The 56,247-nt window shown below is 66.6% G+C and carries 55 protein-coding genes and 2 tRNA genes (2 of these 57 cut by a window edge); 38 read left to right on the forward strand and 19 right to left on the reverse strand.

The genetic code is table 11. The features are described from left to right. A protein-coding gene (locus tag HV681_RS05345) for a SecDF P1 head subdomain-containing protein (RefSeq protein WP_175122107.1) crosses the window boundary here: on the reverse strand, positions 1 to 196 show its 5' portion. Its footprint begins 200 nt before the window's first position; only the first 196 of its 396 coding nucleotides appear in the window; the start codon lies at positions 194 to 196; the stop codon falls past the left edge of the window. Between the two features lie 127 nt (positions 197 to 323). Between HV681_RS05345 and HV681_RS05350 the strand changes: the two genes are divergently transcribed. The 13 genes from HV681_RS05350 to otnK all read left to right on the forward strand — a co-directional run bounded on the left by HV681_RS05350 (position 324) and on the right by otnK (position 11,997). Beyond that, a complete protein-coding gene (locus HV681_RS05350; RefSeq protein WP_175122108.1) occupies positions 324 to 770 on the forward strand; it encodes a hypothetical protein in 447 nt (148 codons plus the stop codon). Positions 771 to 916: 146 nt separating this feature from the next. Then, the gene (locus tag HV681_RS05355; protein ID WP_175122109.1) at positions 917 to 1,354 is read left to right on the forward strand and encodes a carboxymuconolactone decarboxylase family protein; all 438 of its coding nucleotides are present in this window, start codon (positions 917 to 919) and stop codon (positions 1,352 to 1,354) included. Positions 1,355 to 1,655: 301 nt separating this feature from the next. Further along, entirely contained in the window at positions 1,656 to 2,279 is a 624-nt protein-coding gene (locus HV681_RS05360; protein WP_175122110.1) for an HAD family hydrolase, read from the forward strand. Continuing rightward, a complete protein-coding gene (locus HV681_RS05365) occupies positions 2,276 to 3,157 on the forward strand; it encodes a decaprenyl-phosphate phosphoribosyltransferase (protein WP_175122111.1) in 882 nt (293 codons plus the stop codon). Before HV681_RS05360 ends, HV681_RS05365 begins: the two co-directional genes overlap by 4 nt. Positions 3,158 to 3,159: 2 nt before the next feature. Beyond that, entirely contained in the window at positions 3,160 to 3,498 is a 339-nt protein-coding gene (locus tag HV681_RS05370; RefSeq protein ID WP_175122112.1) for a DMT family transporter, read from the forward strand. A gap of 8 nt (positions 3,499 to 3,506) precedes the next feature. Beyond that, positions 3,507 to 4,646, forward strand: coding sequence for a hypothetical protein (locus tag HV681_RS05375; RefSeq protein ID WP_175122113.1), 1,140 nt, complete (start codon positions 3,507 to 3,509; stop codon positions 4,644 to 4,646). Continuing rightward, positions 4,643 to 5,794 (forward strand): hypothetical protein, encoded by a 1,152-nt coding sequence (locus HV681_RS05380; protein WP_175122114.1) that lies wholly within the window; start codon positions 4,643 to 4,645, stop codon positions 5,792 to 5,794. The genes HV681_RS05375 and HV681_RS05380 overlap by 4 nt, the downstream gene beginning before the upstream one ends. Before the next feature lie 146 nt (positions 5,795 to 5,940). Continuing rightward, positions 5,941 to 6,579, forward strand: coding sequence for a 3-oxo-tetronate 4-phosphate decarboxylase (gene otnC / locus HV681_RS05385; RefSeq protein WP_175122115.1), 639 nt, complete (start codon positions 5,941 to 5,943; stop codon positions 6,577 to 6,579). Positions 6,580 to 6,662: 83 nt separating this feature from the next. After that, positions 6,663 to 7,985 (forward strand): MFS transporter, encoded by a 1,323-nt coding sequence (locus HV681_RS05390; protein ID WP_370633006.1) that lies wholly within the window; start codon positions 6,663 to 6,665, stop codon positions 7,983 to 7,985. A gap of 39 nt (positions 7,986 to 8,024) precedes the next feature. Beyond that, positions 8,025 to 8,810, forward strand: a complete 786-nt coding sequence (gene otnI, locus HV681_RS05395) for a 2-oxo-tetronate isomerase (protein ID WP_175122117.1) — start codon at positions 8,025 to 8,027, stop codon at positions 8,808 to 8,810. 10 nt (positions 8,811 to 8,820) lie between these two features. Continuing rightward, a complete protein-coding gene (gene denD, locus HV681_RS05400; protein WP_175122118.1) occupies positions 8,821 to 9,792 on the forward strand; it encodes a D-erythronate dehydrogenase in 972 nt (323 codons plus the stop codon). A gap of 46 nt (positions 9,793 to 9,838) precedes the next feature. Beyond that, positions 9,839 to 10,747, forward strand: coding sequence for an L-threonate dehydrogenase (ltnD, locus tag HV681_RS05405; RefSeq protein WP_175122119.1), 909 nt, complete (start codon positions 9,839 to 9,841; stop codon positions 10,745 to 10,747). Further along, positions 10,744 to 11,997, forward strand: a complete 1,254-nt coding sequence (otnK, locus tag HV681_RS05410) for a 3-oxo-tetronate kinase (protein ID WP_175122120.1) — start codon at positions 10,744 to 10,746, stop codon at positions 11,995 to 11,997. The genes ltnD and otnK overlap by 4 nt, the downstream gene beginning before the upstream one ends. An 81-nt stretch (positions 11,998 to 12,078) precedes the next feature. On the opposite strand, the gene HV681_RS05415 is transcribed toward otnK, so the two are convergent. After that, a complete protein-coding gene (locus HV681_RS05415) occupies positions 12,079 to 12,786 on the reverse strand; it encodes a FadR/GntR family transcriptional regulator (RefSeq protein ID WP_175122121.1) in 708 nt (235 codons plus the stop codon). A 92-nt stretch (positions 12,787 to 12,878) separates the two neighbouring features. Next, a complete protein-coding gene (locus HV681_RS05420; protein WP_175122122.1) occupies positions 12,879 to 13,781 on the reverse strand; it encodes a LysR substrate-binding domain-containing protein in 903 nt (300 codons plus the stop codon). 172 nt (positions 13,782 to 13,953) lie between these two features. On the opposite strand from HV681_RS05420, the gene HV681_RS05425 reads away from it, so the two are divergent. From HV681_RS05425 to HV681_RS05485, 13 genes are all read left to right on the forward strand, one after another. Continuing rightward, entirely contained in the window at positions 13,954 to 15,279 is a 1,326-nt protein-coding gene (locus HV681_RS05425; RefSeq protein WP_175122123.1) for an MFS transporter, read from the forward strand. 1 nt (position 15,280) lies between these two features. Then, positions 15,281 to 16,375 (forward strand): M14 family metallopeptidase, encoded by a 1,095-nt coding sequence (locus HV681_RS05430; protein WP_175122124.1) that lies wholly within the window; start codon positions 15,281 to 15,283, stop codon positions 16,373 to 16,375. 277 nt (positions 16,376 to 16,652) lie between these two features. Continuing rightward, the gene (locus HV681_RS05435; RefSeq protein WP_175122125.1) at positions 16,653 to 17,462 is read left to right on the forward strand and encodes an ABC transporter permease; all 810 of its coding nucleotides are present in this window, start codon (positions 16,653 to 16,655) and stop codon (positions 17,460 to 17,462) included. Between the two features lie 3 nt (positions 17,463 to 17,465). Further along, positions 17,466 to 18,512 (forward strand): ABC transporter ATP-binding protein, encoded by a 1,047-nt coding sequence (locus HV681_RS05440; protein ID WP_175122126.1) that lies wholly within the window; start codon positions 17,466 to 17,468, stop codon positions 18,510 to 18,512. An 8-nt stretch (positions 18,513 to 18,520) separates the two neighbouring features. Next, entirely contained in the window at positions 18,521 to 19,402 is an 882-nt protein-coding gene (locus HV681_RS05445) for an ABC transporter permease (RefSeq protein WP_175122127.1), read from the forward strand. Positions 19,403 to 19,429: 27 nt separating this feature from the next. Then, complete coding sequence (locus tag HV681_RS05450) at positions 19,430 to 20,677, forward strand: metal-dependent hydrolase family protein (protein ID WP_175122128.1); 1,248 nt, start codon at positions 19,430 to 19,432, stop codon at positions 20,675 to 20,677. 5 nt (positions 20,678 to 20,682) lie between these two features. Beyond that, positions 20,683 to 22,341, forward strand: a complete 1,659-nt coding sequence (locus tag HV681_RS05455) for an amidohydrolase family protein (protein WP_175122129.1) — start codon at positions 20,683 to 20,685, stop codon at positions 22,339 to 22,341. Next, positions 22,341 to 23,324, forward strand: coding sequence for a CobW family GTP-binding protein (locus HV681_RS05460; protein WP_175122130.1), 984 nt, complete (start codon positions 22,341 to 22,343; stop codon positions 23,322 to 23,324). Before HV681_RS05455 ends, HV681_RS05460 begins: the two co-directional genes overlap by 1 nt. Positions 23,325 to 23,414: 90 nt before the next feature. Further along, positions 23,415 to 24,464: an ABC transporter substrate-binding protein gene (locus tag HV681_RS05465; RefSeq protein WP_175122131.1), complete on the forward strand. Its 1,050-nt coding sequence runs from the start codon at positions 23,415 to 23,417 to the stop codon at positions 24,462 to 24,464. A 190-nt stretch (positions 24,465 to 24,654) separates the two neighbouring features. After that, positions 24,655 to 26,751, forward strand: a complete 2,097-nt coding sequence (locus HV681_RS05470; RefSeq protein WP_414631296.1) for a TonB-dependent receptor domain-containing protein — start codon at positions 24,655 to 24,657, stop codon at positions 26,749 to 26,751. Positions 26,752 to 26,832: 81 nt separating this feature from the next. After that, positions 26,833 to 27,618, forward strand: coding sequence for a 2-oxo-tetronate isomerase (otnI, locus tag HV681_RS05475; RefSeq protein WP_175122132.1), 786 nt, complete (start codon positions 26,833 to 26,835; stop codon positions 27,616 to 27,618). Between the two features lie 43 nt (positions 27,619 to 27,661). Next, entirely contained in the window at positions 27,662 to 28,633 is a 972-nt protein-coding gene (locus HV681_RS05480) for a Bug family tripartite tricarboxylate transporter substrate binding protein (protein ID WP_175122133.1), read from the forward strand. Between the two features lie 184 nt (positions 28,634 to 28,817). Further along, positions 28,818 to 29,393 (forward strand): hypothetical protein, encoded by a 576-nt coding sequence (locus HV681_RS05485; RefSeq protein ID WP_175122134.1) that lies wholly within the window; start codon positions 28,818 to 28,820, stop codon positions 29,391 to 29,393. Positions 29,394 to 29,400: 7 nt separating this feature from the next. On the opposite strand, the gene HV681_RS05490 is transcribed toward HV681_RS05485, so the two are convergent. Together HV681_RS05490 and HV681_RS05495 are read right to left on the reverse strand one after the other, a co-directional pair. Next, positions 29,401 to 30,306 (reverse strand): EamA family transporter, encoded by a 906-nt coding sequence (locus HV681_RS05490; protein WP_175122135.1) that lies wholly within the window; start codon positions 30,304 to 30,306, stop codon positions 29,401 to 29,403. A gap of 52 nt (positions 30,307 to 30,358) precedes the next feature. Beyond that, positions 30,359 to 31,003 (reverse strand): LysE family translocator, encoded by a 645-nt coding sequence (locus HV681_RS05495; protein WP_175122136.1) that lies wholly within the window; start codon positions 31,001 to 31,003, stop codon positions 30,359 to 30,361. Between the two features lie 203 nt (positions 31,004 to 31,206). Between HV681_RS05495 and HV681_RS05500 the strand changes: the two genes are divergently transcribed. Then, positions 31,207 to 31,677: an Lrp/AsnC family transcriptional regulator gene (locus HV681_RS05500; protein WP_175122137.1), complete on the forward strand. Its 471-nt coding sequence runs from the start codon at positions 31,207 to 31,209 to the stop codon at positions 31,675 to 31,677. Between the two features lie 50 nt (positions 31,678 to 31,727). On the opposite strand, the gene HV681_RS05505 is transcribed toward HV681_RS05500, so the two are convergent. The 3 genes from HV681_RS05505 to HV681_RS05515 form a co-directional block, all read right to left on the reverse strand. Beyond that, entirely contained in the window at positions 31,728 to 34,226 is a 2,499-nt protein-coding gene (locus HV681_RS05505) for a mechanosensitive ion channel family protein (protein ID WP_175122138.1), read from the reverse strand. Positions 34,227 to 34,496: 270 nt separating this feature from the next. Continuing rightward, positions 34,497 to 34,572, reverse strand: a tRNA-Phe gene (locus tag HV681_RS05510). A gap of 155 nt (positions 34,573 to 34,727) precedes the next feature. Continuing rightward, positions 34,728 to 34,803, reverse strand: a tRNA-Phe gene (locus HV681_RS05515). 334 nt (positions 34,804 to 35,137) lie between these two features. On the opposite strand from HV681_RS05515, the gene hemA reads away from it, so the two are divergent. From hemA to HV681_RS05540, 5 genes are all read left to right on the forward strand, one after another. After that, on the forward strand, positions 35,138 to 36,412 hold the full coding sequence (gene hemA, locus HV681_RS05520) for a glutamyl-tRNA reductase (protein WP_056559840.1): 1,275 nt from the start codon (positions 35,138 to 35,140) through the stop codon (positions 36,410 to 36,412). 85 nt (positions 36,413 to 36,497) lie between these two features. Continuing rightward, on the forward strand, positions 36,498 to 37,580 hold the full coding sequence (gene prfA / locus HV681_RS05525) for a peptide chain release factor 1 (RefSeq protein ID WP_175122139.1): 1,083 nt from the start codon (positions 36,498 to 36,500) through the stop codon (positions 37,578 to 37,580). A gap of 10 nt (positions 37,581 to 37,590) precedes the next feature. Next, a complete protein-coding gene (prmC, locus tag HV681_RS05530) occupies positions 37,591 to 38,424 on the forward strand; it encodes a peptide chain release factor N(5)-glutamine methyltransferase (protein WP_175122140.1) in 834 nt (277 codons plus the stop codon). A 130-nt stretch (positions 38,425 to 38,554) separates the two neighbouring features. Further along, positions 38,555 to 38,881, forward strand: coding sequence for a Grx4 family monothiol glutaredoxin (gene grxD / locus HV681_RS05535; RefSeq protein ID WP_056319914.1), 327 nt, complete (start codon positions 38,555 to 38,557; stop codon positions 38,879 to 38,881). A gap of 7 nt (positions 38,882 to 38,888) precedes the next feature. After that, positions 38,889 to 39,449 (forward strand): UbiX family flavin prenyltransferase, encoded by a 561-nt coding sequence (locus HV681_RS05540; protein ID WP_175122141.1) that lies wholly within the window; start codon positions 38,889 to 38,891, stop codon positions 39,447 to 39,449. 104 nt (positions 39,450 to 39,553) lie between these two features. On the opposite strand, the gene HV681_RS05545 is transcribed toward HV681_RS05540, so the two are convergent. Further along, positions 39,554 to 40,627: a DUF6817 domain-containing protein gene (locus tag HV681_RS05545; RefSeq protein ID WP_175122142.1), complete on the reverse strand. Its 1,074-nt coding sequence runs from the start codon at positions 40,625 to 40,627 to the stop codon at positions 39,554 to 39,556. A 189-nt stretch (positions 40,628 to 40,816) separates the two neighbouring features. Here HV681_RS05545 and HV681_RS05550 point away from each other — a divergent pair, with 189 nt between their 5' ends. Together HV681_RS05550 and HV681_RS05555 are read left to right on the forward strand one after the other, a co-directional pair. Further along, complete coding sequence (locus tag HV681_RS05550; RefSeq protein ID WP_175122143.1) at positions 40,817 to 41,611, forward strand: MetQ/NlpA family ABC transporter substrate-binding protein; 795 nt, start codon at positions 40,817 to 40,819, stop codon at positions 41,609 to 41,611. Positions 41,612 to 41,622: 11 nt separating this feature from the next. Further along, positions 41,623 to 42,162, forward strand: a complete 540-nt coding sequence (locus HV681_RS05555) for a 1,2-dihydroxy-3-keto-5-methylthiopentene dioxygenase (protein WP_175122144.1) — start codon at positions 41,623 to 41,625, stop codon at positions 42,160 to 42,162. A 16-nt stretch (positions 42,163 to 42,178) separates the two neighbouring features. Here HV681_RS05555 and HV681_RS05560 read toward each other — a convergent pair whose 3' ends face one another. Next, a complete protein-coding gene (locus HV681_RS05560) occupies positions 42,179 to 43,081 on the reverse strand; it encodes a LysR family transcriptional regulator (RefSeq protein WP_175122145.1) in 903 nt (300 codons plus the stop codon). A 100-nt stretch (positions 43,082 to 43,181) separates the two neighbouring features. Here HV681_RS05560 and HV681_RS05565 point away from each other — a divergent pair, with 100 nt between their 5' ends. After that, complete coding sequence (locus tag HV681_RS05565) at positions 43,182 to 44,279, forward strand: mandelate racemase/muconate lactonizing enzyme family protein (protein WP_175122146.1); 1,098 nt, start codon at positions 43,182 to 43,184, stop codon at positions 44,277 to 44,279. Positions 44,280 to 44,368: 89 nt separating this feature from the next. Continuing rightward, complete coding sequence (locus HV681_RS05570) at positions 44,369 to 45,361, forward strand: Bug family tripartite tricarboxylate transporter substrate binding protein (RefSeq protein ID WP_175122147.1); 993 nt, start codon at positions 44,369 to 44,371, stop codon at positions 45,359 to 45,361. Between the two features lie 9 nt (positions 45,362 to 45,370). Here the strand turns inward: HV681_RS05570 and HV681_RS05575 are convergent, their stop codons facing one another. The 4 genes from HV681_RS05575 to HV681_RS05590 all read right to left on the reverse strand — a co-directional run bounded on the left by HV681_RS05575 (position 45,371) and on the right by HV681_RS05590 (position 49,552). Then, positions 45,371 to 46,174, reverse strand: a complete 804-nt coding sequence (locus tag HV681_RS05575; protein ID WP_175122777.1) for an SDR family NAD(P)-dependent oxidoreductase — start codon at positions 46,172 to 46,174, stop codon at positions 45,371 to 45,373. Positions 46,175 to 46,254: 80 nt separating this feature from the next. After that, entirely contained in the window at positions 46,255 to 47,043 is a 789-nt protein-coding gene (locus HV681_RS05580) for a citryl-CoA lyase (protein ID WP_175122148.1), read from the reverse strand. Continuing rightward, positions 47,040 to 48,545, reverse strand: a complete 1,506-nt coding sequence (locus HV681_RS05585) for a class I adenylate-forming enzyme family protein (protein ID WP_175122149.1) — start codon at positions 48,543 to 48,545, stop codon at positions 47,040 to 47,042. The genes HV681_RS05580 and HV681_RS05585 overlap by 4 nt, the downstream gene beginning before the upstream one ends. Positions 48,546 to 48,562: 17 nt before the next feature. Next, the gene (locus tag HV681_RS05590; protein ID WP_175122150.1) at positions 48,563 to 49,552 is read right to left on the reverse strand and encodes a Bug family tripartite tricarboxylate transporter substrate binding protein; all 990 of its coding nucleotides are present in this window, start codon (positions 49,550 to 49,552) and stop codon (positions 48,563 to 48,565) included. A gap of 102 nt (positions 49,553 to 49,654) precedes the next feature. On the opposite strand from HV681_RS05590, the gene HV681_RS05595 reads away from it, so the two are divergent. After that, entirely contained in the window at positions 49,655 to 50,443 is a 789-nt protein-coding gene (locus HV681_RS05595; protein ID WP_175122151.1) for an IclR family transcriptional regulator, read from the forward strand. Positions 50,444 to 50,488: 45 nt separating this feature from the next. Here the strand turns inward: HV681_RS05595 and HV681_RS05600 are convergent, their stop codons facing one another. The 4 genes from HV681_RS05600 to HV681_RS05615 form a co-directional block, all read right to left on the reverse strand. Further along, positions 50,489 to 51,034, reverse strand: coding sequence for a DUF934 domain-containing protein (locus tag HV681_RS05600; protein ID WP_175122152.1), 546 nt, complete (start codon positions 51,032 to 51,034; stop codon positions 50,489 to 50,491). Next, positions 51,027 to 52,769: a nitrite/sulfite reductase gene (locus HV681_RS05605; protein ID WP_175122153.1), complete on the reverse strand. Its 1,743-nt coding sequence runs from the start codon at positions 52,767 to 52,769 to the stop codon at positions 51,027 to 51,029. Before HV681_RS05605 ends, HV681_RS05600 begins: the two co-directional genes overlap by 8 nt. 289 nt (positions 52,770 to 53,058) lie before the next feature. Next, positions 53,059 to 53,250: a DUF2970 domain-containing protein gene (locus HV681_RS05610; RefSeq protein WP_056559812.1), complete on the reverse strand. Its 192-nt coding sequence runs from the start codon at positions 53,248 to 53,250 to the stop codon at positions 53,059 to 53,061. 73 nt (positions 53,251 to 53,323) lie between these two features. Further along, positions 53,324 to 54,259, reverse strand: coding sequence for a LysR family transcriptional regulator (locus HV681_RS05615; RefSeq protein WP_175122154.1), 936 nt, complete (start codon positions 54,257 to 54,259; stop codon positions 53,324 to 53,326). A 380-nt stretch (positions 54,260 to 54,639) separates the two neighbouring features. On the opposite strand from HV681_RS05615, the gene HV681_RS05620 reads away from it, so the two are divergent. Then, the gene (locus HV681_RS05620) at positions 54,640 to 55,974 is read left to right on the forward strand and encodes a DUF3100 domain-containing protein (protein WP_175122155.1); all 1,335 of its coding nucleotides are present in this window, start codon (positions 54,640 to 54,642) and stop codon (positions 55,972 to 55,974) included. Between the two features lie 66 nt (positions 55,975 to 56,040). Here the strand turns inward: HV681_RS05620 and HV681_RS05625 are convergent, their stop codons facing one another. Further along, positions 56,041 to 56,247, reverse strand: partial view of an SDR family NAD(P)-dependent oxidoreductase gene (locus tag HV681_RS05625; RefSeq protein ID WP_175122156.1) — the final stretch only. The gene runs 561 nt beyond the window's last position; the window shows 207 of its 768 coding nt (coding positions 562-768); its start codon lies beyond the right edge, outside the window; the stop codon is at positions 56,041 to 56,043.

Below are 56,247 nucleotides of genomic sequence, written 5' to 3' on the forward strand. Positions count from 1 at the left end.
TGAAATTCGCCAGCGTCTTGACGCTGTCAGGCTTGAGCTTGATGTCGACGACGCGCGCGTTCGTGTGCGGATCGGCGCCGGGCGTGACCTGCTCGACCTGCAGCGTGACGGACTCGGCGTGGGCGGCGAAGGGCAGGGCGGCGGCGAGCGCCGCGGCCAGTGCGCTGGCCAGAACAGGATGTCGCATTGATGGCATGGGGACGCTCCTTCTGATGGACGACGCTCCATCCTATACGGATCGCGGCAGACGGGGATGACCGTCTGATATATTCCTGACGAAATTTTGCCGGCGTGCGCCACGCTGGCGCCGGTGAGGAGTGACCATGATTGCACGCGCCACCTGTCTGTTGTCCATCGCCCTGCTGGCCGGTACTGCGCAGGCCGGCGCCGCGCCCGCATCGCTGTCGTGCATATCAGAGAGCGGCAAGGTGGCGTTGAAGGGCGACATTCCTTCGCCGTCTTCCGAAGAACTCGCGCTGACGCTGACCTATGCGACGGCCACGCTGTCGTTCACGTCGGATGAGGCGCCCGGTTATGTCGTCGCCAATTTCCCGCAGTCGGTGTTCACGCTGGTCGCGCCGACGGATGGACAGGCGCTGACGCTGTATGCGCTACCGTCCACCGTGGCCGTGAAAAAGACGGCTGATGGCGACATGGCCGGCACGTTCCAGGCCCGGCTGCTGGGTCCGCGTCCCGGCGGCAAGGCGGCCAGCGGTTATCCGGCGCCGCTGCAAGCCACGTTGAACTGCGACTACCGGTATTCGCTGTAAACCGCGCGCCGGCGTCATTCCCCTCCCTCGTTTTGCGCGAAGCCTGCCGGATTTGACGGGCGGGATGCCGCACGCCCACAATCGGCCGAACGACCACCCGCAGGCGGATCTTCGATTTCCGCCGCCACCATCCCGGAGGACATCTTATGGCAGACGCTGACCCCAAAACCCCGACACCAACCCAGGCGGAAACCCAGGCGCTGTTCGACCAAGGTCTGGAACTGCGCCGTGAAGTGCTCGGCGCCGATTACGTCGACGGCTCGATCGCGCGCGCCAACGATTTCATGATGGCGTTCCAGCACATCACGACCGAATGGTGCTGGGGCTACACCTGGGGCCGCCCCGGGCTTGAGAAGAAGACGCGCAGCATGCTCAACCTGGCCATGCTGACGGCGCTGAACCGGCCCGCCGAGATCAAGCTGCACGTCAAAGGTGCGCTGAACAACGGTGTGACGGTCGAGGAGATCAAGGAGATCCTGCTGCAGGCCACGGTCTATTGCGGCATTCCCGCGGGTCTGGACGCTTTCAAGGTGGCCAACCAGGTGCTGGAAGAGGAAGGCGCGTTCAAGGCGCAGCAGGGATGACTCGCCCCGGCACTGGGCCGGCGCGCCCTTGAAACTGGGGAAAAACTGAAAGCGGCGGGAAGAACGGCGGATTTCACGCGGTTCTTTCCTGCTTGCCCGCATCGGGAGCGGGCTATGATGACTTGTAATCCGATGTGTTACAACTACAAAAATTTTGAAATAACCGGCACATGTTTCGCTGCGGGCTTGCGCGCACGGCGAGACTGCGTCTGACATCACGCGTTTGCGCCTTGGGCGCTGACGCATTTTCCGGCATAGTTTGTGACGGCAAGGCCCGGCCGGGTTCCGTCGCGATAGCAGTATGGCTACACAAACGCAGTTTCCCGCTCCCACGCGCGTGATCGCTGCCTTCGACTTCGACGGCACGCTCACTCAGCGCGACACATTCATTCCCTTCCTGGCCCATCTGTCGTGGGTCGGCTTGCTGGCGGCGTTCGTGCGGACCGCGCCGGCGCTGACGGCGTTCGCGCTGCGTCTGCGCAGCAACGAAGACGCCAAGCAGTCGCTCTGCCGCGCCGCGCTGCGCGGGCGCTCGCGCACCGAGCTGGCCCGCATCGCCCGCGCGTGGGTGCACACCATTCCGCTGCGGCCCGCGCTCATCGAGCGGCTGCGCTGGCACCAGCAGCGCGGCGACCGCTGCGTGCTGGTCAGCGCCTCGCCCGACATCTACCTCGACGACGTGGCCCGCTACCTCGGGTTCGACGACCTCATCTGCACGCGAATGGCGGTTGATGCGCAGGGCCGTCTGACCGGCGACTTTGACGGACACAACTGCTGGGGCCCTGAAAAGTTGCGGCGCCTGACCGAGCGCTACGGCGGTCCGGACCAATATGAACTGCACGCCTACGGCGACAGCCGCGGCGACCAGTGGCTCATCGACGCGGCCCAACATGCCTGGTACCGCGGGCAGGCGGTCAAGCCATGAGGGCGCTGATTTCCCTGCTGCGTCCGCAGCAATGGCTGAAAAACGGCTTCGTGCTGATCGGCCTGATCTTCAGCCACGGATGGACGAACCCCGCGCTGGTGTTTGCCGTGGGCGTGGGCTTTGTCGCGTTCTGCCTCGCGTCCAGCGCGGTCTATGTCCTGAACGACTATCACGACCGCGCCGCCGATGCGGCGCATCCCAAGAAGCGGCTGCGCGCCATTGCCAGCGGACGGGTCGGCCTGCCCGCCGCCCGCGCGCTGATCGTCGTGCTGTTTGGCTCGGCGCTCGGCCTGCCGCTCGCGTGCGGGCTCTGGCCCGTGGCGCTGGCCGTGGCCGGCTATCTGACCCTGAACATTGCCTACACCCTGAGCCTGAAGCACAAGGTGCTGGTCGATGTGTTCTGTATTGCTGCGGGCTTCATGATCCGCCTGGCTTGCGGCACCTTTGCGGTGGGCATCATCCCGTCGCGCTGGATGCTGCTGTGCAGTTTCATGCTGACCCTGTTCCTGGGTTTTGCCAAACGGCGTGCCGAGATCGCGTCGGCGCCTCTCGATGCCCCGGCATCGCAAGGCAGCACGCGCACCGTGCTGCGCCACTATTCGCCGCAGCTGCTGGACATCCTGGTGGGCATCACCGCCAGCACGACGCTGCTGGCGTATGGCCTCTATACGGTGGACGACATCACCGCCGCGTTGCACGGCACGCAGCACCTGATCGTCACGCTGCCCATCGTCACCTTCGGCGTCTTCCGGTATATCTACCTGCTGTACAAGGGGGGATCGGGCGAAGAGCCGGGTCGCGATCTGCTCGCCGACAACCAGATCCGCCTTGCGGTGCTGGCCTGGGTGGCGGTGGTGGTTTTGCTGGTAAGGACGTAGACATGGCATATCTTTGGCTGATTCTCAGCGGGGCCTGCAGCGTGGTGGCCAGCGTGGCGCTCAAGGCGGCGGGGTCCGCCGCAGCCCACGGGCCCACACCGTCCCTGCTGACGCAGGCGCTGCCCTATGCGGGCGCCATCGGCGCGTACGGCCTGGGCTTTGGTTTCTACGCGCTGGCGCTGCGCCAGCTCGATCTGACGCTGGCGTATCCGCTGATGGTGGCCTGCGCGATTGCGGGCGTGTTCGTCTACGGCCTGCTGTCCGGCACGGAGACCATCACGGCCATGCGGATGGCGGGCGCGGCGTTCATCGCCGTCGGCGTCTTCCTGGTCTCGAAGTAGGCGCAGCCATGCAACGCCTGTTTCAAAGCGCGTGGTATCGCGGGTTCCTGCTGTGCTGCGCCTACGTCGTCGTGGCGGCCGCCGTGATGAACGGGTTCTACACCAAGTGGCGGCTCAACGACGGCCATGCGGCGCTCGGGCTGTCGCAGATGGTCGAGGGCACGGCCCACCGTCCGTATGTGTATCGGCAGTTCGTGCCCGCGCTGGCCAACGGCATCCAGGCGTTGCTGCCGCCGGCCACCGTGGCGCGCCTGTCCGAGCGTCTGGCCGAACCTCGGCGCGTGAACAGCCGTTCGGGTCTGGCGATGCGCTATCCGGCGTCCGAGGCCCTGCTGCCGGCAGTCACCTTGCGCTACCACCTCGTCTACTACCTGACGTTTGCCGCGCTGTTGGCTTCGCTGTTCGTCATGCGCCGCGTGGCGCAGCAGGCGGGGGCGGGTGCGGTGGCCGCGACGGCAGCGCCTGCGGTCCTGGCGATGATGGTGCCGTTCTTTTTGACCGAGGGCGGCTACTTCTACGATTTCGTCGAACTGCTGTTCATCATGAGCGCCGTGCTGCTGGCGCTGGGCGCCTCGCGCCAGACGCCGGTCCGGCTTTGCGCGCTGGTGGCGCTGGCAGGGCTGGCGACGTGGAACAAGGAAGCCTTCTTCTTTTTCACGCCCGCCCTGTACCCGCTCTTGCGGCGCAACCTGCCGCGCCTGCCGGCGTCGGGCGTCGTGACGGTGCTGCTGCTGGTGAGCGGTTGCGTCTATCTGGCGCTGCGCATGCGTTACGCGGGCAATCCCGGATCCACCGTGGATTTCCAGCTGTGGGACAACCTGCGCTACTACGTTGACCCCCGCAACTGGCTGCTTACCGAGAACACCTATGGCGTTCTGCTGCCGCGCGGCTTCAGTCTCTTCAGCATCCTGGCCTTCGCGGGCATCGCCATCAATGGCTGGCCGCGGCTGCCAGATGCCCTGCGCGGGCACGCGAAGCTGGCGCTGGCCATCAACGTGCCGCTGTTCCTGTTGTTTTGTTCGCCCGGCGAAATGCGCAATCTGAGCATGCTGTATCCGGCACTGCTGTGCCTGCTGGCGCTGGCGCTGGCAAAGTGGCTGGGGCCGCAGACCGCGCCCCAACCGGCCGTCTCCCTGGAAGTCCGATGATCCGTTTTTTCAATAGCGTGGGCTACCGCCGATTCCTGTTGGCGATGCTCTATGTCATGGTCGCCGCGGCGGCCTTCAATGGTTTCTATACCAAGTGGCGCCTGAACGACGGGCATGGTCCACATTCGCTGGCGTCCATGGTCGACGGCACCGCGTACCGGCCTTACGTGTACCGCCAGTTCGCGCCGGCCATCGCCAATGGCATTCAAGACCTGATGCCGGCCGCGACCGTCGAGCGACTGTCCGAGCGGCTGACCGACCCGCGCCGTGTGAACAGCCGGTCAGGGCTGGCCATGCGTTTTCCCGCGTCGGAAGCGATGCAGGCGCCTGTGACGCTGCGCTATCACATCGTCTATTACCTGACCTTCCTGGCGCTGCTCGGCTCGCTGTTCGCCATGCGGTCGGTGTGCCTGCGGGCGGGCGCCAGCGCAGCCGCCGCCACCGCGGCGCCGCTCGTCATTGCGTTGCTGCTGCCGTTCTTTCTGACCGAAGGCGGCTTCTTCTACGACTTCTTCGAAGTGCTGTTCATGGCATGCGCGATTCTGCTTGCCTGGCGCATCCCGGTCGAACGCCCCGTGCGCGCGGCCGGGCGGCTGGGCTTGCTTGCCGTCGTTGCCGCAATGGCGACCTGGAACAAGGAGGCGTTCTTCTTCTATGTCGTCACGCTGTATCCCATTCTTCGGCTCAGCCTGCCGCGCCTCAAGGCTGCAACCGTCGTGGCGGGGCTGGTGTTCGTCTGCGGCTGCGTGTATCTGGCGCTGCGCGTGCGCTACGCGGGCAACCCGGGCGGTGCGGTGAGTTTCCAGCCGGGTGCGAATTTCTTCTACTTCCTGGACCCCGGCAACTGGTTCCGCACCGAAAGCACCTACGGCGTCGCGCTGCCCAAAGGGCTGAGCGCCGTGATGGTGTTGATGATCGCGGGCGTGGCCGTCACCGGCTGGCGCCTGCTGCCCGCGCCGTTCCGGTTGCACGTGCTGATGGCGCTGGCGGTCAATGTGCCGCTCTTTCTGCTGTTTGCCGCCGAGGGCGAGGCGCGCAACTTGAGCATGCTGTATCCGTCGCTGCTGGTGCTGATGGCAATGGCCTTGACGGCCTGGATGAACACCGCCGCGCCGACCGCGGCGGGCGTTGATCGCGCGCAAGCGTAATCGGCGGTGCGCGGGTTTACCCCATACCCGCTCATCACCAAAATTTGTATGATGACCCGATAACTTCTATTCAAGAGACATCGTCGTCATGCCTGCTTCGCCGCGTCTGCTGTTCGTTGCCCGTCCCTGCCGCCCGGGGACATTCCATGACTGAAGAAGCCCGCATCCGCGAAGAAATCTGCACCATCGGCGCAAGCCTCTATGCGCGTGGCTATACCGTCGGCGCGGCCGGCAACATCAGCGCCCGGCTGGACGACGGATGGCTCATCACACCCACCGACGCCTGCCTGGGCCGGCTGGATCCCGCCGAGCTGGCCAAGGTCGATCTGGACGGCAACTGGGTCGCCGGCGGCAAGCCGTCCAAGACCTTGCTGCTGCATCAGGGCATCTACCGCGCCAGCCCGGATTCCCGCGGCATCGTGCATACGCACTCCACCCATCTGGTCGCGCTGACGCTCGCGGGCGTGTGGCGTCCGGACGAGGTATTGCCGCCGATCACGCCCTACCAGGTCATGAAGGTGGGTCGCATCCCGTTGATCGGCTATCGCCGTCCGGGCGATCCGCAGGCGGCAGCCGAAGTCGCCGCCGTGGCGGGGGAGGTGCGCGGCGCCTTGTTCGAGCGGCTGGGCCCGGTGGTCTGGGAAAAGTCGGTGTCCCACGCGTCGTTTGCGCTCGAGGAACTGGAAGAAACCGCCCGCCTGTGGCTGATGACTCAGCCGCGTCCCGAGCCGCTGACGGACGAGGCCATCGAGACCCTGCGCGCCACGTTCGGCGCCCGCTACTGATCCGCTTTTTCGTACAAAGCCTGCCGGCCGCGACAGCGCGGATCAAGGCGGCGCATTCTTGATGGAGACTGGTAATGCCCCCGATGGAACTGGCGTCCCACGCCGCGCCTGCGGCTTCGTCGCCGCCCGAGTCCCGCGAAACCGCTCGCGCGTATGCCAAGGTGTTCTGGCGGCTGGTGCCGTTCCTGATGCTTTGCTATGTCATCGCCTACCTGGACCGCGTCAACGTCGGCTTCGCCAAGCTGCAGATGTCGCAGGACCTGGGCTTCAGTGAAACCGTCTTTGGCCTGGGCGCCGGCGTTTTCTTCATTGGCTACTTCCTGTTCGAAGTGCCCAGCAATTTGCTGATGCACCGGCTGGGGGCGCGGATCTGGATCGCGCGCATCATGATCACCTGGGGCATTCTGTCGGGCATGTTCATGTTCGTCGAAACCCCGACGGGCTTCTACATCCTGCGCTTCCTGTTGGGGCTGGCCGAAGCCGGGTTCTATCCCGGCGTGATCCTGTACCTGACCTACTGGTACCCGGCCCACCGACGCGCAAAGATCATCGCGCTGTTCATGTCGGCCATTCCGGTGGCGGGCATCTTCGGCAATCCGCTGTCCGGCTGGATCATGGAGGCCTTCCATGGCATGCACGGCTTGCAGGGCTGGCAATGGATGTTCCTGATCGAGGCCGTGCCGGCGCTGGTGATCGGCGTGGTCACTGTGATGTATCTGGACAATGGCATCGCCAGCGCCAAATGGCTGAGCGACGACGAAAAGAAGCTGCTGACGCGCGAGATCGAACAGGACCAGAAGGAGACAGGCACGCAGAAGCATTCGCTGCGCGCGGTGTTCGCCGACAAGCGCGTGTGGTGGATGTGCCTGATCTACTTTGCCTTCGTCGCCGGCCAGTATGGCTTGACGTTCTGGATGCCCACGCTGATCAAGTCCACGGGCGTGACGGGGGCGTTCAACATCGGCCTGCTCAGCGCCATCCCCTTCCTGTGCGCCATCGTCGTGATGAACCTGCTGGGCCATTCCGCGGACCGCCGGCGCGAGCGCCGCTGGCACCTGATCGTGCCGGCGCTGGCGGGCGCCGTGGGCTTCTCGGCGGCGGCTTCGTTTGCCGACAACACCGTGGTGTCCCTGGTGTTCCTGTCCATGGCGGCCGCGGGCGTGCTGACCTGCGCACCGCTGTTCTGGTCGCTGCCGACCGCGTTTCTGTCCGGCACGGCTGCGGCCGCCGGCATCGCCATCGTCAACTCCGTGGGCAACCTGGCCGGCTTTGCCAGCCCCTACATGATCGGCTACCTGAAGGACCTGACCAGTTCCACTGCGTCCGGCATGTACGTGCTGGCGGGCGTGCTCGTCATTGGCGCCATCGCGGTCTGGTTCACGCCGGCCAAGCTGGTCAACCGCTAGCGCGGCGTCCGCAATCACCTCTGCATCAAAGGAACCGACATGCCGCGCCTGGCCGCAAATCTCAGCATGATGTACACGGAACATCCCTTCCTGGAGCGCTTCGCCGCCGCGGCGCATGACGGGTTCACGGGGGTGGAATTCCTGTTTCCCTACGATTTCACGGCGGCCGAGATCCGATCGCGCCTGGATGCGCACGGCCTGACGCAGGCCCTGTTCAATGCGCCGCCGGGTGACTGGGCGGCGGGTGAGCGCGGCATCGCATCGCTGCCTGGGCGCGAAGACGAGTTCAAGCGCGGATTGGACCAGGCGCTGGAATACGCCGCGGTGCTGGGCAACCGCCATCTGCACGTGATGGCAGGCCTGATCCGTCCCGGCCAGGACCACGCGGCGCACCGGGATGTCTACGTCAGGAACCTGGCGCTTGCCGCGCGCATGGCCGCCACCGCTGGCGTTACCGTGGTGATTGAACCGATCAACACGCGCGATATTCCCGGCTTTTTCCTGAACCGGCAGGACGACGCGCAGGCCATTCGTCACGACGTGGGCGCGGACAACCTGAAGGTGCAGTTCGACATCTACCACTGCCAGATCGTCGAAGGCGATATCGCCGTGAAGCTCGAACGCGATATGCCCGGCATTGGCCACATCCAGATTGCGGGCGTGCCAGACCGTCACGAACCCGATCTGGGTGAACTGAACTACCCGTACCTGTTCCAGCGTATCGACGCGTTGGGTTATCAAGGCTGGATCGGCTGCGAATACCGCCCGCGCGCCGGAACGTCCGAAGGCCTGGGCTGGGCCCAACCCTATCTCACCCATCGTTGAGCATCCCATCATGAAGATACTGATCACCGGCGGCGCCGGATTCCTGGGCCAGCGGCTGGCGCGCAAACTGCTCGAGCGCGGCACGCTGGCGCTGGAAGGCGGCAAGCCCCAGACCATTACGCAAATCGATTTGCTGGACGTCGTGAAGGCGGATCTGCAGGACCCGCGCGTACGGTCGCTGGAAGGCGACATTGCCGACCCGGCGGTGCTGCGGCAAGCCATCGATACCGAGACGCGCGCCATTTTTCATCTGGCCGCCATTGTCAGCGGACAGGCGGAGGCGGACTTCGACCTGGGCATGCGCATCAATCTGGACGCCTCGCGCGCGTTGCTGGAAACCTGCCGCGCGCTGGGCCACAAGCCGCGCGTCATTTTCACCAGCTCCGTGGCGGTGTATGGCGGCAATCTGCCCGACACCGTGCGCGACGACACTGCGCTCAATCCGCAATCGTCCTACGGCACGCAGAAGGCCATCGCCGAACTGCTGCTGGCCGACTACACGCGGCGCGGGTTCGTCGATGGCCGTGTGCTGCGCCTGCCGACCATCAGCGTGCGTCCCGGCCGGCCGAATGCGGCGGCGTCGTCGTTCGCCAGCGGCATCATCCGCGAACCCCTGAATGGCGAACCGGCCGTGTGCCCGGTTGGCGCGGACACGCGGCTGTGGCTGCTGTCGCCGCGCGGCGCGATCGCTGCCTTGATCGCAGGCTGCGAGCTGGATGCCGAGGCGATGGCGGACCGGACGCCGATCAACCTGCCTGGCGTGTCAGTCACGGCGGCCGAGATGGCGCAGGCCTTGCGCGAGGTCGCGGGCGACGAGGTTGCCGACCGCATCAGCTGGCAGGCGGACGCGCGTGTCGAGCGCATCGTCGGCAGTTGGCCGGGGCGTTGGGACACGTCGCGCGCCACCCGCCTGGGCCTGACGGGCGATGGCAGTTTTGCCGACATCGTCCGCGCCTACATGGCCGACGACCTGAAGCGTTGAGTCGCCGCCTTTCCCTTTTGCATCCCGCTCCCGGACAACGAACGACATGATCAATTCCACAGAAACACCGCGCCGCGTTGGCGTCATCGGCCTGGGCGCGATGGGCGCGGGCATTGCCCAAAGCCTGCGCCGCGCCGGGCACGCGGTCCACGTGTACGACATTCGCGCCGACGCCGCGGCGGCCTTCGCGGCGCAGGGCGGCGTGGCCTGCGCCAGCCTGGCGGACATGGCGCAGGCCTGCGAGATCGTCGTCAGCGTGGTCGTCAACGCGCAGCAGACCGAGTCGGTGCTGTTCGGCGACGGCAGCCTTGCCGCGGCGCTGCGGCCCGGATCGGTATTCGTCATGTGCTCTACCGTGGACCCCAACTGGTCCGTGGCACTGGAAGGGCGCCTGGCCGGGCAGGGCATCCTGTATCTGGACGCGCCCATCTCCGGCGGCGCGGCCAAGGCGGCTGCCGGCCAGATGACCATGATGACCGCCGGCAGCGCGGCCGCGTACGAGGCTTGCGGGTCAGTGCTGGAATCGATGGCGGGAAAGGTCTATCGGCTGGGCGACCGCGCGGGCGCGGGAAGCAAGGTCAAGATCATCAACCAGTTGCTGGCCGGCGTGCACATCGCGGCCGCCGCCGAGGCCATGGCCCTGGGCCTGCGCGAAGGCGTGGACGCCGATGCGTTGTATGAGGTCATCACGCACAGCGCGGGCAACAGCTGGATGTTCGAGAACCGCATGCCCCACGTGCTGGCGGGCGACTACACGCCGTTGTCCGCAGTGGACATCTTCGTGAAAGACCTGGGCTTGGTGCTGGATACCGCAAGACACACCCGGTTCCCGCTGCCGCTGGCATCCACCGCGCACCAGATGTTCATGCAGGCGTCGTCGGCCGGCCATGGCCGGGAAGACGACAGCGCCGTGATCAAGATTTTCCCGGGCATTTCCCTGCCGGAGGCCAAATGACGATCAAGCTGGGCTGCATCGCCGACGATTTCACGGGCGCCACCGACCTGGCGAACAATCTGGTCCGCGCGGGCATGCGCACGGTGCAGACCATCGGTACGCCGGGCGAGCCACTGCGGGACGACGCGGACGCTGTGGTGGTCGCGTTGAAGACCCGCACGCTGCCGCCCGACGAGGCCATCGCGCAATCGCTCGCAGCGCTGCAGTGGCTGCGTGCGCAAGGGGCCGAACAGATCTACTTCAAGTACTGCTCCACGTTCGACAGCACACCGCAGGGCAATATCGGGCCGGTCACGGATGCGCTGATGACGAACCTGGATACCGCTTTCACCATCGCGACGCCGGCGTTTCCCGACAACAAGCGCACGGTGTTCAAGGGCTATCTGTTCGCGGGCGACGTGCTGCTCAACGAATCCGGCATGCAGCATCACCCGCTGACGCCGATGACCGACCCCAACCTCGTGCGGGTGCTGGCGGCGCAAACGTCGCGCCGCGTGGGCCTGATCGATTACAGCGTGGTCGCTCGCGGCACCGCCGCCATTCGTGAACGCATCCAGGAACTGATGTCGCAGGGCATCGAGATCGCCATCGTCGACGCCGTGTCCAACGACGACCTGCTGGCGCTGGGCCCGGCGCTGCAAGGCATGCCGTTGGTGACGGCGGGCTCCGGCGTGGCCATTGGCCTGCCGGGCAACTGGGGGCTGGCGGCTACGGGTTCTGCCGGCGTGGTGCGCGCACAAGGCTTGCAGGCCGTCGTGGCGGGCAGTTGCTCCGCCGCGACGAATGCGCAGGTGGCGGCCTTCATTGAAAGCGGCCGGCCCGCGCTGGCGCTGGATCCCATGAAGCTGGCCGCCGGCGAGGACGTGGCGGGGCAGGCGCTGGCCTGGGCCGAGCCGCGCATGCAGGACGGCCCGGTGCTCATCTATTCCACCGCGCAGCCTGATGCCGTCAGGCAAACCCAGGGCGCGCTCGGCGCGAGCCAGGCGGGCGCCATGATCGAAGCGGCAATCGCGCGCATCGCAGCCGGATTGGTGGAGCGCGGTGTGCGGCAATTGATCGTGGCCGGCGGCGAGACCTCGGGCGCAGTGGTGCAGGCGCTGGGCCTGGAGCAGATCACGATCGGCGACCAGATCGATCCGGGCGTGCCGTGGTGCGCCGGTTATGCGCCGGTTGCGCAGGCCGACATCAGCATCGCGCTGAAGTCCGGCAACTTCGGCAGCCGGGATTTTTTCACGAAGGCGTTTCGCTAGCGGCCTGTGCAGGCCGGGGCGGTGCAGTCCGGGGCGGTGCAGTCCGCGGCGGTGTAGTCCGGTATAGCGCTTCAGTCCGGCTCAGCGGTGCGCCTGGCTCAACCGCTTGGCGGCATTGACCATGTGAATGCGGGCGGCTTCCCGGGCGCCGTCCACATCCTTGCGCCGGATGGCTTCGACGATGGCGATGTGTTCCTGCAATACGTCGCGCATCAGATTTGCATGGCGCGCCTCGTTGCCGCGGGTGACGCGTGTGGCGGCTTCCAGGAACTGGCTGACGAACGCAAGGGTGGTCAGAAAGTACGGGTTGCCGGTGGCGCGCGCGATGCTGCGGTGAAAGGCCACATCTTCCTTCACACCATCTCCGCCGTTGTCCACGGCCTGCGAGATCGCAGCCAGCGCCGCGTCGATCTCCACCATGTCTTGCTTCTTGCGGCTGGCGGCGGCTTGCGCCGCCACTTCGGTTTCCAGGGCCCGGCGCAGATCCACGATGTGCAGCACGGCCTCCAGCGACGAGAGCTCGGCCGCATCGATCCGCAGCGCCCGGTTGCCGCTGTGCCCCGTGACGAAGACTCCGCTGCCTTGCCGGGCTTCGACCACGCCATCCTGGCGCAGCCGCGACACGGCTTCGCGGATCACCGTGCGGCTGACGCCAAACTGTTCGGCCAGCGCGGATTCCGTGGGCAGCTTTTCACCGGGCAGCACGCGTCCTTCGTCGATCTCGGCGAGCAGACGTTTGGCGACCGTGTCGGTCAAGGTGGGAACAGCGGGAAGTCGGGGAAACGCCATGGACGGGGAGTGGGGGGAGAAACAAAAAGGCCCGTCTCGACGTCATCGGCGGGGCCATCGGCAATAGTAACCCGGTCTATCGGCGGGTTCGCCTAGGTGCCGTCGGCATGGGCTGCCTGCGCGTCCAGGAGGCAATGCATGAAGCATTGCGCGGCCGGCGTTGGGGGCGAGTCGGCACGCGTCAGGACCGACACGCGCGCCGCGGGCAGCGGATGATCCAGACGGACCATGCGTAACCCGCGCGGCAGCAACTGATGATCGAAAAGATTGCGCACGAAGATGCCCAGCGCGTCGCTCTCCGCAATGATAGCCAGCGCCACCGCGATGGACTGGCAGGGAATCACGTCGCGCGGGGGCGGCAACCCATGCGCATCGAACGCCAGCCGCAGCAGGTTCGCGGGGGCTTGAATATTGCCCGGCAGCAGCCATAGCGCATCGTGCAGCTCGGCCAGCGTGCGCGCACCGCGCAGCGGATGGCCCGCGCGTGCGCCCACCGCCAGCGGCAGCGTGAACAGCGTGGTCCGCGCAAACCCGTCGTCGATGTCGCCGTCGTACTCGGTCTGCACCAGGAAGTCGTAGCGGCCGGATTCCAGCTGCTCGTGGCTGTAGGGCGGCGCGACCTCGTTGAAGGCCACCGAGACGCGCGGCATGCGTGCGCGAAACGCGGCCAGCGCGGCGGGCAGGACCGTCAGCGCCGCGGAACTGATGGCGAGGTTCAGCGTGCCGCCCTCGCCGTCGCGCATCTGGCCGATCTCCTCTTGCGCCTTGCGGGCTTCCTGCAGGATCAGCACGGCGCGCTTGTATAGCGCTTCTCCGTAGGTGGTCAGTTCCACGCCCTTGACGCTGCGGCGCACCAGCTCCGCGCCCACGCTCTGCTCCAGCTCCCGCAGGCTGCGGGTGGCGGCGGGCTGGGTGACAAAGAGCGCCCGCGCCGCGGCACGGATGCTGCGATGCTCGGCAATCAGCACAAAGGCGCGGAGTTGGCGCAGGTTCATGGGCAAGTCGTTCCGGATTGGGCGGGCAGGGCTATAAGCAAAAGTGCTCATCGCGACAAAAATACTGTCTTTTGCTTATCGTGCGCCATCCGTATATTCACGGCGGTGGGGCGCGCAAAGCGATCCGGACGCACGGACCGGCGGCCCTGCACCGGACATCAAGGGGAAAACAATGTCTATTGCCATCGCCGCAGGCGGCCCGGGGTTGTACACGCCGTCGATGCGCCGCCGCGTCATTGCCGGCACCACCATCGGCAACGCGCTCGAGTTCTTCGACTTCACCGTCTTCACGTTCCTGATGCTGGTCATCGGGCCGCTCTTCTTTCCCGCGGCATCCGGCTACGGCCAGTTGCTGCTGACCACCGCCACCTTCGGCGTGGGCTTTCTGATGCGGCCCGTGGGCGGCATGCTGATCGGCTCGTACGCGGACCGGCACGGCCGCCGCGCGGCCATGACGCTGACGCTGTGGCTGATGGGCCTGGGCTGTGCGCTCATCGCCCTGGCGCCGACCCACGCGCAGATGGGCGTGCTGGGACCCGTGCTGATGGTGCTGGCACGGCTGATCCAGGGCTTTGCGGCGGGCGGCGAGGTCGGCGCCTCGACCACGCTGCTGGTGGAACACGCGCCGCCCGGCAAACGCGGCTTCTATTCGAGCTGGCAGTTCGGCAGCCAGTCGCTCGGCGTGATGCTGGGCGCGCTGACCGTGGCGATCCTGACGGCGGCGCTGACTAAGGAAGAAATGCAGGCCTGGGGCTGGCGGGTGCCGTTCGTGATCGGCATTCTGACGGTGCCGGTGGGCGCCTACATCCGCCGCAATCTGGAGGAAACGCTGGAACCCGCGCCTGCCGCCGGCGCCAGAACCACCGCCGCCGGCCACCAGCCGCTGCGGCGCGTCTTTGCCGACCACAAGCTCACGATCGTCAAGGGCATCCTGCTCGTGATCGGCGGCATGGTGTGCGCGCAGATCATCGGCTTCTACATGCCGGCTTACGCCACGAAGGAACTCGGCCTGCCTGCCACGTCCACGCTGTTTGCCAGTGTCGTGCTGGGCGCGATCGGTTTCGCGCTGGCGCCGTTCGTCGGCATGCTGGCGGACCGCGTGGGGCGCAAGCGGGTGATCTTCTGGTCGCGAGCCGTCACGGTCTGCGTGCTGCTGCCGTGCTTCCAATGGCTGGTGTCGGCGCCCAGCACCGGGCGGCTGATGACGGTCATCGCCTTGCTGGCCGTGCTGCTGGCGCTGCAGACCGCGCCCGTCATCACGATGCTGCCCGAACTGTTCCCGAAGGCCGTGCGCACCACGGGCATGTCCGTGGTGTACGGTCTGGGCATCTCGGTCTTCGGCGGCTTCGCGCAATTCTTCGTGACCTGGCTGCTGCACGTGACCGGCAACCCGATGGCGCCCGCGTGGTACCTGATGGTCACCGTGACGCTTTCCACCGTGGTGCTGTTCTGGATTCAGGACCGCACCGGCCATGACATCGACAGCCAGGAGCCCTGACATGCAATCCGTTGAACGCTACTTTTCCAGCAGCTACGCCCAGGCGCGCGAACGCTTCCTGGCGGCCGCCGCGCCGGTGGCCACGCAGGTTGCGTCGTACGGCATCGCGGCCGTGGGCAGCCAGGGCGAGCCGCTGGCCACCGACGTGGCGCTGATCGGCGATGCCGACGCGCAGCGGCTCCTGATTGTGACGTCGGCCACGCACGGCGTGGAGGGCTTCTGCGGATCAGGTTGCCAGCTTGCGCTGCTGGATGACGCGCCGATGCTGGAACGCGCGCGGCAGGCGGGCGTGGCGCTGCTGCTGGTGCACGCCGTGAATCCGTACGGCTTTTCGTGGATCGCTCGCACCGACGAGGGCAACGTCGACCTGAACCGCAATGCCCAGCCCTTCGACGGCCGCGCGCTCCCGGCCAATCCAGGCTATGGCGAGATCCACGATCTGCTGTTGCCTCAGGAATGGCCGCCCACGGAGCAGAACCGCCAGGCCATCGCCCGCCATATCGAAACGCACGGCCTGGCCGCCACGACGCAGGCCGTGTCGCGCGGGCAGTACACGCATCCGGATGGCCTGTTCTATGGCGGCGCGGGGCATTCGCCGTCGCTGCTGACCCTGCGCGACATCCTGCGGACCCACGCCAGCCGCCACGCGCACATCGGCTGGATCGACGTGCACACGGGCCTGGGGCCGCGTGGTCACGGCGAGAAGATCTACGCCGGCCGGCGTGACGACACGGAAGTGGCGCGCGCGCGGCAGTGGTGGGGCAGCGATATCGCCGTGCCGTATCAAGGCAGCTCGGCCTCGGTGGACATCACGGGCCATCTCGCGGGTCTCATCTACGACGCCTGCCCCGCGTCGGAACCGACGTTGATGGCGCTGGAGTTCGGCACCAAGCCTTGGGACGAGGTGGTGCACGCGCTGCGCGGACGCAATTGGCTGCGCGCGCATCCCGACGCCAGCGATGCCTTGCAACAGGACATCCTGCAGGCCACACGCGACGCGTTTTACTGCGGGCAGGAAGATTGGCAAGGCATGGTGCTGGGCCAGAGCCGCGTGGCCGTGCTGCAAGCGGTGTGCGGCCTGCAGGCTGCCGGGTAGCAGCGCGCCAGGTGACGGGTAGCACCTGCGGCGGCGTTGCGCCGCAGTGGGTTGCACCGTCATCGGAGCTACCGCAGGGATAACCCGCGAGTTTTGGCGCGACGTGGGTTATCCCTACTTGAGGGGTGCAGCAACCCGTCGATATGCTTTGGTTAACCGTAGAGACCGCAGAGTCTTCGGAGGAGTTTCAAACCAAGCCGGCAGTTGCTGAAAGGAACCGGATTTGCATAGTGCGCCTCCTTTGGACTCAGCCGTCGCAGCCTCGCGGGAAAAGCCATTGCGCGTGATCCCGTGGGCCACGTGGCTGCACCGCGTTTTCGTGGTTCTCATGTATGCGTTCATGCTCAGCCCCATCGTGCTGGTGGTCTGGCTGAGCTTCTTCAAGGACGCCATCCTCTATTTCCCGCCATCGGGCTACACGCTCTCCTGGTACGTCAAGGCGTGGGAAAACCCCGCGTTCGCCAACGGCTTCATCTTCAGCCTGCAAGTGTCGCTGGTGGCTGCGTTCATCGGCGTGACGATGGGCGTGCTGGCCGCGGTCGCGATTGCGCGCTACCGCTTCAGTGGCAGCAAGGGTGTCAACACGCTGCTGCTGTCGCCGCTGCTGATCCCCGGCATCGTCGCGGGCGTGGCCGTCTATCTCTTTTACCTGCGCGCTGAAAACGTGCTGGATCAGGACCTCGTCGGCACCTTCGGCGGCCTGGTCATTGCGCACGTGTGCCTCACCATCCCGTGGACCGTGCGGCTTGTGACGGCGGGCATGGCCGGGCTGGACGGCTCCATCGAGGAAGCCGCGCGCAACCTGGGCGCAAGCGCGCCCAAGGCCTTCATGCGGGTGACACTGCCGATGCTGCGGCCGTCCATCGTCGCCGCGGCGCTGTTCAGTTTTGTCGTGTCATTCGAGAACCTGGAGCTGTCCCTGTCGCTGGTCGGCCCGGGGCGCACCACGCTGCCCATCGCGATCATGCAGTACCTCGAATTCAACCTGGACCCGACCATCGCGTCGGTGGCCTCGGTGCAAATCCTGCTGTTGGGCATCATCATGCTTGTGACCGACCGCTATGTGAAACTCAGTCAGGTGGTGTAAGAAATGGCGAAGGTCTCAATCGAAAACATCCGCAAGCAGTTCGGCGCGGCGGTCGCGGTGTCGGATTTTTCCCTGGAGATTGCCGAAGGCGAACTGGTCACCTTTCTGGGACCCAGCGGCTGCGGCAAGACGACCACGCTGCGCATGATTGCCGGCTTCATCACGCCCACGGCAGGGCGCATCCGCATCGGTGAAACCGACGTCACGCGGCTGCCGGTGCACAAGCGCGACACCGGCATGGTGTTCCAGCGCTACGCGCTGTTTCCGCACATGACGGTGGCGGAAAACGTGGCGTTCGGCCTGGAAATGCACAAGGTGCCCAAAGCCGATCGCGATGCAAAGATCCGGCGCGTGCTGGACATGGTGCGCATGACGGAACTGCGCGACCGCTATCCGCGCCAGTTGTCCGGCGGCCAGCAGCAGCGCGTGGCGATTGCGCGGGCGCTGGCGATCGAACCCAAGGTGTTCCTGCTGGACGAACCGTTGTCGAATCTGGACGCCAAGCTGCGCCTGGAAGTGCGCGAGGAAATCCGCGCGTTGCAACGGCGCTTGGGCCTGACCACCGTGTTCGTGACCCACGATCAGGAAGAAGCGCTGGCGATTGCCGACCGCATGGCCATCATGCACGACGGCATCGTGCAGCAGGTGGGCGCGCCCGACACGCTGTACGAGCGGCCCGCCAATCTGTTCGTCGCGGACTTCCTGGGCAAGATGAATGTCTTTACGGGACGCGGCCAGGCCGACGACCAGTTCGAAACCAAAGCCGGACAGCGCATCGCCGCGCCGGGCGGCGGCAATGCCACGCATGTGGGCGTGCGGCCGGAACGTGTACGCCTGCAAGCGCAGCCGTCGGGCGGCAATGCGTTGCCCGGCGTCATCGAATCGTCGTTGTACCTGGGATCGGTGCTGGAGGTGCGGGTGCAGCTTGATGGCGGCGACCGCCTGATCAGCCAGATCGTCAATGCCGGCACGCGCGCCGCGCCGCCCGCCGCCGGCGAGCGCGTGTATGCGTGCTTCGAACCCGACGACTGCGTCGCCTTCACGCAATAGGAGGCGCGATGACGACCGCAACGCAGGACGGACGCCCCAGCCGCTGGCTGGGCCCAGGGCTGGCCTTTCCGGCCTCGCTGGTGGTGCTGGTGATCATCATGATCCCCATCCTTCAGCTGGCGCGCTACAGCTTCAATCATTTCGACCCGGTCGAGATGATGCAGACCGCGTTCACGTTCGAGAACTACGCCAAGTTCTTTGGCGACCCGTACTACCGCGACATCTTCTTCACCACGCTGGGCATCGCGGCGCTGTGCACGGTGCTGGCGCTGGTGCTGGGCTTTCCGGTGGCGTACTTCCTGGCGCGCACGCAAAGCCGCTACAAGAGCCTGTTCGTGATCCTGCTGGTGTTTCCGCTGATGGTGGGCAACGTGGTGCGCGCGGCCGGCTGGATGGTGGCGCTGGGCAATGCGGGCGTGGTCAACGCCGTGTTGCAGGGGCTGGGCATCATCGATAAGCCGCTGACGCTGATATACACGCCAACGGCGGTGGTGATCGGCACCACTGCGGTGGTCATGCCGTATCTGATCCTGACGCTGCAAAGCGTGCTGGAAGGCATGGACCTGTCGGTGGAAGAGGCCGCGCGCAATGTGGGCGCCAGCTTCTTCACCACCTTCCGCCGCATCGTGCTGCCGATCGCCGCGCCAGGCGTGGCCGCGGGCACGATGCTGGTGTTCATCCTGTGCATGAATGCGTACGCCACGCCGGTGCTGCTGGGCGGTTCCGGACTGACCATGATGGCGCCGGCGCTATACGACCAGATCACCAAGGCCTCGAACTGGCCGTTCGGCGCGGCGCTCGCAGTCATATTGGTGTGCGGCACGCTTGTCATTGCCCTCTTTTCGAACTGGCTGATTCACCGGCGCTATATCAAGACGATGGCGTCCTGACCTGGATACCCCGATAAGGAAATTCTCATGTCTGCTGTGCTGTTCAAGAATGCGAACCTGCTCGATCCCCTGCAGTCCGACCTGCTGGAGGGGCACCACGTGCTGGTCGAGGATGGCGTCATCAAGGAAGTGTCGGACAAGCCGATCAGCGCTTCCTCGGCGCGCGTGATCGACGCCGCGGGCCGCACGCTGATGCCGGGTCTGATCGACCTGCACGTGCACGTGCTGGCCACGCAGTTGAACCTGAGTACGCAGGGCGTCCTGCCGGACGCGCTGGTGATGATGCGCGCGGTGCCCATCATGGCCGCCATGCTGCGCCGGGGCTTCACCACCGTGCGCGACGCGGGCGGCGCGGGCTGGGGCCTGAAGTGCGCGGTCAACGAAGGTACGGTCAAGGGACCGCGCCTGTTCATCTCGGGCCGCGCCATCAGCCAGACCGGCGGCCACGGCGATCCGCGTCCGCGCTCCGATCACCTGCGTCCCATGAGCTTTTGCGGCTGCTGCTTCCGTGCGGGCGATATCGGTCGCGTCGCCGACGGCATCGACGACGTGCGCAAGGCCGTGCGCCAGGAACTGCAGATGGGTGCGGACCAGATCAAGATGATGGCTTCGGGCGGCGTGGCCTCGCCCACCGATCCCATCGCATCCTTCGGTTATTCGGAAGAAGAGATCCGCGTCATCGTCGACGAGGCGGCCAGCCGCCAGACCTACGTGATGGCGCATTCCTATACTGCCGACGCTATCGAGCGCGCCATCCGCAACGGCGTGCGCACCATCGAGCACGGCAATCTGGTCGACGAACGCGTGGCGCGCTTCATGGCCGAGAAGGGCGCGTTCGTGGTGCCGACGCTGGTGACCTACGAGGCCCTGGCAAACGAAGGCGCCGATTACGGCCTGCCGGCGGACTCTGTCGCCAAGATCGCGACGGTGCGCACCGCAGGCCTGCATTCGCTTGAGATCTACAAGAAGGCGGGCGTGAAGATCGGCTACGGGTCGGATCTGCTGGGCCCGTCCCAGCGCCTGCAGAGCGACGAATTCCGCATCCGCCGCGAGGTGCTGTCCGCGCAGGAAGTCATCCAGTGCGCGACCACGACCGCCGCCGAAGTGCTGAACCAGGTCGGCCAGCTGGGCCGCATCCAGGAAGGGGCACTGGCGGACGTGCTGCTGGTGGACGGCAATCCGTACCGGGACCTGTCGTGCCTGCTGGGGCAGGGTGAGCACATCGGCCTGATCATGAAGGGCGGCGTCATCGAACACAACGAGCTGGGAGTCTAGGAGCCATGAGCGATCCCACGTTTTCGCAGTCGGAAGTCGGCGAAGAGTCGCGCGACGTCAACGCGGCCAAGGGCTGGCATCCGCCTTCGGCGCCCGCGCCGCGCGACCGCGGCCTGGGACCGTTTCCGCGGCTGATCCTGCGCGGGGCCACGATCATCGACGGCACCGGCGCGCCGCCCTGGGGGCCGGTGGACATCGTGATCGAGAACGATCGCATCACGGCGCTGGTCAATGTGGGCACGCCGCACAAGGCCATCGACCCCAAGCGCCGGCCCGGTCCGGGCGACCACGAGATCGACTGCCACGGCAAGTTCGTCACGCCGGGCTTTGTGGACGCGCACGCGCACATCGGCACGCCGTATCACGCCATGAGCGGCATCGTGCCGCCCGCCGACTACATCTACAAGCTGTGGCTGGCGCACGGCGTCACTACCGTGCGCGAAATGGGCGCGATGGGCGGCCTGGGTTGGACGATGGAGCAGCGCGAGCTGTCCGCGGCCAACCAGATCGCCGCGCCGCGCATGATCGTGCATTCCGTGTTCCCGGCGGTGAACGACCGCGTCAAGACCATCCACACGCCCGAGCAGGGCCGCGAATGGGTGCGCAAGCTGGCCGCGCGCGGCGCGGACGGCATCAAGTTTTTCGGCGCCCCGCCCGCCATCATGGAAGCTGCGCTGGACGAGGCGGCCAAGGTGGGCCTGCGCTCGGGCTGCCATCACGCGCAGATGGCAGTGACGCGCGTGAACGCGATGAAGTCCGCGCGCTGGGGGCTGACCAGTTCCGAACACTATTACGGCCTGCCCGAGGCGCTGTTCGAAGACCGCGTCGTGCAGTCGTTTCCGACGGACTACAACTACAGCGACGAGTATTACCGCTTTGCGGTGGCCGGCCAGACCTTCATGCAGGCCGCGCAGCCGGGGTCGGCCAAGTGGCGGCAGGTCATGGACGAGTTCCTGGAACTGGGCCACACCTTCGTGCCCACCTTCAACATCTACGACGCCAACCGCGACCTGATGCGCGCGCGCCGCGCCGACTGGCACGACGAATACACGTGGAAGGCGGTGTGGCGCTACTTCCAGCCGCAGCGCGGCGGCCACGGCGCCTACTGGTATCGCTGGAGCACCACCAACGAGATCGAATGGAAGCAGAACTACCGGCTGTGGATGCAGTTCATCAACGAATACAAGAACCTGGGCGGACGCGTCTGCGCGGGCAGCGATTCGGGCTTCATCTACCAGATCTATGGATTCGGCTTCGTCCGCGAACTTGAGCTGCTGCAGGAAGCGGGCTTTCATCCCATCGAGGTCTTGCGCGCGGCCACGTCGCACAGCGCGGCGCTGCTGGGCATCGATGACGACACCGGCTCCATCGACGTGCAAAAGCGCGCCGACCTGCTGATCCACGACCAGAACCCGCTGACCGACTTCAAGCTGCTGTTTGGCACGGGCGCCATGCGGCTGAACGACGACACCGCCAAGGTCGAATGGCAGCGCTGCCTGCAGACCACCATCAAGTCGGGCGTGGTGTACGACACCGCCGAGCTGCTGGCCGACGTGCGCGCGATGGTCCGCGACAGCTGGGCCGACGATCCGGACGGCGAGCGTCCGCCGGCCGGCGGCGCACCGTCGGGATCGCCGTGCGACACGGGCGAGGACGCACCCTGATGGCCGTCGACCTGTTCCTGTTGTGCGGGTTTCTGGGCAGCGGCAAGACCACGCTGCTGGTGGACTACCTGCGCGATCCGGAATCGCGTGACACCGGCGTGATCGTCAACGAGGCCGGCGAGGTCGGCGTGGACGGGGCCATCGTGGCCAATGACAGCGACAACGTGCCGATGACCTTGATGGCCAACGGCTGCGTGTGCTGCTCGCTGCGCAGCGACCTGGTCTACACGCTGAGCGCGCTGCTGGACGCGCCCCGCCCCGAAGGCGAAGGCCCCTTGCAACGCGTCATCCTGGAATGCAGCGGGCTGTCGCGGCCCGGCCCGATCATCGCGTCGCTCGCGGATCCCGAGCTGGCCAGCCGCGGCCTGCGGCTGACGATGGTCTGCACCGACGATTGCGCGCGCGATCCCGACGCGCTGGCCGAGATGGACGAGGCCATGGCGCAGTTCGGGGCGGCGCATCGCATCGTGCTGACCAAGACCGATCTGCTGCCGGCCGTGCCCGGTGCGCTGGGCGCTCGCGCCGCGCGCGCCGAGGCCCTGAATCCGCTGGCCGCCATCGTCGCGGAGCCCGATCGCACCCGCGCCGTGCAGGCCGCGTTCGCGCCGTCGCAAGGCACTTCCGACCTGGCGGGGCTGGCGGCGCGGATGCTGTCGGCAGGCGGGCAGGGCGCGGCGCATCCGCGCATCCGCGTGATGGCGGCGCGCGCGCAGCCCGGCATCAGCTGGACCGATTTTTCCGAATGGCTGGACAACCTGGCCGGGCTTTGCGGCGACCGCCTGCTGCGCGTCAAAGCCGTGGTGCGCGTCAGTGATTGCGAGGAGCCCATCTTGATCCAGTCCGTCGGCTCGACCTTCAGCCTGCCGCAGCGGCTGACGCGGCAGCCCGATGCGCGCGACGCGATCATCGTGATTGCGCGCGACATCGAGGCCGAGGAAATCCGTGCCTCCGCGCCGCATGCGCCGGTCGACATGCTGGTCTGAACACCGTTGAATCCAAGGCCGCGCGGCCAGACTGGCGTGCCGCGCGATGCTTCGTAGCTAGTCGTCAGTTCTTTTCGATACGAGGTTGTCATGCAAGAGAAAAACCTGAATCGCCGTGGCTTCATCAAGACCGCCTCCGGCCTGGCTTTGGCGCCCGCCCTGGGCTGGCTGCCCGGCATGGCCCACGCCGCCGAAAAGGAAATCGTGGTCGGCACCTGGGGCGGCGACTACCAGAACCTGCTGCAGCAGATCATCAATCCCATCGTCGCCAAGCAGGACGTGAAGGTGGTCTACGACACGGGCAACGCCGTGGGCCGCGTCACCAAGCTGCGCGCCGAAAAGAACTCGCGCCGCGGCAGCATGGACGTGGCGCTGCTGGGTGAAGTCGACATGTACGACGCCGAGCGCTCCGGCACGCTGGAGCCCCTGGACGTCAAGAAGCTGCCCAACCTGGCCAACGCGATCGACACGCTGAAGACGCCGTACTCGATTCCGCACATCTTCAGCGCGATGACGCTGGTCTACAACACCGAGAAATTCCCGACGCCGCCCGATTCGCTGCAGGTGCTGCTGGATCCCAAGTGGAAGGGCCAGGTCGGCTTCTCCGACATTCTTTATCTCTACAACTCGGTCTTCGTGGGACTGGGCGCGGACGGCACCACCAAGGACTACGAGGGCGGCAAGCGGTTCCTGGCCAAGCTCAAGCCGAACGCGCCGCGCATCTACCCGTCCAATGAAGCCGTCGCGGCCGCCTTCAAGTCCGGCGAAATCGCGATCGCCGTCATGTGGAAGGCGCGTGCGCTGCAATGGAAGGACAGCGGACTGCCGCTGGGCTTCGTGATTCCGAAGGAAGGATCGGTGCCGGTGTCGTTTGAAGCCGCCGTCGCCAAGAACAGCCGCAACAAGGACGCGGCGTGGGCGTACCTGAACGCCATGCTGGATCCGCAGGGCCAGATCGGCTTTGCGGAAAAGATGGGCTATGCGCCCACCGTGACCAACGCGTCGCTGCCCGAGGCATTGAAGCGCGTGGGCTTCTCGGATGCCGAGGTCAAGCTGCTGCACGCGTACGACCTGAAGGGATTGACCGAGAAGAAGGCGGAGATGCTGGAGTTCTGGAACAAGGAGTTCAAGGCGGGTTGATAGGGCGCGGGGCGTCGTTCCCCGCGTTTGCGCCACTGACCGCGTCATCGAAGCGCGATTCCTGCAGCGGAATCGCGCTTTTTCGTTTCCGGACGCCGCTGCATGCGTAGTGAAATGTTATATCATCCGCCTGCTGGTTTGTAATGATATAACATCCGAGAGAGTAAAGATGAACGGTAAGAAGCTGGGGATGGGGAAAGCGCGCGGCAAAGCATCGCGCGTTCGAGCGGTTGGCCGGGCGCCCTTGAAGCCGCTGGTGTGCTCGCTGATGCTGATGGCGCCCGTCGCCCAGGCGCAGACCGAAGGCGAGACCCGCACGCAGACCGTGGCGCCGATCACGGTCTCCGCGAATCCGCTGGGGCTGGACCTGAACAGCACCACGCTGCCGGCCTCGGTGCTGGAAGGCGATGCGTTGATCGAGCAGCGCAACGGCACGCTGGGCGAAACGCTCAAGAACCTGCCGGGCGTCAACAGCGACACGTTCGGCGGCGGCGCCAGCCGTCCGGTGATCCGCGGACAGACCGCGCCGCGCGTGAAGGTGCTGTCCGATGGGTCCGAAGTGATGGATGCCTCGGCCATCTCGCCCGACCATGCGGTGACCGTCGAGCCGCTGCTGGCCGACCGCATCGAAGTGCTGCGCGGCCCGGCCACGCTGCTCTACGGCGGCGGCGCGATCGGCGGCGTGGTGAACGTGATCGACAAGAAGATTCCGACCGAAGTGCCGGAAAAGGGCATCGCGGCCGAAGCGGAACTGCGCGGCGCCACCGGCACCAAGGAACGCGCCGGCGCGGTGGGCATCACGGCGGGCGAAGGCCAGTTCGCGGTGCGCGTCGAAGGCATGAAGCGCCGCACCAGCGACTACGACGTGCCGGACTGGCCCGGCGGCAAGCTGGAAGGCTCGTACAGCGAGTCGACGCAGGGCTCGGTCGGCATGTCGTGGATCACGCCGCGCGGCTACGTGGGCGTGGCGTTCACGCACCTGCAAAGCGAATACGGCCTGCCCGGCCACAACCACGAATACGAAGGCTGCCATCCGCACGGCACGCATCTGCATTGCGGCGGCCATGACCACGACCATGGGGACGAAGGCGAGGAAGGTCACGACCACGACCATGATCACGAACATGGCGGCGTGCCCTACGTGAAGCTGCGCAGCAACCGGATGGACCTGCGCGCCGAATACCAGGATCCGTTCGCAGGCTTCGAGAAGATCCGATTCCGCGGTGGCCTGACGGATTACCAGCACGACGAGATCGAGGGCGGCGAGGTCGGCACGCGTTTCAAGAACAAGGGCTACGACATGCGGGTGGAACTGCAGCACAAGCCCATCGCCGGCTGGCGCGGCGTGATCGGCCTGCAGAACGCATACAGCGATTTCAGCGCCGAAGGCGAAGAAGCATTCCTGCCGCCGAGCAAGACGCGTTCGAACGGCGTGTTCCTGCTGGAGGAATACCAGTTGAACGACTGGCGCTTCGAGCTGGGCGCGCGTCAGGACTGGCAGCGCGTGTCGCCGTCGGGCGGCGCGCCGCGCAGCAGTCTGTCGGGCACGTCGCTGTCGGCCGCCGCGATCTGGGACTTTGCACCGCAGTATTCCGTGGCGCTGTCGCTGTCGCGCTCGCAGCGCCTGCCCAACGCGCAGGAGCTGTATGCGGACGGCATCCACATCGCCACCAATACGTATGAACTGGGTAATCCGGACCTGACGCGCGAAACGTCGCACAACATCGACCTGACGCTGCGCAAGCATTCGGGCGACACGACGTTCTCGGCCAGCGTGTTCCACAACCGCGTGAAGAACTACATCTACGCCAACACGCTGGATCGCTACGAGGACTTCCGCCTGATCGAATACACGCAGCAGGATGCGGAATTCACGGGCGTGGAAGGCGAACTGCGGCACCAGTTCACGCCGATCTTCTCGGCGGCGGTGTTCGGCGACTACGTGCGCGGCAAGCTCACGGGCGGCGACGGCAATCTGCCGCGCATTCCGGCCGGACGCGCGGGCGTGCGCGGCAACTTCAAGTGGCAAGAGTGGTCGGGCGGCGTCGAATACGCACGCGTGTTCGCGCAGAAGGACATTGCGGCCTATGAAGACACCACGCCGGGCTACAACATGGTCAACGCGGTGGTGGCCTATCGCGGCCAGTACGGCGCCACGGGCTACGAGGTCTTCCTGCGCGGCACCAACCTGCTGAACAAGCTGGCTTACAACCACGCCTCGTTCATCTCGACGGTTGCGCCGCTGCCCGGCCGCAGCGTGCTGCTGGGCGTGCGCATGACGTACTGACCCGGTTGGGTGCGGCGGCGGGCTGTGCTATTTTCGGCGGGTGCCGCTGTCCGCGGCGGCATCCCGCGCCAGGAGCCCGCCATGCTGAAGTTCGCCGCCAATCTGTCGATGATGTACACGGAACATGCGTTCCTGGACCGCTATGCGGCGGCCGCCGCCGACGGCTACGCGGGCGTGGAGTGCATGTTTCCCTATGAAGCGCCCGCCGCGTTCGTGCGCGAGCGCATGGACGCCGCCGGGGTGGCGCAGGTGCTGTTCAATGCGCCGCCCGGCATCACCGCGCAAGGCGATCGCGGGCTGGCGGCCCTGCCGGGCCGGCAGGCCGAGTTCCAGGCCGGCATCGAGCAGGCGCTTTCGTATGCCACGGCGTTGTCTTGTTCCAACGTGCATGTGATGGCGGGCGTGGCGCCGCCTGATGCCTCGCGCGAGGCGATGCTGGACTACTATCACGCCAATCTCGACTGGGCCGCGCGCGAGGCGCGCTCGGCCGGCGTCACGCTGCTGATCGAGCCGATCAACACGCGCGACATCCCCGGCTATTTCCTGAACCGCCAGGAGGACGCGCACGCCGTCGTGCAGGCGGTCAATGCGCCCAACCTGAAAGTGCAGATGGACCTGTACCACTGCCAGATCGTCGAGGGCGATGTCACCGCCAAGCTGCGCGAGTACCTGCCCACCGGGCGCGTGGGTCACCTGCAGATTGCCGGCGTGCCGCTGCGCCAGGAGCCGGACCGGGGCGAACTCGATTACGGCTGGGTTTTCGGCGTGCTGCGCGAGTTGCAGTACACCGGCTGGATCGGCTGCGAGTACCGTCCTGCAGGTTCCACGTCGGCCGGACTGCGCTGGCTGAGCGCCGCGCGCGCCTGATCGGCAACAATCCCGCATTTGAAGTTCAAAAGGAGTGAGCGTCATGTTCCAGGGCGTGCTGCGCATGCTGTTTTCGGCGGCGCTGGCCGCGGCCATGCCGGCTGCGTCGTGGGCGGCCGATTATCCCGATCGGCCCATCCGGTGGCTGGTGCCGTTCAGCGCGGGAGGCGGCAGCGATCTGGCGACCCGCATCGTGGCCCGGCATGTCGGCCAGACGCTGGGGCAGCCGGTGGTGGTGGAGAACCGCCCGGGCGCCGCCACCATCGTCGCCGCGCAGGAGGCCGCGCGCGCCCAGCCGGACGGCTACACGGTGCTGACCGCGGGCATGAGCACGCTGGCGCTCAACCCGTGGCTGTACGACGATCTGCCCTACGATCCGCAGCAGCAACTGACGCCGGTGTCCACGCTGGTGGCGCTGCCCATCGTGCTGGTCGCGGCGCCTAATTCGGGCCTGCACACGCTGGACGACGTGAAGACCTATCTGAAGCGCGAGCCGCAGGGCAGCTATGCGTCGCTGGGCGTGGGCAGTCCGCATCATCTGGCGATGGAACTGTTCATGGAAACCGTCGGCGGCCGCGCGACGGCGGTGCCGTACAAAGGCTCGCCGCCCGCGCTGCAGGACGTCGCCGCGGGCGTGGTGCCGCTGATGATGGCGGACCTGGCCGCCGCCCGGCCGCTGATCCAGGCGGGCAGGCTGCGCGCGATTGCCGTGCCGTCCGCCAAACGGTCTGCGCAACTGCCGGGCGTACCGACGTTTGCCGAGGCCGGCGGGCCGATCTTCGAGGCGGCGGCCTGGCAGGGCGTGGTCGCGCCGGCCGGCACGCCTGCGCCCATCGTGGAAAAGCTCAGTCAGGCGATCCGGCAGGCGCTGACATCGCCGGATGTCGTCAGGCAGTTGACGCTGCAGGGGTTGGAGCCGACCGGCAGCACGCCCGATGCCTTTCGCGCGTACGCGCGGCAAGAGCACGAACGCTGGGGCGCGGTCATTCAGGGCAAGGGGCTTTCCGCGGAATAAGGGGCCGGGGTGACGCGATGCCGGGCAAGGCGTAAACGGGACTCGGCGCTGGGTGAGAAGGGTTCGGGTAGCGAAGGGCCGGGTAACAGCCGCCGCAAGGTGTAACGCCGGCGTGCACGGCGGCGGCGCGGGCGTACGATGAAACGATGCGCATCCGGCCCGGACCGCGGGCGAGGAGACTGCCATGTCTTTGATCGTAGCTGCCCGCTTCGAGGGCTTTGAAGCCGCCAAGGCCGCCGCCAGCCGCCTTGCCACCAGCGGCTTTCCCGACTGGGATATCCATACCTTCTACGTCAATCCCGCCGGCGAGCACGGCCGCTTTCCCTATGGCGGCGACCGGCGTTCCGACCCCGACGCGGGGCGCGCCGACATGGGCGCCTATCTGGGCGCGGGCGGCGTGGGGGCCGTGTTTGCGGTGTTCGGCGGATTCGTCGCGGCAGAACTCAGCGACTCCACTGCCGCAATACTGGCCGCGGCGGGTGTGGGCGCGTACCTCGGGTCGCTGTTCGGCGCGCTTTGGGTGACGGGGCACGGCACCACGCAGCACGGCCACTTCAATCCCGACTCTCATGCCGAGATCCGTCAGGCCGGGGTCATGGTCGCCGTGCGGGTCAGGCCGCAGCGCGAGATCCTGGCATGCCGCATTCTGCGCGATGCCGGTGGCGCCGACGTGGAGCACGCCAACGGCCGCTGGCGCAACAACCATTGGGAAGACTTCGACCCGCTATCGCTGCCGCAGCGCGAGCCGGGTTTTGGTTGATGGCGGATCAATCCGGCGCGGGGATCGGCGCCTTGCGGCTGCGCTGCGCCGTCGCGGCGCAGCCGGCGGAGGCGATGATGATGCCGCCGATCGCCAGCCATTGCGTCTGCGACAGGTGTTCGTTCAGCACGACGACCCCGGCCAGCGCGCCCATCGCGGGTTCCATGCTCAGCAGCACGCCGAACGTCTTTTGCGGCAGCCGCCGCAGCGCCACCATTTCCAGCGAATAGGGCAAAGCGCTGGACAGGATGCCGACGGCCACGCCCGCCAGAATCAGTTTGGGATCCAGCAGCGCCATGCCCGCGTGCGCCGCGCCGACGGGCAGGGCGACCATCGCGGCCGCCAGCAGACCCAGCGATGTTGCCTGGCCGCCATGCACGTTGCCGGCCATCTTGCCGAAGATGATGTACAGCGCCCAGCACACCGCTGCCCCCAGCGCGTACGCGATGCCTTGCGGATCGAGGTCGTGGACGGACTGGCCGGTGGGAATGAGCAGGATCAGGCCGGCCAGCGCGCAGGCGATCCACACAAAGTCGATGGCGCGCCGTGACAGCACCACAGCCAGCGTCAGCGGTCCTGTGAATTCGATGGCGATGGCAATGCCCAGCGGCAGCGTTTTCAGCGCCATGTAGAACAGCAGGTTCATGCACGCCAGCGTCACGCCGTACAGGGCGATCTTCGCGGCGTTGACGCGCGTCAGCGGAAAGCGCCACGGCCGCCAGAAGGCCAGCAGGATGATGGCGCCGATGACGATGCGATACGCGGTGGTGCCTTGTGCGCCCACTTCCGGAAACAGCGACTTCGCGAACGACGTGCCCACGCATAGCGAGGCCATGGCGCCGATCAGCGACAGGGTGGGGAGCAGGGTGGACGTGGCGCTGTGGTGTCCGTTGTTCAAGGTGGCGGCGGTCATGGAAGGCGGGGTTTGTGCAAAAACGCTTGTGTCAGGGATGTGGCGTGGACGGTCAGGGCTGCGGATTCATCGCCGTGGAAACCAGCACGTAGATCGCAAGCCCCAGCATGATCGCGCCCAGAATGCCCTGCTGCGCGCGCAGGAACCACGGATTGCGCGCGACCCAGCCGCGGATGCGCGACGCGCCGTACGCAAAGCAGCTGCCATAGGGCAGGCTGAGCGCTTTCATCGTGATGCCCAGCACCAGCATCTGGATCCAGACCGGCCCATTGTCCGGCGAGGTGAACTGCGGCAGGAAGGCGATCATGAAGAGCAGCACCTTCGGATTGAGCAGGTTGGTGATGAAGCCCTGCCAGAAGGCGTCGCGCGCGTCGCCCGGCCGGGCCGCCAGCGATACCTCGGCGGCGTTCGCGCACCGGATCATCGCCTTGATGCCCAGGTACCCCAGATACAGGCCGCCCGCCGCCTTGATGCCGACGAAAAGCGTGGGAAAGGTCCGCAGCACGGAAGCCAGGCCCAGCACCACGGCCGGAACCTGGATGAATCCGGCGGCCACGTTGCCCAGCACGCTATGGAAGGCGGGCCGAAACCCTTGCGTCATGCCGCGCGATAGCGTGAGGGCCATGTCGGGGCCGGGCGTGAGCTTCAAGGCCGCGTCGGCGGCCAGGAAAAGCAGGAAAAGCTGGAGTGACGGCATTGCAGGGTGCAGCGTGGAATTCCCGGCGGCGCGGGCGGAGGGCTCCCAGTGTAAGCAAGCGGCTTGAATAATTCCTGCGTCCGGCGGGCGCGAAATGAAGTTTCCCGTCGAATTCTCGATGGTTTGCGTCGCGGCCACGATTAGAATCCGCCGATACCCGCATCCCGCGCGATGTTTCATCTCAAACGCGTTCCGAGCGCCCCATGGAACTAGACGATTTCGACCTGCAGATCCTGCAAAGCCTGCAAGAAGACAACCAACGGACCAGCCAGGAGGTCGCGCAACGCGTGAACCTGTCGCCGGTGTCCTGCCTGCGCCGCATGAAGCGGTTGCGCGACTCCAAGGTGGTGACGGCGGACGTGTCCGTCGTGGACCCCGCCGCCGTGGGACGCGGGATCACGATGGTTGTGCTGGTGTCGCTGGAAAGCGAGCGCGCCGACAAGCTCGACCAGTTCAAGCGCGCCATGCAGACCGCGCCCGAGATCATGCAATGCCTGTCGGTGACGGGTGAGGTCGATTTCGTGCTGACGCTCACCATGCGCGACATGGCGGAATATGAGGTGTTCGCGCAGCGCCATTTCTGGGGCAATCCCAACGTGAAGCGGTTTTCGACGCTGGTGGTGATGAGCCGGGTGAAGAATGGGCTGACGGTGCCGGTGATGGCTGGGGAGTGAACCGGCGCGCCGAGCGGCATGGGCGCTCATGCGTGCGCGCAACCGGCCGCTCAAGCCCCTGACGGCTGGCCGCCGTCCCGGCTGCCGGTTCGCGCGGGGCCAGGCTTGTGCGGGTCGGCCGGCCAGGCCGCTTGGATCGCACGGCCAGCTTCTTCCGAAACACTGCGCAAATGCAGGTCCCGCTGCGGAAAGGGGATCTGGATGCCCGCGTCCCGCAGCGCGTCGTACATCCGCGCCAGCATGTCGCTGCGGATCTCGATCCACCGGTCAAAGTCGTAGGTCCACGCGCGCAGGCTGAAATCCAGTGTGCTGGCGCCAAAGCCCATGAAGAGCACCATGGGCGCCGGCTCCGTGACCACGCCCGGCGTCTGCCGCGCGACGTCGTCCAGCAGCGCGAGCACCTGCCGCGGGTCGGTGCCGTAGGCCAGCCCGATGCTGATCTCGATCCTGCGGCTGCGGTCCAGCATCGTCCAGTTGGTCAGCTTGTCGGACAGCAACGTGCCGTTCGGGACGATCACGTCGGCGCCGTCGAACGTCTTGATGCGGGTGGCGCGCATGCCGATATCCCTTACCTGGCCTGACGTGCCGCCGATCTCCACGACATCGCCGGGCTGGATCGGCCGCTCGAACATCAGAATCAGGCCCGACACGAAGTTGTTCACCACGCCTTGCAGGCCAAAGCCGATGCCCACGCCCAAGGCGCCGAACACGATGGTGAGCTGGCTGGTCTGGAAACCCGCGGCCGACAGGGCGATGCCCAAACCCAGCAGCAGCACCAGGTAGTACGACAGCGAGGCGATGCTGTTGCCGACGCCGCGCGGCAGCGACATGCGGGTCAGGACCTCGTCGTGCAGGATGAGGCGCACCGCGCGCGCCGCCCAGAAGGCAATCACGACCGAGATCGCAAAAACCAGGATGTTGCCCAGGCTGATCGAGACTTCGCCGACTTCCAGCGTGTAGGACAGCACCTGCGTCACGAAGGCGTATGTGGCGCGCAGGACGCGGAAACGGTCCATGGTGTAGACCGCCCAGCCCACGATCGCGGCGGCGCTGACAAGGCGGATCAGCAGCAGCACCAGCGGCGGCGCGTGTTCGCGCGCCAGCCGGAAGCGCGAAATGCCCTGACGGGCCAGCAGAAGCTGCAGCAGCGTGATGATGACGGTCACGCCCGCGTACAGCACCAACCCGAAGTAGCCGCTGCCGATGATGCCGCTGGTCAGCATCTCGGACAACGACACATTGCCGATGAGGTTCGCGCCCAGCGACACGCACAGCAGGGCTGCCGCGCACCAGGCGACGGCGCGCAAGGCGCGCACCAGCCGCTCGGAACCGGGCGGATAGGTCTGGCGCCGTCCGCGCGCCAGCAGCCACAGAATGGCCGTCAGGGCCGCCACCGCCGCCGCTACGGTCGACACACGATAGAAGAGGGTGTTGGCCAGGAACAGGAAGCCCAGCCGCTCGGCCAGGAAGAGCGCGGTGATGACGCGCGGCCAATGATCCAGATGCCGTCGGCTGGCGGGTGGAAGCAGGCGCAGCACCGGCACCGCCGCCAGCACCAGGGCGATCTGCTGCACCATCAACGGCGCGTCCGGCTCCAGGGCCAGCACGCCCATCATCGACAACAGGACCCACGTGGAGATGGGCCGCCCGAGCACACCGGCAGCGGTTTCGCTCATGACGCCGGTGCGGATGGCGTTGCGGCTTTTTCTGGCCAGCCAGATCAGCAGCGGCAGCAGCAGCAGTTGCAACGTGTGCAGCGCGCGCTGATTGCTGGCGCCGGCGGCGCCGTAGTCGCGCGCGAAGCGGACCTCGATGTCCAGACCTTGGCGCAAAAGGGTCATGGTGTCCTGGTCGGATCGTCCGGACCAGTCCAACGCCCAGAGCGGCGGCGAATCCACCCGCAGGAGCCGCGCGTCGACATAGCTGATCGCCTCCATCACCTGGCGCTGGCCCGCCTTGATCTGTTCCTCGATCGCGTTGGCCCGCTGTTCCAGTTCCACCTGGCGTGACAGCGGCACGGACAGCGCCTGGCTGGCCGCCAGCAACTGCGCGATCACCACGTCGACGCGGTCGGCCAATGCCGCCGGCAGCCCCGCCGCGCCCGGCGCGTCCTTGATCGCCTGCCAGGCCGTGCGCCGGCGCAGCAGCTCGGCGGCGTCGCTGGCGTACCAGGCGGTCGCCTGCCGCATGTCGGTCCGCCAGCGCGCCAGCCGCCGCACGTCAAAGAGCCAGTGCCGCTCCAGGCTTTCGAGCCGCATGATGGGAAAGTTGCGGAGCTGGGCCGGTTGGAATTCGTAGAGCTTTTCGTCGGCGGATTTGGCAATGGCGTCCAGCGGCGGCATCAGCGCGCTCAACGGATCCGCCGTCGCCGCGCGCTGCAACACGCCCTCGGCGTATCGCAAATCCGTGTCCGCCCGCAGCGGAATCTCGGCCATCTGGATCGCGACGGGCGGCGCGGCAGGCGCCGGCGTTTCCGCTGCAAGCGCCACGCGTGCCCATCCCAGTACCAGGCCAAATAGCCAGAAGAGGATTCGTGCGCGTGCGCGCATGTTGCGACTCCGTGGTGGGGGACGGATTTGCGGTTGCTTGGGATCGACTGCGAAACGGCGGCATGTCACGATATCGCGAAATGCGGCGGGCCAGAAGGGCAATATGGATGTCGCCATTCGCAATTCGCGAATGGCGAATGGCGAATGGCGCATGTGCTGCGAGCGCTGCCGGCGCGGGGAGTTGCCGCAAGCGTGTCTGGCGATTGGCGCGCCAGAAAGCAAAAACCCCGCCGCAGTAAATGCCGGGCGGGGCTGAATGCTTGAATCTTTTGGTGGCCTGGGGCGGAATCGAACCACCGACACAAGGATTTTCAATCCTCTGCTCTACCGACTGAGCTACCAGGCCAACGAAGCCCGCCACTATACACAAAATGTCGGACACGTGGCGGCGTGTAGCGCCGCCAATAACAAAATAGGGGCGGCGCAGCGACGCCGCCACCAACAAAAAACCCAGCGCAAGGCTGGGCTTTTTGTGGGAACCGAAGCTCCCGGAAATTCTTTTGGTGGCCTGGGGCGGAATCGAACCACCGACACAAGGATTTTCAATCCTCTGCTCTACCGACTGAGCTACCAGGCCAACGAAGTCCGCAACTATACACAATTTTTTGGCGTTGTGCCAGCCGGGCGGGGGAAGCGTCGCTTTTTTTCGTGACGCGGTATGCAATGTCGCCGGACATGGGCAGCAAAGCAGCCAACTGTTGCCTACAAGGCACGGTTGGGCGCCAACTGTCCGCGATTGGGGACGGGAATGGCCTGGGGATAACCCGCAGGAGTATAATCGACAGCGGTTTTGCTGTTACAGCCGGATGCTTTCCCGCCTTTGACGCGCGACAAGCGGGCTGCGACGCATTGTTCTTATAGTGGCAGTACTTAACGCTTAGCCGCGGGTGGCTTTCCGCCATCCCTCACACATGTCGGTAGCTGTCCTTGCCTTCGGTCTGAATCACACGTCCGCGCCGGTGTCGGTCCGCGAACGCGTGTCCATGCCCGTTGATCTGGTCAAGCCCGCCCTAGAAGGCTTGCGTTCGGCATTCGGCGGCTCCGTCCGCGAAGCCGCCATCCTGTCCACCTGTAATCGCACCGAGATCTACTGCGCGGCCGACGGCCACGTGGCGGATCAGTTGCCCGCCTGGCTGGCTGAACACAACCGCCTGGACGCCGGCACGCTGCGCCCGCACCTCTATCGCCATCATCAAGACGACGCCGTGCGTCACGCCTTCCGCGTGGCAAGCGGCCTCGATTCCATGGTGCTGGGCGAAACCCAGATCGTGGGCCAGATGAAGGACGCGGTGCGCGCCGCCGGCGAAGCCGGATCCCTCGGCACGCTGCTGCACCAGATGTTCCAGCGCACCTTTTCGGTCGCCAAGGAAGTCCGGTCGCAAACCGCCATCGGCGCCGAATCCGTGTCCATGGCCGCCGCCGCGGTGCGTCTTGCCGAGCGCGTGTTCGGCAACCTGGACCAGGCCCGCACGCTGTTCATCGGCGCGGGCGAAATGATCGAATTGTGCGCCACGCACTTTGCCGCGCAACGTCCGCGCAGCATGGTGGTGGCCAACCGCACGGCCGAACGCGCCGAACTGCTGGCCAACCGCTTCTCGGCCAGCACGATGAAGCTGTCCGACCTGACCGAGCGGCTGTCCGAGTTCGACGTCATCGTTTCCTGTACGGCAAGCTCCCTGCCCATCCTCGGCCTGGGGATGGTTGAACGGGCTACGCGCCTGCGCCGTCACCGCCCGATGGTCATGATCGATCTGGCCGTGCCGCGCGACATCGAACCCGAAGTCGGCCGTCTGGACGACGTCTATCTGTACTCGGTGGATGACCTGGGCCGGCTGGTGCAGACCGGCACCGACGCGCGCCGCGCCGCGGTGGTGCAGGCCGAAGCCATCATCGAAACCCGCGTCCAGGGCTTCATGCACTGGATGCAATCCCGCGAAGTGGTGCCTGTCATCCGCGACCTGCACCAGGCCGCCGAAGACGTCCGCGCCGCCGAACTGGAACGCGCCCGCCGCCTGCTGGCGCGGGGCGAATCGCCCGAAGCCGTGCTCGAGCAGCTGGCCCACGGCCTCACGCAAAAGTACCTGCACGGCCCGCTTGCGGCCCTGAACCGCAGCGAAGGCGACGACCGCAAGCAACTGCTTGCCTGGATGCCGCGCCTCTTCCCCGGCCGCGACTCCCGCCGTTAGCGGCTCTGCCCCACGCCCCGCCTCATGGCGGGCGTTCGCTTTGTGGGCGCCCGCTTTCTCTGTTTTCTCTTTTGGTCCTCCCCTCATGAAATCTTCCATGCGCAGCCGGCTGGAGCATCTGTGCCATCGCCTGATCGAGGTCGATGCTCTGCTTGCCGAACCGGAAACCGCGTCCGACATGGACCGCTTCCGCAAGCTTTCGCGCGAGCGCGCCGAACTGGAACCGGTGGTCGAAGCCTTTACCGCGTTCGCCCGTACCGAGGAAGACATCGCGACCGCGCAGGAGATGCTGTCCGAGCCCGACATGAAGGCGATGGCCGAAGAAGAGATCAAGACCGGGCGCGTCAAGCTGGAGTCGCTGGAAGCGGCGCTGCAGCTTCTGCTGCTGCCGCGCGACCCCAACGACGGGCGCAGCGTGTTCCTGGAAATCCGCGCGGGCACGGGCGGCGACGAGAGCGCGCTGTTCTCGGGCGACCTCTTGCGCATGTACACGCGATACGCGGAACAGCGTGGCTGGCGCGTGGAACTGATGTCGGAAAGCGCGTCCGAGCTGGGCGGCTACAAGGAAGTGATCGCGCGTATCGACGGCGACGGCGCGTATGGCCGGCTGAAGTTCGAATCGGGGGCGCACCGCGTGCAGCGCGTGCCGGCGACCGAGGCCCAAGGCCGCATCCACACGTCGGCTTGCACGGTGGCCATCATGGCCGAAGCCGATGCCATGTCCGAGATCGTCATCAATCCCAGCGACCTGCGCATCGACACGTTCCGCGCCAGCGGCGCGGGCGGCCAGCACATCAACAAGACCGATTCGGCCGTGCGCATCACCCACTTGCCGACCGGGCTGGTGGTGGAATGCCAGGACGACCGTTCGCAGCACCGCAACAAGGACAAGGCCATGCAGGTGCTGGCCGCGCGCCTGAAGGACAAGGAAGAGCGCGAGCGCCAGAGCAAGGAAGCGGCCGAGCGCAAGAGCCTGATCGGCACGGGCGACCGGTCCGAGCGCATCCGCACCTACAACTATCCGCAGGGCCGCGTGACCGATCACCGCATCAACCTGACGCTGTACAAGCTGCAGCAGATCATGGAAGGCGACCTCGAAGAGCTGACCGGCGCGCTGATCGCCGAGCATCAGGCCGAGCAGCTTGCCGCCCTGGGCGACGATATTTAAGGCCGACGCGATGACCGCGCCCCAGATCAAGAGTCTGCTGCTCGATGCGCGGCTGCCGCGCCTGGAAGTGCGCATGCTGCTGGAGCACGTATTGAACAAGCCGCGCGCGTGGCTGCTGGCGCACGATACCGATGCGTTGGCGCCGGAGGTGGCGGCGGCGTACGAGGCGTTGGCGCAGCGCCGGCAGGCGGGGGAACCCATGGCCTATCTGCTGGGTCATCGCGAATTCATGGGACACCGGTTCCGCGTGACTCCCGACGTGCTGATTCCCCGCCCCGATACGGAAGTCCTGGTGGAAACCGCGCTGGAATGCATCGATGGCATCACCGGGCCGATGGTGCTGGACCTGGGCACGGGCAGCGGCGCGATCGCGGTGTCGATCGCCCTGGCGCGCCGTGACGCGCGGGTGATGGCGTCGGACGTCAGCGCGGCCGCACTGGCGGTGGCTGCCGGCAACGCGTGGGATTTGACGGCCGCGGTGCGCTTCGTGGAAGGAAGCTGGTACGACGCGGTGCCGGCCGGCGAAGGATTTGATCTGATCGTGTCGAATCCACCCTATGTGGCCAGCGACGATCCGCATCTGGATCAGGGCGACCTGCGCTTTGAGCCGCGGGGGGCGCTGACTGATGGCGCGGGCGGACTGGAAGATCTGGCGCGTATCGTCCAAGGCGCGGGCGCCCATCTGAAACCCGGCGGCTCGCTCTGGATGGAGCATGGCTGGGATCAGGCGGAGCAGGTACGGGACATGCTCCGCCAGGCGGGGTTCGCAGATGTGCACAGCCGCCAGGACCTGGCGGGGATCGAGCGGATCTCGGGCGGGCGTTTGCCGGTCGCAGGTGCCTGAGCGCAGCGCACGGCCCGACATTTGCTGTTGCATCTGCCGGATATACCGGCGCCGCGCCGGGGTAATCGGGCGGTTTTCCCGGCTGTACCTATAATTGACCCATTCCGTTTTGCCTGTCCAAGAGACCACCATGAGCGACGTTCAAGAATTCATCCGTGAAACCGTTACCCAGCACCCCGTCGTGCTGTTCATGAAGGGCACCGCCCAGTTCCCGCAATGCGGGTTCTCCGGCAAGGCCATTCAAATCCTGAAGGGCTGTGGCGTGAAGAAGCTCGTCACGGTCAATGTGCTGGAGGACGACGAAGTCCGCCAGGGAATCAAGGAATTCTCCAGCTGGCCCACCATTCCGCAGCTGTACGTGTCCGGCGAGTTCATCGGCGGCTCGGACATCATGAATGAAATGAACGAGTCCGGCGAACTGAAGACGCTGCTGGAGCAATCCGGCGCCACGGCTTAACGCCATCATGCGGCGGCTCGTCGTCGGCATCACGGGCGCCACCGGCGCGCTCTACGCGGTGCGCATGCTGCAGACGCTGCGCAACGTCGAAGACGTCGAGTCGCATCTGGTGGTGTCCGCTTCTGGCGTGCTGAACATCAAGCATGAACTCGATGTCAGCCGCCAGGACGTCTATGCGCTGGCCGATCACGTGCACAGCATTCGCGACGTGGGCGCCACGCTGGCCAGCGGCGCGTTCCAGACCGCGGGCATGGTGATCGTGCCGTGCTCGATGCGCACGCTGGCGGCGGTGGCGCATGGCCTGTCCGATAACCTCATCACGCGCGCCGCCGACGTCACGCTCAAAGAGCGCCGCCGCCTGGTGATGATGGTGCGCGAGACGCCGTTCAATCTGGCGCACCTGCGCAACATGACGGCCGTGACTGAAATGGGCGGCATCGTGTTTCCGCCGCTGCCGGCGTTTTATCACCGGCCCAAGTCCATCGATGAAATGGTGGACCACACCGTGGCCCGCGTCCTGGAAATGTTCGACATCGTCGTGCCCGGTCCGCACTGGGAAGGCACTTAGCAGGTTCTCGCCTTTGCCTAGCCGCAAGGCTTGCGCTTGACGCGCCTCGTGCAATGATCGCCGGCGGCCCCGCTTGAGCGGGGCCGTCTGCATCAGGGCGGTTCTTATTCCACCAGCCCCATCCCATTCATCGCGGCCAGATTCTCCGGCCATTTGCGCGCCCGCGCATTTTGCAGCTCGATGCGCGCCCAGGCCATCCATCCGGCCCATTCAATCCGTTTATCCCACGCGGTGCCCCACGCCTGAAGCGCGCCCAGCCCCGCGGCGGCGTGCTGTTCCGCGACCTCGAATTCTCCGGCCGTCAGCGCCAGTTGCGCCAGCAGCAGGCGCGGCTCGCCCACCCAGGGGTTGTGTTCGACCGCGGCTTCCAGCATGTGCCGCGCGCTGTCCATTTCGGTCAACGGGTGCATGCGCGTGAGGACCTGCCAGTACAGCGCGCTGGCCGCCGCTTCGTCGCGCGGGCTGAGCGTGGCGCGGCAGTGGTCGAACGCGGGCGGGATGGGAATGCCGGTGTCCTGCGGCATGCGCGACAGCGGCGCCAGCAGATGGGACAGCATCGACAGGATGTTCGACGGCGGCTTGAGCGGGCCGGGCCACAGCGACGAGGCCCAGTTCGTTTTCAGGTCGCGGCGCTGCTGCTGCGGATAGCCCGCGAAGATCTCGTCCTGCCAGCTGTGCCATTGCTCGCCGATGTCGGCGGCGGACACGACGGTGAACGCCGCGACCTGGCGCGGCGTGAAGGTGAAGACCTGTCCATCGGCGCCTTCCAGCGTCAGGCCTTCCGGTCCCGTGCCCTGGCCTTGCAGGATCGCCTGCACGAAGCGTGTGCGCGGCATGGCGCAAAAGAGACTGACCCATTCCTCGGCTTCGGTGCCCAGCACGTCGCGCAGCGTGTTGCGCTCGCGTTCGCGGTCAAACAGGGTGAGGTCTACGTATTCGTTGCCGTAGACGCTGTGGAACAGGCCCAGGAGGCGCACTTCGCGCGGCTGGTTCCAGAGCGCCAGCGTGCGGTAGACGCCCAGCAGATGATGCTTGAAGGTGCCGGCCTTGTGCCAGTCTTCGCCCGCGCTGCGTGCAAACAGCAGGTCGAGCAGGACGGGCAGGTCGGCGTCGACGGCGGCGTAGTGGTCGGCCAGCAGCGCGCGCGCGTGCGGATGGAGTTCGGGGGTGGTGGACATGGTTGGCGGGTTGGTTGGATGAAAGCAGGCTCTATTGTGTCCGCATGCGCCAGCGCTGTCATCGCGGTGTTTATATCGAAATCCGCATATCAATATGAATATTCATCGCTTCCGGTTTTGAAGCGCGCTCACTAGAATCCGGGGTCATTGTTCCAATCCTCAATCGTTGAAACCTCTAGAGACTTTCCCATGCGCCTTCGCCATTCCCTCGCCGTTTTTGCCACCATTCTCGGTTTTGCCGGCACCTCGGCGATGGCGCAGGACGCCGAGCTGAAAGTGGGCGTCACCGTCGGCCCGCACGCGCAGATCGGCGAAGTCGTGCAGCAGGTCGCCGCCAAGCAGGGCCTGAAGGTCAAGCTGATCGAGTTCAGCGACTTCATCCAGCCCAACGCCGCGCTGGACGCCAAGGAGCTGGACGTGAACATCTACCAGCACAAGCCTTTCCTGGAATCGCAGAACAAGGCGCGCGGCTACAAGCTGGTGCCGGTGGCGACCGCGGTGGTGCAGCAGATGGGCATCTATTCCAAGCGCCTGAAGTCGCTGGACGATCTGCCGCAAGGCGGCAAGGTGGCCATCCCGAACGATCCGACCAACGGCGCCCGCGCGCTGCTCGTGCTGCAGGCCGCCAAGCTCATCAAGCTGAAGGACGGCGTGACGGTGACGGCGTCGATCTTCGATATCGCCGAGAACCCCAAGAACCTGAAGTTCGTCGAGATCGAGGCCGCGCAACTGCCGCACTCGCTCAAGGACGTGGACGCCGCGGCCGTGAACTCGGCGTACGCCATCCCCGCCGGCCTGTCGCCCGCCAAGGACGCGCTGGTGCTGGAAAGCAAGGACGCGCCGTTCGCGCCCGTCGTCATCGCCGCGCGCGAAGACAACAAGAACGATCCGCGCATCGCGCGCTTCATCAAGGCCTACCAGTCCGACGAGGTGAAAACCTTCGTGGCCAAGCAGTTCCCCGGCGCATACACGACGTCCTGGTAAGCCGTCTGCCCATGTCCACCCTGACGATCTATCCCGACAACGCGCCGGATTCCGCGCGCGTGCTGGACGACGCGGCCGACGTGCAGCGCGAGCTGGCGGCCATCGGCGTGCGCTTCGAACGCTGGACCGCAGCGGCGCCGCTTGGATCTGGCGCATCGCCCAAGGCGGTGCTGGCTGCCTACCGGCCGCAGATCGATCAGTTGATGGCCGAGCGCGGCTACCGGGCCGTGGACGTCATCAGCCTGGACGCCACGCATCCGGACCGCGCGGCGCTGCGGCGCAAGTTCCTGGCCGAGCACACGCATGCCGATGACGAAGTGCGCTTTTTTGTGGCCGGCAGTGGGCTGTTCGTGCTTCATGCCGAAGGCCGCGTCTATGCGGCGCTGTGCGAGAAAGACGATCTGATCTCCGTGCCGGCTGGCATCCCGCACTGGTTCGACATGGGCTCGTCGCCGGCCTTCACCTGCATCCGGCTGTTCAACGATCCGGCTGGCTGGACCGCGCAGTTCACCGGTGACGACATCGCCACGCGTTTCCCGGTCTTGCCTTGAGACGGATGCGGAGCGCCTACCCGCGCGCCAGCCACGTCTGCACCTCTTTCTCCAATCCTTCCTGCAGCACCTGCGCCGGCGCGCTCATGGCGCGGTCGCGCGACCACACCATCGCCAGCACCGGATCCTCCAGCGCCAGCAGTTGGCGTGTCACCAGACCCTGACGCTCGGCGTAATGCGCGCCCAGGCTTTCCACGATGGCGACACCCAATCCCTGCGCCGCCAGCGCGCAGGCGGCCGACGACTGCGCCGCCTCGATGATCGGGCGATAGGGCAGTCCGCGCGCCTCCAGTGCCTGGCGCGTCGCGCGGCCGGCGGGTAGGGCGGGGGCGAGGACAATCGGTCCCGCCTCGGCCACCTCGTCCAGCGTCAGATCGGTCCGCTTTGCCCACGGATGGTCCTGAGGCATCACTGCGTGCAGTCCCAACGGCGCGAGCCGCAGGCTGGACACCCGGTCGATGTCCGGCGGCGAGCCGATGATGATGCCCAGATCGATGCGGTGATCCACCGCCATCTCGATGATTTCCAGCGCGGTGCCGGCGCGCACGGTCACGGCAACCGCCGGATGGGCGCGGCGTACGCCGGCCAGGGCAGGAGGCAGCAGGCTGGACGCGGCGATGGCGACGGCGCCCACGTCCAGCCGCGCCAACGCGCCCTGGCGGATGTCGACGGCCAGCCGGTCAACGGCCTCGATGCCGGCCAGCGCATTGAGCACTTCGGGAATCAGCGCGCGGCCCTGGCTGGTCAGGTGCAGCCGGCGGTTCTCGCGGCTGAACAGCGCAAAGCCCAACCGCGTTTCCATGTCGCGCAGGAGTGCGCTGGCGGCGGGCTGCGTCATGTTGACCGAGGCGGCTGCGGCGGTGACGGTATCGAGCCGGTACATGGCGCGCAGCAGCAGGAGTTCTCGCCGATTGAACATATGAAATTCATATGGAAATAGTCAATTCATCTATTTGACCATATGAACTGGCGGCCGCCAGAATAGCCCTTCGCATTCCGCATCTCGACGCCTCACTGCCATGCCCGCCAACACCATTGTTTCCGTCACCTGCATTCCCTTGCGCCTGCCGTTCCATCACTGGAGCCCGTCGCCGCTGTTCGCGGGCCGTCCGCGCGACAAGCTCGACAGCGCGCTGGTGCGGGTGCAGACCGAAGACGGCACGGTGGCCTGGGGCGAGTCGTATTGCGTAGAGCCGCGCGCGTTGCCCGCGATCTTCGAAACGCTGATCGCGCCGCTGGCCTGCGGGCGCGACGCGGACGACGACACCCTGCTGCCGGGCATGCAGCGCACGCTGCACAACCTGGGCCGGTCCGGTCCCGTGGTGCACGCGCTGGCCGGGCTGGACATCGCCCTGTGGGACCTGCGCGCCAAGCGCGCCGGTGTGCCGCTGTACGCGCTGCTGGGCGGCAAGCGCCGCGAGCGGGTCCGTGTGTATGCATCGCTGCTGCAGTATTACGGCAACGCCGAGCGCCTGGACGCCGTGACCACGCAGGCCCTGAACGAAGGCTATACCGAGATCAAGCTGCACGAGCGCACCGCCGACGCGCTGGCCGCCGTGCGCCGCAGCACGGGCCCGGGCGTGCCGATCATGGTCGATACGAACTGCGCGTGGCTGCCGGGCGAAGCCGAAGCCGCCATCGAGGCCATGCGCCCGCATGATCCGTTCTGGATCGAAGAGCCCTTGTGGCCGCCGGAAGACGATCGCGCGCTGGCACGCCTGAAGCAGGCCTGCGGCATCCCGCTGGCCGTTGGCGAGAACGCCAGCAGCGCCACCGATCTGGAGCGCGTGGTGGACACGGAAGCCGCGCAGTACGTGCAGCCCAGCGTCATCAAACTGGGCCTGACCGCCGCGTGGCGGATTGCGCAGAAGTGCGCGGACTCAAGCGTCATCTGCGCGCCGCAGGTCGCATTTTTTGGCCCGGGCTATCTTGCCAGCCTGCATCTGATTGCCGCGCAGCAGACCGAGGTGTCGCTGGAACGCCTGTACGTCGAACTGGGGCACGTGCCGTACGGACGCACCGTGCCCATCGAGAACGGCTGGGTCAACGTGCCGGACGCACCAGGGCTGGGCGCGGATCCGGAAGCGGCACTTGCCGAGGGCCAGTACAGCGCCTGAACCCTGACCCGTAAAAAGCCAAACGCCAGACCGCCAAGAATCCACAGGCCCGCAGAGGCCGCAAAGAACACGAACCTGGAGACAAAGACATGCACCCATCGCGCAGAACCTTCCTGATCAACAGCGCCGCTATGGCAGCGGGCGCCGCTGTGTTGCCGTGGTCCTTCGCGGCACGTGCCGCGCAGTACCCGGACAAGACGGTCCGCCTGTACATCCCGTACCCGCCGGGCGCGGCGACCGACACGCTGGGCCGCATGGCGGGTCAGGTGTACGCCGAGGCGCTGGGCCAGCCCTTTGTCGTGGAAAACCGCGGCGGCGGCGGCACCACGATCGGCACGCGCGCGCTGGCGGTGTCCGCGCCGGACGGCTACACCATCGGCATGGTCGACTCCACGTTCACCATCAATCCCGCACTGCTGGGCGACCGTCAGCCGTACGACGCCATCAAGGACTTCGCGCCGATCTCGCTGATGGCGACGGCGCCCTTCGTCATGGTGGTGCACCCGTCGGTCAAGGCGACCGACATTGCGTCGTTTCTGGCGCTGGCCAAGTCGCAGCCCGGCACGTTGTCGTTCGGGTCGGCGGGCGTGGGCAGCGGGCCGCATCTGGCTGGTGAGCAACTGCGCCAGCAGGCAGGCGTGGACGTGTTGCACGTGCCTTACCGCGGCGGCGGCACCGTGATCACCGACCTCCTGGGCGGCCAGGTGCAGTTCGGCTTTGCCACCGTCCCGACGCTGCTTGAACACATCAAGGCGGGCAAGCTGCGCGCGCTGGCGGTCACCAGCCCGCAACGCACGAGCCAGTTGCCCGACGTGCCCACGTTTGCCGAGGCCGGACTGCCGGGTGTGGATATCTCGCCGCTGTTCGGCGTGATTGCGCCGGCCGGTGTGCCGGAGCCGATCATCGAGCGCCTGTCGCAGACGCTGGGCGAATCCGTGCGCAAGGGCGCGCTGCGCGACAAGCTGGCCGGGCTGGGCTTTCAGCCGGTCGGCAGCACGCCGGCGGAGTTCGCAAAGCGCATCCGCGACGACGTGGCCAAGTGGACCGCCGTGGTCCAGCGCGGCAACATCAAGGCCGAGTAAGCCGTCGCATCAGGCGTACTTGCCTGTCAGGCCGCCATCCACGAGCAGTTCGGTGCCGGTGATGTAGGACGCCTCGTCCGACGCCAGGAAAGCCACCGCATTGGCGACCTCCCATGGCGTGCCCATGCGTCCCATCGGCACCTGCTTGTCGCGTGCCGCACGCGCGGCGTCCAGGTCGTTCGCATCGAACATCTTTGCGACATTGGCGGTGACGCGGGGGGTGTCGATCAGGCCGGGTATGACCGTGTTCACGCGGATGCCGTCGGCGGCGTACTGCTGCGCGGCCATGCGCGCAAAGTGGATGACCGCGGCCTTGCTGACGCTGTAGGCCAGATGCGGATAGCCGGTGTACCGGATGCCCGCAATGGAAGAGACGGCCACGATGGCGCCGCCGCCCTGCACACGCATGACGGGCGCCAGCAGGCGCGTGGCGATCAGCAGGCTGGTCACGTTCACCTGCTGGATGCGGTCCCAGTCCGCGATCGAGATGTCTTCGGGGCCGCCGACCTTGCCGATGCCCGCGTTGGCCTGCAGGATGTCGATGCGGCCAAAGCGGCTTAACGCCGCGTCGACCGCCGCCTGCATCGCGTCCGGGTCGGCCACGTCGGCCTGCACAGGCAGCGCGCTGCCGCCTGCCGCTTCGGCCTCATGCGCGGCCTCTTCGGCGGCGGTCAGGTTGGCGTCCAGGGCGATGATGGCCGCACCTTGGCGCGCCAGCGTCACGCAGCTTGCCTTGCCGATGCTCCAGCCGGGCGCGGACGTGCCCGCGCCTGCGACCAGCGCAACCTTGCCGGCCAGGCGCGCGCCGGACAGCGGGGCAGCGTGAAGGGGCGTGCCGGCAACGGGCGTACCGGCATCGGGCGTACCGGCATCGGGCGTACCGGACCCCGCGCTCACGATTGCCCGCCGTCTTGCTGATGGCTCTTGCCCTTGCCCACGTACGGAATGGCGTGGTCGATGGTTTCCCAGATGTACCGCCCGGACGGGCTCTGCTGCTCTTCGGCCACGTGCGACACCAGGCCCGCCGCGCGCGAGATCACGGCAAAGCCGCGCATCAGGTCGGTAGGCACGCCGATCTCGCTGAGCAGCGCGGCCACGGCGCCGGTTGCATTGATGGTGATGTGCTTGCCGTAGGTCTCGTCGATGGCGCTGGCCAGCCAGCGCAGCGCCTGGACCGACTCGCCGCTCAGTTCGCTTTCCGCCTCGGCCAGCGCCAGCAGCTTGATCGCGCGCGGATCGTCCGGCTTGTGCAGGTGATGGCCGAAGCCGGGCAGCGGGCTGCGCGACGCGCGGTGTTCGCGGGCAATCGCCAATGCTTCCGCGGGACCGTCGGGTGCCTGACGGATGCGGTCAAGCAGGCGCGAGCAGTTTTCCATAGTGCCCACGAACTGGCTGCCCACGGCCATCAGCCCGGACGCCACGGCGCCCTGCAGATTCTCGGGTGCGCTCATATAGATCAGGCGCGTGGCGATCGCGCTGGGCGTCATGCCGTGCTCCATCAGCGTGACCAGCACCGCGTCCACGATGCGCATGTCCACGGGACGTGCGTCGCGGCCGAGGATCTGCATGATCATGACTTCGGTAAACGACTTCTTGCCGATTAGGTCTTCGACCAGATCGACGTCGCGATACGACATGCCGGTCAGGTGATGGGCGCAGAGGCGGGTTTCGGGCTTGTTCATGGCGTTTCCTTCATTGCGGCGTCGCGCACCGCGTTCTTCAGCACCTTGCCCACGCTCGAGCGCGGCAGGCTGTCGTGGAAATGGATGTGTTTGGGCGTGGCGACCGGACCCAGCAGCGCACGCACGTGCGCCTTGAGTTCGTCGCCATCGGCCTCGGCGCCCGCCTGAAGCTGGACGGCGGCGTGAACCGCTTCGCCCCACTTGTCGTCGGGCACGCCGAACACCGAGCATTCGTAGACGGCGGGATGCGCGGACAAGGCGTTTTCGACGTCCACCGGATAGATGTTGAACCCGCCGGTGATGATGACGTCGCGCAGGCGGTCCTTCAGGAACAGATAGCCGCGCGTGTCTATCAGGCCCGTGTCGCCGGTGTGCAGCCAGCCGTCCACTACGGTTTCAGCGGTCTTTTCGGGCAGGCGCCAGTAGCCGGTCATCACCAGATCGCCCTGGACCACGACTTCGCCGATTTCGCCGCGTGGAAGCAGCGTGCCGTCGGGCGCCATGATCGCCACGTCGGACAGCGGTGTGACCCGGCCGACCGACGCGCGATTTTCCGGTGCTTCGAGATCAGCGGGGCGCAGCACCGTGACGATCTGCGGCGCCTCGGTCTGGCCGTAGGTCGTGCCCAGCACCGCGCCGAAGAAGGCGCGCGCGCGCTCGATCTTTTCGACGGGCATGGGCGCCCCGCCGTAGATCAGGTTGCGCAGATGCGGGAAGTCCGCGCGGGAGACGCCGGGCTGCGCCATGATCATGTAGATCAGCGTGGGCGGCATGAAGCTCAGCGTGCCGCCGCGCTCGCGAAATGCCTCGGTGATCGTGGCGGGCGACACACTGTCCAGCAGCAGATGCGCGCCGCCCTGCGCCAGCACCGGCAACAGATAGGTGCCGGTGCCGTGCGTGATGGGTGCGGACACGACGTAGCGGTCTTCGGCGGTGAGGCCCCAGTTGAGGATCTGGTTGACGATGCCGGCGTTCCACGCGTGATACGGCTGCATCACGCCCTTGGGCAGGCCGGTGGTGCCACCCGTGAACTTGATGGCCTGCGTGGCGTCGCGCGGCAAGGCGTGACGCGCCGGAGCGCGGTCGGCAAAACGCGCGAGCAGCGCGTCCAGCGCCAGGTCAGCGGCCGCCTCGTCCAGCACGATGCGTCGTGCTGAACCCGCGGGCACGAGCGGCGCGCCTACGTCGTCGACGATCACAATGGTCGGCTCGGTCGCATCCAGGATGCGGCCGATCTCGCGCGCGGTGCTGCGGTAGTTCAGCGGCACCCAGACCTTGCCGCTGGCTAGCACCGCCAGCAGCGCCAGGATGTGACGCGCCGAGTTGCCGGCGCAGATGGCCACGCGCGTCTGCGGCTCGGGGTCCAGATCCTGCAGGGCGGCGGCCAGTGCACGCGTGTCCGCCGCCAGCCGCGCGTAAGTCACCTGCCCATCGGGACCGTCGAGCGCCACGCGGTCCGGGTACTGCTCGGCGGCGCGGAAGAAGAAATCAATCGGGTACACCTATGCTCCTTGGATGCTTAATTGGCCTTGAGGTTGGCGCTTTTCACCACCGCGCCCCATTTGTCGATCTCGCTGGCGATCTTCTTGGCGAAGGTCTCCGGCGTGTTCGGCGCTTGGGGCGGGAAGAAGCCGCCTTGCTTGTAGGAGGTTTGCAGGGCTGGCGTCGCGAGCGCCTTGTTCAGCGCCTGGTTCAGGCGGTCGATGACGGGCCGGGGCGTGCCGGCCGGCGCCACCAGGCCAAACCACGATTCCACGTCGAAGTCAGGCAGGCCGGACTCCGCCAAGGTGGGCACATCGGGCGTGGCCGGCAGGCGCTGGGGCGAGGTGACGCCGATGGCGCGCAGCTTGCCCGCCTGCACGTGGGGCAGGGACGAGGGCAGGTTGTCGAACATGGAGTCCACCTGACCGCCCAGCAGGTCCGCCACGGCGGGACCGCTGCCGCGATACGGTACGTGCAGGATGTCGGTGCCGGTCTTCATCTTGAAGAGCTCGCAGGACAGATGAATGGACGATCCGCTGCCGGACGACGCGCACGTCAGCTTGCCGGGATGCTGCTTGGCATAGGCGATGTATTCCTGCACCGTCTTGATGGGCAGCTTGGGATTGACCACCAGGATGTTCGGAATGGTCGCCAGCAACCCGACGGGTTCGACGCCTTTGACGAAGTCGTAATTGAGCTGGCTGTACAGCGTGCGGTTGATGGTGTTGGCGATCGACCCGACATAGAGCGTGTACCCGTCGGGCGCGGCACGCGAGACGATCTCGGCGCCGATGTTGCTGTTGGCCCCGGTCTTGTTCTCGACCACGACCGTCTGCCCCAGCTCTTCGGCCAGGGACTTGGCCATCAGGCGTGCCACGATGTCGGTTGCGCCGCCGGCCGCATAGCCGACGACAAGGGTGATGGGGCGATCGGGATAGGGTTTGGCCGCCCAGGCCGGGGCGGCGGTCATCAGCGCCCCGCTCAAGGCTACCGCCGCAGCGGTCCAGCGCTTGCCGAATGTCTTCATTGTTGTCTCCGTCCTGTTTGTCTAATAATTGGACAGATCTTCGTCTGTCCGCCTTCATATTCGGCTTTGATGGAGGCCCTATCAACGCAAGGTGTCCAGAAATTGAACAAACCGGATTCCGAGGGTTCCGGTCCGCGCATCCTGCGGCGCGGGCTGAAGGTGCTGGGCGTGCTGCGCCAGGCCGGCGCGGCCGGCATGCACGTCGTGGACATTGCGCGGGCCGCGGGCATGCAGCGGTCCACGGTGTATCGCTACCTGGATGTGCTGGTCGAGGAGGGCTACGCGCTTCGGGAATCGGGCGCGCCGCGCTGGCGCGTTGCTGAACTGGGCGTGATGATGGCCGGCGACCCGCACGCGCAGGCCGTGCGCAGTCTTCGGCCATTGCTGCGACAGATCAGCGACGTCAGCGGCGATTCGGCGTTTCTCATCTGCCGCGCTGCGAATGATTCGCTGTGCCTGCATCGCGAGGTTGGCAATTACCCCGTGCAGGTGCTGGCCGTGACGGTCGGGCACCGCCAGCCGTTGGGCGTGGGCGCGGCCGGGTTGGCGCTGCTGGGCGCCCTGCCGGCCGCGGAAGCCGACGAGGTGGTGATGCAGAACGAGCAGGCGCTACGCGCCTACGGCGGGATGACGGTGGCGCAGATGCGGCGGCTGGTGGAAAACACGCGCGGGCGCGGCTGGGCCGTGGTGGGAAACGCGGCGGTGCCGGGCGTGTTGGGTGTCGGCATGGCGCTGTGCGATGCGGGCGGCTATCCGCGGCTGGCGGTCAGCGTGTCCAGCCTCATCAGCCGGATGCAGGCGCCGCGCCAGCGCAGCATTGCCGAACTGATCCGCGCGCAGGTGTCGCAAAGCGGATTCGGCATGCCGCACGGGGCGGGCGAGGGGGATTGAGGCCCGCCGCGATGCCGTTCCGGCGGCGGGTGGGGGCCGTTTCGTTCAGGCCGCGGCCGGCGTCGGCACGCGGTACGTCTTCTGGTAATGCACCGTGAACGTCTTGAAGGCGTCCAGCGCCTTGTGCGGGTCGTGTCCCGGCTTGACGAGGAAGCTGTCAAAGCCCACGCGCGCCTGGTAGTGGATGGTGTCGATCATCACGTCGCCGACTGCGCGCAGCTCGCCCTGCCAGTCGTAGCGCGTGCGCAGCAGCTGCGCCAGCGAATAACCGCGGCCATCGGTGTAGACCGGAAAGTCCACGGCGATGAACGCGATGCCCTCGGGATGCAGCACGCCATCGGCGTCCGCCAGGTCCGTCAGGTCGGCGTCGGGGTTGAGCAGCACGGCCACGGGATGCTTGTGGCGGCGCAGCGTGTTGCGCGAAGTCTTCCAGACGGCCAGCGGCACGATCCAGCCGGGTTCGTCGGACGGGACCTGGCCTTCGGCGGGCACTTCGGGTTCGGGGACGAACGGACGCGATGTGTCGGCCTCGAGTTTGCCGTTGCGGATGAGATGCGGGCCGGGGGCGTCGTGGGCGTAGATCTCAGACATGGGCGGGCTCCGCTTGCTGCGTGGGTTTGGCGAAGGCAGGGTCCGCGTACACGTCCTGCTTGAAGGGATCGATGCCGACGCGGTCCACCACGTCGATGAAGCGTTCGGCGTCGCTGTCGCGCAAACCCAGATACGTGCGGATCAACCGGTCCACCACGCCCGGCACCTGATGGCGCGCGAACGACGGGCCGATGATGCGGCCGATGGCCGCGCCGCCGCCATGCGTGGATTCGAGATCGGGCAGCGGCTTGGCGGCGCCGTTCTGGCGGCCGCCCACCGTGACCTGATACCACTCCTCGCCGGCCTTATCGACGCCAAGAATGCCGATGTGGCCCACATGGTGATGGCCGCAGGAGTTGATGCAGCCCGAGATGTTCAGATCGAGTTCGCCGATCTCGAACAGGTAATCCAGGTTGTCGAACTGGCGCTGGATGGCTTCGGCCACGGGAATGGAGACGGCGTTGGCCAGCGCGCAGAAGTCTCCGCCCGGACAGGCGATGATGTTGGTGAGCAGACCGACGTTGGGCGTGGCGAGGTTCAGGGCCTCGAGCTTTTGCCACAACTCGTGCAGCCGCGCGCGGCGCACGTCGGCCAGGATCAGGTTCTGTTCGTGCGACACGCGCAGTTCGCCATAACCGAAGTCGTCGGCCAGGTCGGCCACCGCATCCATCTGGTCCGCGGTGATGTCGCCCGGCGGCACGCCGGTGGGTTTGAGCGACACGGTCACGGCGGCGTAGCCGGCAACCTTGTGCGCATGCACGTTGGTGCGCAGCCAGCGCGCGAAGCGCTTGTCGCCCGCGGCCAGCGCGTCGGTGTTGTCGATGTCGGACGCGGCGGCGGCGTCGTGCTGCGGCCAGACGAAGCGCGCCTTGATGCGGTCCACGAATTCCTGCGTGATGGTGTCGGGGCCGCCCTTGATGCGCTGCCACTCTTCATCGACCTGCTGCGCGTAGACCTCGGGCGTCAGGTCTTTGACCAGGATCTTGATGCGCGCCTTGTACTTGTTGTCGCGGCGGCCATGCAGGTTGTAGACCCGCAGCGCGGCCTGCAGATAGGTCAGCAGGTGCTGCCATTCGACGAACGGATTGATGAGCTTGCCGACGATGGGCGTGCGGCCCAGGCCGCCGCCGATCCACACGCGAAAGCCCAGCTTGCCATCGCGCTCGACGGCCTGCAGGCCGATGTCGTGCACGCCCACGGCCGCGCGGTCTTCCACGGCGCCGCTGACAGCAATCTTGAACTTGCGCGGCAGGAAGGCGAACTCGGGATGCAGCGTGGACCACTGGCGGATGATCTCGCACCAGATCAGCGGATCCACGAGTTCGTCCGGCGCGACGCCGGCAAAGTGGTCGGTGGTGGTGTTGCGGATGCAGTTGCCGCTGGTCTGGATGGCGTGCATCTGCACCGTGGCGAGTTCCGCCAGGATGTCTGGCACGTCTTCCAGCTTGGGCCAGTTGAACTGGATGTTCTGGCGCGTGCTGAAGTGTCCGTAGCCGCGGTCCCACTTGCGCGCGATGTGCGCCAGGGTGCGCAACTGGCGGGACGCCAGCAGGCCATACGGAATGGCGACGCGCAGCATGGGGGCGTGGCGCTGGATGTACAGGCCGTTCTGCAGGCGCAGGACGCGGAAATCGTCCTCGGTTAGCTGGCCGTCGAGAAAGCGGCGCGTCTGATCGGCAAACTGCGCGACACGCTGCTCGACAAGCTGTTGGTCGACGGGGTCATACACGTACATGTCTACTGCCCTTGGAAGTCTTTTCGGTCTGAACCCCGGGGGCGGGGTCGGGCGCACGGCGCCGGCAAAACGGGATTCATAACCGTAACAGCGACCCGCGAACACCGTCTAAGTCATTCTGGTAATAAAGAAATAAGGGCCCCCACGCTGCGCGCGCCAGCTGCCCCCCGAGGGGGCTGCCCGCCTCCGGGCGGCCGGGCGGCCATTTTTGCGGAGGTCGTCGAAACCAGCCGCGAGCGTACGCGCATATATGAATATGCGGCTTGTCGTAGAACAAGCCCCTAAACCCCTACAACGCCGCATTCACCGCCCAGCGGGCCACGAACACCAGAATGATCACCAGGCAGGCCGCGAGTAGCAGGCCGGTGGCGATGAGGGGGCCGGGCTTGTTGTGGGCGATGTCGGCATCGTAGCCGCGGCCGCGGCGTACGCCGAAGAAGGCCCACAGCACGGAGCGGACCGTGCGCAGGAAACCGAGCATATGCGCCTCCGGGCGGATTATTGACGGCCCACTGTAGACGCTGGCGTGTCCGGCAGACAGATGCAGATTCGCGTCAGCCGACCGTATCAGATGGCGCGGCGGCGTGTGCGCCGATGCCGCGCACGATGTGTTCCAGCAGCTCGCGCGCGGCCGGCGAGATGTGGCGGCCGGCGCGGCTCAGGACGTGCAGGCTGCCCTGGTTCAGGATGGGATTGGCCAGCGGCAGGCTCGCGAGGCGCTGGGCCTGCATGTCGGCGGTGACGGCGATGGGGGGCGTGAGCGCGTAGCCGATGCCGGCCGCCGCGAACTGCCATAGCGCCTTGAACGACGAGGTGGTCAGCACGTTGTGCAGCCGGACCTGCTCGCTGATCTCGGCGGCCTGGATGTGCTGGCGCACGCCAAACCCTTCCTGCATGGACGCGCCGGGGTAGTCGGCCAGATCGGTCAGCAAGAGGGGCCGGCGCAGGCGCGTCAGCGGGTGGTCCTGACGCACGATGGCCCGTATCGGCTCGGGCCGCGAGTAATGCGTGCGCAGCCGGGCATCGTTGGGCGGCTGGAACACCAGCCCGATGTAAGCGCGGTCGTCGACGATGCGCTGGACGATTTCGGACGTGCGGGCCACGTCGATGTCCAGCGTGACTTCGGGATGGCTGCGCCAGTAGCCCGGCAGCACGCGGTCGAACATCAGCTCCACAAAGCCTTCGCCCAGCACCAGGTCGATGTGGCCGCGTTCGGCTTTGCGCAGGCTGTCGATTTCGGAGAAGAAGCTCTCCTGGATGTCCTGCTGCCGTTTTACATAGCGCGCCAGGATGTGGCCGGCATCGGTGGGCACGAGGCCACGTCCCCGGCGTTCGAACAGCGCCATGCCGCAGTCGCGCTCCAGGGCGGCGATCGCGCGGCTGACGGCGGACGGGTCCATTTCCAGGGCCTCGGCCGCGCCGCGCACGGATCCCCGGCTCATGACCTGCATGAAGTAATGGGTGCGGCGCGCGTCGAGTTGTTCGTCCATGGCGGCTGGCTCCGGGCGGAATGCGGCTGATTTTCCACGAAAGGGCTTAAGGGTTTACCCTTATTTCGATTTGTCTCGTGCAAAATTTTCCGAGGAAAGGCGAATTCGTTGCATTTTACGCAACGTTTCTCGGCGGCCCGTGTCATGGTTGCCCGCCAGAGGGGTGAGCGAAAATTGCGCAGTCCGAATCGGCCGCCCGCTGCGCGCGCCGTTCGCGCTGTATTGGCCGTTTGAATCGACAGAGCCGCTCTTCAAGCGCCGTCGCCCGAACCTTCCGAATTCGCTTGCCCCGCCGGCTCTGCCTGGACGTCCGGGCGCCGGTTTCCGGGTTCGTCCGGCCCGCCGCCACGATCACTATTCACGTCATCAGGGGAAAACCAATGTCTCATGCCAGCGCAAGCCTGGCTTCGCCTTCCATGCCGCTATCGGGGCGCGTGCGCATGCTCGCCGCCATCCTGCTGGTGGTGGTCATTTCCGAAGCGATCGGCAGCGTCACCTTCTCGGTCGGTCCGGGCAAGATCATCCTGCAGCCCATGTTGTGGGCGATTTTCATCGGCGCGGTGGTTGCGGCGTTCGGCCAGCGGCTGCCGGCAGGCGCCGGCATCGACAAGGCGATGCAGACCCGCATCAGCGGCTACCTGCAATACGCGCTGCTGCCGTTCCTGGCCAAGCTGGGTCTGATGGTGGGCGGCGCGTTGCCGCAGGTGCGCGAGGCCGGCTGGGCGCTGGTGTTCCAGGAGTTCGGCCACTTCTTCGGCACCATGGCCATCGGCCTGCCGCTGGCGCTGCTGCTCGGCATCAAGCGTGAAGCGATTGGCGCGACGTTCTCGGTGGGCCGCGAGCCCAGCCTGGCGATCATCGGCGAGCGCTACGGCATGAACTCGCCGGAAGGCCGCGGCGTCATGGCCGAATACATCACCGGCACCGTGATCGGCGCGCTGTTCGTGGCGCTGATGGCGGGCTTCATCACCAGCCTGAACATCTTCGATCCGCGCTCGCTCGCCATGGGCGCCGGCGTGGGCTCGGGCAGCATGATGGCCGCAGGCGTGGGCGCGATCGCTTCGCAGCAGACGCCCGAAATGGCGCATCAGGTCGCTGCGCTGGCTGCGGCCGCCAACCTGCTGACGACGGTGGTTGGCGTGTACTTCACCCTGTTCATTTCGCTGCCCACGACGATCTTCCTGTACGGCAAGCTCGAGCCCGTGCTGGGCCGCTTCTCGCGTGGCAAGAACGAGGCCGTGGTCGACGACAGCGTGTCGGAAGACGTGCCCGCGCACGGCTCGAAGATGGGCTTCGGCGACCGCCTGACCGCCTACGTCATCTGTGGCCTGTTCGCGCTGGTGGGCAACCGTCTGGGCTACAACGTGCCGTTCGCGGACGCACTGCCGGGCATGGCCATCATCGTGCTGCTGGTCGTCATCACCGACCTGATCCTGCGCGTCGTGCCCAAGCTGCCGGCCGTGTTCGTGCTGTCGGTGATCGCCATGACCGCCGGCTGCCCGGGCGTGCTGCCGTATTCGGATCAGATCATTGCAATGGTCGGCAAGGTCAACTTTCTGCCGTTCACGACGGTGATCCTGGCGATGGCCGGACTGTCGATCCTGAAGGACCTGCCTGCGTTCCGCAAGCTGGGCTGGAAGATCGTGGTGGTGTCGCTGGCGGCGAACGCCGGCACGTTCATGGGCGCCACCATGATCGCGGAATTCTTCCACTGATCCATCACGCTTCGCGACAAAGCCGCCTGTTGCAGGCGGCTTTGTCATTTCTGGGCCTTGCCGGCGTCAGAGTTTGTAGCCGCCGCTTGCCTCGATGACCTGGGCGGTCACCCAACGGCCTTCGTCCGAGGCGAGAAAGGCCACCGTCGCGGCGATCTCCGAGGTTTCGCCGAATCGGCCAAGCGCTGTGTCGGCTTCTATCGCTTTAACCATGGCGGCATTCTCGCGGACGGCGGCGTTCATGTCGGTGCGAATCCAGCCTGGCGCCACGGC

Origin of the sequence: Achromobacter animicus, assembly GCF_902859585.1 — a bacterium.
Classification (GTDB): Bacteria; Pseudomonadota; Gammaproteobacteria; order Burkholderiales; family Burkholderiaceae_B; genus Achromobacter; species Achromobacter animicus.

Coding starts and splice junctions, on each gene's coding strand:
- HV681_RS05440 (WP_175122126.1), top strand. CDS start 17,466: ATGGCGAAGGTCTCAATCGAAAACATCCGCAAGCAGTTCGGCGCGGCG.
- HV681_RS05500 (WP_175122137.1), top strand. CDS start 31,207: ATGGAACTAGACGATTTCGACCTGCAGATCCTGCAAAGCCTGCAAGAA.
- HV681_RS05375 (WP_175122113.1), top strand. CDS start 3,507: ATGCAACGCCTGTTTCAAAGCGCGTGGTATCGCGGGTTCCTGCTGTGC.
- HV681_RS05580 (WP_175122148.1), bottom strand. CDS start 47,043: ATGAACAAGCCCGAAACCCGCCTCTGCGCCCATCACCTGACCGGCATG.
- HV681_RS05450 (WP_175122128.1), top strand. CDS start 19,430: ATGTCTGCTGTGCTGTTCAAGAATGCGAACCTGCTCGATCCCCTGCAG.
- HV681_RS05430 (WP_175122124.1), top strand. CDS start 15,281: ATGCAATCCGTTGAACGCTACTTTTCCAGCAGCTACGCCCAGGCGCGC.
- otnI (WP_175122132.1), top strand. CDS start 26,833: ATGCTGAAGTTCGCCGCCAATCTGTCGATGATGTACACGGAACATGCG.
- HV681_RS05605 (WP_175122153.1), bottom strand. CDS start 52,769: ATGTACGTGTATGACCCCGTCGACCAACAGCTTGTCGAGCAGCGTGTC.
- HV681_RS05470 (WP_414631296.1), top strand. CDS start 24,655: ATGGGGAAAGCGCGCGGCAAAGCATCGCGCGTTCGAGCGGTTGGCCGG.
- hemA (WP_056559840.1), top strand. CDS start 35,138: ATGTCGGTAGCTGTCCTTGCCTTCGGTCTGAATCACACGTCCGCGCCG.
- HV681_RS05445 (WP_175122127.1), top strand. CDS start 18,521: ATGACGACCGCAACGCAGGACGGACGCCCCAGCCGCTGGCTGGGCCCA.
- HV681_RS05455 (WP_175122129.1), top strand. CDS start 20,683: ATGAGCGATCCCACGTTTTCGCAGTCGGAAGTCGGCGAAGAGTCGCGC.
- HV681_RS05570 (WP_175122147.1), top strand. CDS start 44,369: ATGCACCCATCGCGCAGAACCTTCCTGATCAACAGCGCCGCTATGGCA.
- HV681_RS05360 (WP_175122110.1), top strand. CDS start 1,656: ATGGCTACACAAACGCAGTTTCCCGCTCCCACGCGCGTGATCGCTGCC.
- otnI (WP_175122117.1), top strand. CDS start 8,025: ATGCCGCGCCTGGCCGCAAATCTCAGCATGATGTACACGGAACATCCC.
- HV681_RS05610 (WP_056559812.1), bottom strand. CDS start 53,250: ATGCTCGGTTTCCTGCGCACGGTCCGCTCCGTGCTGTGGGCCTTCTTC.
- HV681_RS05555 (WP_175122144.1), top strand. CDS start 41,623: ATGTCCACCCTGACGATCTATCCCGACAACGCGCCGGATTCCGCGCGC.
- HV681_RS05545 (WP_175122142.1), bottom strand. CDS start 40,627: ATGTCCACCACCCCCGAACTCCATCCGCACGCGCGCGCGCTGCTGGCC.
- HV681_RS05420 (WP_175122122.1), bottom strand. CDS start 13,781: ATGAACCTGCGCCAACTCCGCGCCTTTGTGCTGATTGCCGAGCATCGC.
- HV681_RS05540 (WP_175122141.1), top strand. CDS start 38,889: ATGCGGCGGCTCGTCGTCGGCATCACGGGCGCCACCGGCGCGCTCTAC.
- HV681_RS05620 (WP_175122155.1), top strand. CDS start 54,640: ATGTCTCATGCCAGCGCAAGCCTGGCTTCGCCTTCCATGCCGCTATCG.
- HV681_RS05480 (WP_175122133.1), top strand. CDS start 27,662: ATGTTCCAGGGCGTGCTGCGCATGCTGTTTTCGGCGGCGCTGGCCGCG.
- HV681_RS05370 (WP_175122112.1), top strand. CDS start 3,160: ATGGCATATCTTTGGCTGATTCTCAGCGGGGCCTGCAGCGTGGTGGCC.
- HV681_RS05425 (WP_175122123.1), top strand. CDS start 13,954: ATGTCTATTGCCATCGCCGCAGGCGGCCCGGGGTTGTACACGCCGTCG.
- prfA (WP_175122139.1), top strand. CDS start 36,498: ATGAAATCTTCCATGCGCAGCCGGCTGGAGCATCTGTGCCATCGCCTG.
- HV681_RS05490 (WP_175122135.1), bottom strand. CDS start 30,306: ATGACCGCCGCCACCTTGAACAACGGACACCACAGCGCCACGTCCACC.
- otnC (WP_175122115.1), top strand. CDS start 5,941: ATGACTGAAGAAGCCCGCATCCGCGAAGAAATCTGCACCATCGGCGCA.
- HV681_RS05355 (WP_175122109.1), top strand. CDS start 917: ATGGCAGACGCTGACCCCAAAACCCCGACACCAACCCAGGCGGAAACC.
- HV681_RS05415 (WP_175122121.1), bottom strand. CDS start 12,786: ATGGCGTTTCCCCGACTTCCCGCTGTTCCCACCTTGACCGACACGGTC.
- HV681_RS05565 (WP_175122146.1), top strand. CDS start 43,182: ATGCCCGCCAACACCATTGTTTCCGTCACCTGCATTCCCTTGCGCCTG.
- grxD (WP_056319914.1), top strand. CDS start 38,555: ATGAGCGACGTTCAAGAATTCATCCGTGAAACCGTTACCCAGCACCCC.
- prmC (WP_175122140.1), top strand. CDS start 37,591: ATGACCGCGCCCCAGATCAAGAGTCTGCTGCTCGATGCGCGGCTGCCG.
- HV681_RS05615 (WP_175122154.1), bottom strand. CDS start 54,259: ATGGACGAACAACTCGACGCGCGCCGCACCCATTACTTCATGCAGGTC.
- HV681_RS05600 (WP_175122152.1), bottom strand. CDS start 51,034: ATGTCTGAGATCTACGCCCACGACGCCCCCGGCCCGCATCTCATCCGC.
- HV681_RS05390 (WP_370633006.1), top strand. CDS start 6,663: ATGGAACTGGCGTCCCACGCCGCGCCTGCGGCTTCGTCGCCGCCCGAG.
- ltnD (WP_175122119.1), top strand. CDS start 9,839: ATGATCAATTCCACAGAAACACCGCGCCGCGTTGGCGTCATCGGCCTG.
- HV681_RS05460 (WP_175122130.1), top strand. CDS start 22,341: ATGGCCGTCGACCTGTTCCTGTTGTGCGGGTTTCTGGGCAGCGGCAAG.
- HV681_RS05465 (WP_175122131.1), top strand. CDS start 23,415: ATGCAAGAGAAAAACCTGAATCGCCGTGGCTTCATCAAGACCGCCTCC.
- HV681_RS05590 (WP_175122150.1), bottom strand. CDS start 49,552: ATGAAGACATTCGGCAAGCGCTGGACCGCTGCGGCGGTAGCCTTGAGC.
- HV681_RS05485 (WP_175122134.1), top strand. CDS start 28,818: ATGTCTTTGATCGTAGCTGCCCGCTTCGAGGGCTTTGAAGCCGCCAAG.
- HV681_RS05365 (WP_175122111.1), top strand. CDS start 2,276: ATGAGGGCGCTGATTTCCCTGCTGCGTCCGCAGCAATGGCTGAAAAAC.
- HV681_RS05495 (WP_175122136.1), bottom strand. CDS start 31,003: ATGCCGTCACTCCAGCTTTTCCTGCTTTTCCTGGCCGCCGACGCGGCC.
- denD (WP_175122118.1), top strand. CDS start 8,821: ATGAAGATACTGATCACCGGCGGCGCCGGATTCCTGGGCCAGCGGCTG.
- HV681_RS05550 (WP_175122143.1), top strand. CDS start 40,817: ATGCGCCTTCGCCATTCCCTCGCCGTTTTTGCCACCATTCTCGGTTTT.
- HV681_RS05560 (WP_175122145.1), bottom strand. CDS start 43,081: ATGTTCAATCGGCGAGAACTCCTGCTGCTGCGCGCCATGTACCGGCTC.
- HV681_RS05505 (WP_175122138.1), bottom strand. CDS start 34,226: ATGCGCGCACGCGCACGAATCCTCTTCTGGCTATTTGGCCTGGTACTG.
- HV681_RS05350 (WP_175122108.1), top strand. CDS start 324: ATGATTGCACGCGCCACCTGTCTGTTGTCCATCGCCCTGCTGGCCGGT.
- otnK (WP_175122120.1), top strand. CDS start 10,744: ATGACGATCAAGCTGGGCTGCATCGCCGACGATTTCACGGGCGCCACC.
- HV681_RS05380 (WP_175122114.1), top strand. CDS start 4,643: ATGATCCGTTTTTTCAATAGCGTGGGCTACCGCCGATTCCTGTTGGCG.